This is a genomic window from Pseudomonas sp. A6, assembly GCF_052367875.1.
Classification (GTDB): domain Bacteria; phylum Pseudomonadota; class Gammaproteobacteria; order Pseudomonadales; family Pseudomonadaceae; genus Pseudomonas; species Pseudomonas citronellolis.
Window position 1 is genome coordinate 392,955 of the sequence record NZ_CP198970.1, and the last position, 54,663, is coordinate 447,617.

The following is a 54,663-nucleotide window of genomic DNA, read 5'->3' on the forward strand; positions in this document are numbered from 1 at the left end:
GCCGTAGCGCGGGCCAAGGTGCTGACCACCGAGATCGCCATCGAGGCGAGCAACAAGCTGTTCGAACTCGGCGGCACCCGCTCCACCCTGCGCAAGCACAACCTCGACCGCCACTGGCGCAACGCCCGCGTGCACACCCTGCACGACCCGGTGCGATGGAAGTACCACCTGGTCGGCAACTGGCGGCTCAACGGCAAGCGCCCGCCGCGCCACGACTGGAACTGAGGGGGCGCCATGAGCAAGCAGATACGCCTCAACGCCTTCGCCATGAACACCGTCGGCCACCTCTCGCCCGGCCTCTGGTGCCACCCGCGCGACCAGGCGCGGCGCTATACCGACATCCACTACTGGGTCGAGCTGGCCAAGACCCTGGAACGCGGCAAGCTCGACGGCCTGTTCATCGCCGACGTGCTGGGCGTCTACGACGTCTACGGCGGCAATGCCGACGCCGCGCTGCGCACTGGCGCGCAGGTGCCGGTGAACGACCCGCTGCAGTTGGTCCCGGCGATGGCCGCGGCCACCCGCCACCTGGGCTTCGGCGTGACCGCCTCGGTGTCCTTCGAGCACCCGTTCCCCTTCGCCCGGCGCATGTCCACCCTCGACCACCTGACCGGCGGCCGCGCCGGCTGGAACATCGTCACCTCGTACCTGGCCAGCGGCGCGCGCAACCTCGGCCAGCAGCGCCAGCTGTCCCACGACCAGCGCTACGCCCTGGCCGACGAGTACCTGCAGGTCTGCTACAAGCTGTGGGAAACCAGCTGGGAAGACGACGCCGTGGTCGCCGACCGCGACAGCGGCGTCTATGCCGAGCCGTCCAAGGTCCACGGCATCCGCCACCAGGGCGAATACTTCCAGGTGCCCGGCTTCCACCTCTGCGAACCCTCGCCGCAGCGCACCCCGGTGCTCTACCAGGCCGGCGCCTCCAGCCGTGGCCGGGCCTTCGCCGCGGCCAACGCCGAGTGCGTGTTCGTCGCCGCGCCGAGCAAGGCGGTGCTGAAGAAGCAGGTGGCCGACCTGCGCGAAGCGGTGCGCGCCGCCGGGCGCGAGCCGGGCGACGTGCTGGTGCTGGAGCAGCTCACGGTGATAGTCGCGCCGACCGACGCCGAGGCCCTGGCGCGCCTGGCCGAGTACCGCGAGTACGCCAGCGCCAGCGGCGCCCTGACGCTGATGTCCGGCTGGACCGGCATCGACTTCGCCGAATACGCCCCCGGCCAGGTGCTGCGCGAGGTGCCCAGCGATGCCATCCAGTCGGCGGTGGAAGCCTTCACCCGCGCCGACCCGACGCGCACCTGGACCACCGCCGAGATCGCCGACTACTGCGCCATCGGCGGCGACGGCCCGGTGCTGGTGGGCTCGCCGCAGACCGTGGCCGACCAGCTGCAGGAATGGGTGGCGGAAACCGACGTCGACGGCTTCAACCTGGCCGGCGTGGTCATGCCGGAAACCTTCGAAGCGGTGGTCGACCTGCTGGTGCCGGAGCTGCAGGCCCGCGGCCTGTTCAAGCGCGACTATGCCGAGGGCACCCTGCGCCACAAGCTGTTCGGCGCCGGCGACCGCCTGGCCGCGCCGCACCCGGTCGCCAACCTGCGCGAGGAGGCCCGGCGATGAACGAGTGGCTGGCCAACGTCGACTGGAGCGAGATCGCCCAGGCCTGCCTGGACACCCTGAGCATGCTCGGCGCGGCCCTGGGCTGCACCGTGCTGCTGGGGCTGCCGCTGGGCGTGCTGCTGTACCTCACCGGCCAGCGCCAGCTGCTCGACTCGCCGCGCCTGTACCGGGTGCTCTCGGTGCTGGCCAACGTGCTGCGCTCGATGCCCTTCATCATCCTGCTGATCGTGCTGATCCCCGCCACCGAGCTGCTCACCGGCACCTCGCTGGGCGTGCGCGGCGCCATTCCGCCGCTGGTGGTGGGCTGCACGCCGTTCTTCGCGCGGCTGGTGGAAAGCTCGCTGCGCGAGGTCGACCGCGGCCTGGTGGAAGCGGTGCAGGCGATGGGCGCGAGCACCCGGCAGATCGTCTTCCACACCCTGCTGCCGGAAGCGCGCACCGGGCTGATCGCGGCCATCACCGTGACCGCCATCGTGCTGGTCGACTACACGGCCATGGCCGGGGTGGTCGGCGGCGGCGGCCTGGGCGACCTGGCCATCCGCTTCGGCTACCAGCGGTTCCAGACCGACGTCATGGTGGTCACCGTGCTGCTGCTGATCCTGCTGGTGCAGGCCCTGCAGATGAGCGGCGACCGCCTGGTGCGCCACTACACCCGGCGCTGAATCCAACACCCGCTCGCGGCGGCCGGGAAAACGCCGCCGCTGGCCCCACGTCCAACCCACGACGGCCATTCCAAGAAACCACTGATCGGAGCAAACAGCATGAAGAAAGTCCTGGCCGCCCTGGCTGCCGTAATAGCCATCAACGCCCACGCCAACGAGCACCTGGTGGTCGGCGCCACCCCGGTGCCCCACGCGGAAATCCTCGAATTCGTCAAACCGGCCCTGGCCAAGGAGGGCGTGGACCTGGAAGTGAAGGTCTTCAACGACTTCATCCAGCCCAACCTGCAGCTGGCGAAGAAGAACCTCGACGCCAACTACTACCAGTACCGCCCGTTCCTCGACGACTTCAACAAGACCCGCCACACCAACCTGGTGCCGGTGGTGGGCGTGCACATCGAGCCCTTCGGCGCCTACTCGGCCAAGTACAAGAGCCTGGCCGAGCTGCCCGATGGCGCCAGCGTGGCCATCCCCAACGACCCGGTGAACACCGGCCGCGCCCTGGTGCTGCTGGCCGAGGCCGGGCTGATCAAGCTCAAGGACCCGAGCAATCCGCAGTCCACCGAGCGCGATATCACCGACAACCCCAAGCACTTGAAGATCCGCGAACTGGAAGGCGCCATGCTGGCGCGTTCGGTGAAGCAGGTCGACCTGGCCTTCGTCTTCGCCAACTACGCGCTGGAAGCCGGCATCGACATCAAGAGCGCGCTGATCGTCGAGAAGGGCAAGGACCTCTACGTCGAGTTCCTGGTGGCGCGTCCGGACAACATCCAGGACCCGGGCATCCAGAAGCTGGCCAAGGCGCTCAACTCGCCGGAAGTGCGCAACTTCATCCTGACCCGCTACAAGGGCGAGATCGCCCCCGGCTTCTGATGTGACCCGGCGCGGCGCCCAGGACGGGCGCCGCGCCCGGCAGGAACGCACCCATGGTCAGCTTCAACCATTCGCAGCCCCTGGCGGCTGCCACCCACATCCGCCTGCGCGGCCTGGCCAAGCACTACCTGGCCGGCGGCCGGGAGGTGCAGGCGCTGCACGGCATCGACCTGGAGATCCGCCGCGGCGAGGTGTTCGGCATCATCGGCCGCAGCGGCGCCGGCAAGTCCTCGCTGCTGCGCTCGCTCAACCGCCTGGAGCGGCCCAGCGCCGGCCAGGTGCTGGTCGACGGCGAGGACATCGGCGCCTTCGACGACGCGCGCCTGGCGCAGCTGCGCCGGCGCACCGGGATGATCTTCCAGCACTTCAACCTGATGGCCTCGCGCAGCGTCGGCGACAACGTCGCGCTGCCCCTGGTGCTGGCCGGCGTGCCGCGCGTCGAGCGCGAGCGGCGGGTGGCCGAGCTGCTGCAGCTGGTGGGCCTGGCGGACAAGCGCGAGGCCTACCCGGCGCAGCTCTCCGGCGGGCAGAAGCAGCGCGTCGGTATCGCCCGCGCACTGGTGCTGCAACCGGACCTGCTGCTGTGCGACGAGGCCACCTCGGCGCTGGACCCGGAAAGCACCCAGTCGATCCTCGCGCTGCTGCGCGACATCAACCACCGATTGGGCCTGACCATCGTCCTCATCACCCACGAGATGGAAGTCATCCGCGACCTCTGCGACCGCGTGGTGGTGCTGGAGCGCGGCCGGGTGGTGGAGCAGGGCGAGGTCTGGGAAGTGTTCGGCGACCCGCGCCACGAAGTGACGCGCAGCCTGCTCGGCACGCTGCACCATGACGCCGACGGGGATGCGGCGGGCGAGGGTCTGCTGCTGGACCTGCACTACAGCGGCGCCAGCGCCCGCGAACCGGAGCCGGCCGCCATCGGCCGCGAACTGGGCTACGAGGTGCGCCTGGTGCAGGCCAGCCTGGAGCGCATCCAGGGCCGCTCCCTGGGCAGCCTGCGGCTGCGCGTGGCGGCGCCGGCGGCGGAGCGCGAGGCGGTAGTGGCGCGCGCGCAGGCGCTGGCCGATCGGGTCAGCCTGGTGGGCAGTGCCTGACGGGGCTCAGATGGACAGCCGCACCACGCGGTTGTCCAGCGCCTGCTCCGGGCCGCGGCGCTTGTTCACCACCAACTCGCCGATGGCGATCAGCCGCGTGCGCGTGACGTTGCGCGACAGGCCCAGCAGGTTGGCGGTGTGCACCTGGTTGTGGTGGCAGAAGCGGTAGGCGGCGCGCAGCAGGCTTTCCTCGACGCGTTCGTAGAGCGCCCCGGCGGATTCCTCGAACAGCCGGCGGAAGGCGCGTTGCAGCAGTTCCTCGGCGGACTCGCCGCCACTGGCCGCGGGGCTGCCGGCATGGCCGGCGGGGGCTTCCTCCTGGCGTTCCAGGCGCAGGTTGGACAGGCGCAGGTCGTCCTCGCGCACCAGGCCGTCGCGGCAGGTCAGCAGGCTGTGGTGGATGACGTTCTCCAGCTCGCGGATGTTGCCCGGCCAGCCGTAGCCCACCAGCTTGCGCTCGGCCTCGGCGCTGAGCTGCACCTGGCCGTAGCCCAGGCGCTCGCTGTAGCTGCGGATGAAGTGGCGGGTCAGCGGCAGGATGTCGCCGGGGCGTTCGCGCAGCGGGTGCAGCTGCAGGGTGACGACGTTGAGGCGGTAGTACAGGTCCTCGCGGAAGTGCCCGGCGTTGATCGCCCGCTCCAGCTGCACGTTGGTGGCCGCCAGCACCCGCACGTTGATCGGGATGCTCTTGCGCGAGCCCAGGCGCACCACCTCGCGCTCCTGCAGCACGCGCAGCAGCTTGACCTGGATGGGCATCGGCAGGTCGCCGATCTCGTCGAGGAACAGGGTGCCGCCGTCGGCCTCTTCGAACCAGCCGGCCTTGGCGCTGAGGGCGCCGGTGAAGGCGCCCTTCTCGTGGCCGAACAGCTCGGCCTCCACCAGGGATTCGGAGAATGCCCCGCAGTTCACCGCGACGAAGGGCCCGTTGCGCCGCCCGCTGAGGTTGTGGATGTGCCGCGCCACCAGCTCCTTGCCCGTGCCGGTTTCGCCGATGATCAGGACGCTGGCCTCGCTGGGGGCGACCTGTTGCAGATGGGCGAGCAGCGCCTGCGATTTCGGGTCTTCGAAGACCTGTGCGGTCGCCCGGATCGAGGTGGCCAGTGCGGGGGAGGGGGGTAGCGTCAGCAGTTGCATGTCTCTGCCTCAGGAATAGAAGGTGGGTGTCGGCCGCGTACCGTTGAGCGCCCAGTCCCCCAGCTCGTGGAGCTTGTAGTCCAGCGGGTCGTGCAGGGATTGGGTGCGCAGGTTGCGCCAGAAGCGGTCCAGGCGCAGCGAGGCGTGGGTGGCGCGGGCGCCGGTGACCTCGAACAGGCGGTTGCAGATGTCCAGGCCGGCGCGGCTGGCGGCGACCTTGGCGGTGGCGATGGCCACCGCCAGCTGCGCGCGCTCCTCGGCGCCCAGGGCGTGTTCCTTGCGCCAGGCCTCGTCGAGCAGCGCGGCGGCGCGCTGCACTAGCAGGCGCACGCTCTCCAGGCCGACCCAGAACTCGCCGTAGTGGCGCAGCACGTACGGGTCCTCGCCGACGCTGCGGGCGCTGGAGCGGAACCACGGGCGGCTTTCCTTGAGGCTGTACTGCCGCGCCTCCTCGAAGGCGCCCTCGGCCACGCCGAGGAACAGGTTGGCGAACAGCAGCTGGGCGATCAGCGGGCGCAGGCAGGCGAAGGGCGTGCTCAGCGGGCCCGGGTCGAGCAGCAGCTCGGATTCCTCCACGCGCACCCGTTCGAAGGTGGCGCTGCCGCTGTCGGTCTGCCGCTGGCCCATGTTGTCCCAGTCGCCGTGCAGGGTGATGCCGGTGCGGCCGCTGGGGATGGCGGCGATCAGCAGCTTGCCGCCGGCGCTTTCGTCCACCGCCGAGGCGATGAGCATTTCCGAGTCGCTGGCGCCGGAGCAGAAGCTCTTCTTGCCGGAGAACTCGCGCCAGCCGTCGAACTTCTTCACCACGGTGCGGGTGTCCAGCGGGTTCAGGGCGTTGCCCCAGAACCAGTGCTTGCGCGCGGTCTGCTCGAACCACGGCTGCCACTGCTCGGGGCGGGCGAACAGGCGCACGGTGGCCAGCATCAGGTGCTGGAAGCCGAACACGTGGGCGATGGAACTGTCGACGCGGGCGAACTCGCGGGTCACTTCCAGGGCCTCGCTCCAGCTGGCGCCCAGGCCGCCGTACTGTTTGGGGATGACCAGGCCGAGCAGGCCGCTGCGGCGCAGGGCGTCGCGCTCGGCCTTCGGCGTGCCGCCGAGCCGGTCGCGCTCGACGGCGCTTTCGGCGAATTCCGCCGCCAGCTGGCGGGCCAGTTGCAGCGGGCTGAGGATGGAGGCTTGTGCCGGCGAATTCATCGGGCGGCTCCTCAGGCGATGCGGCGCAGCGCGCGGTGGTCGCCGAACAGCGGCAGGGCGCGCTCCACGGCCAGGCGGATGCGCGCCTGGAGCAGTTCGCAGCTGATGCGGTAGTCCTTGAAGTCGGCCTCGCTGGCGTACACGCCCAGGGGCAGGGTCAGGGACTGGAAGAAGCTGAACAGCGGGCGCAGCTGGTGGTCGATGACCAGCGCGTGGCGCTGGCTGCCACCGGTGGCGGCGAGCAGCACCGGAGTGCCGATCAGGGCGTCCTGGCCGATCAGGTCGAACAGGTGCTTGAGCTGCCCGGGGTAGGAACCGCGGTACACCGGCGAGGCCACCAGCAGCAGGTCGGCGCCCTCGATGGCGCGTAGCTGCGCCTCCACTGCCTCCGGCAGCTCGGCGCGGCTCAGGGCGCCGCCCACCGGGCGGGCGATGTCGGCCAACTCGATGAGCTGGACCTCGGCGTCCAGGTGGCGGCCGATCTCGGCGAGGATGGCCTCGGTCAGGACCAGGGTGCGCGAGGGGCGATAGGCGCCGCCGGATACGGCGACCACTTTCAAGGGGGCAGTCATGTTCGGTTTCCTGTGCTGTTGCCCTGCCGGCAGGGCGGGTTCAGGTCGGGTTTCGCAAGACCTGTGCCAGGACTCAAGCCATTGATTGGTATGGGTATTCATCAAGTGTTGCTGGGCGAACTGTTGGCTGGCGGCTAGTTGCTGCTGGGCAACTGTTGGCAACGCAACAGTGGAGCGGCCGTCGATTCCTGCGCAGTTATAGAGGAATCGAGGTTGAGGTAAAAAAGAATAAATTCAGATTTTATTATTCTTTAATTGAATATACGGGCCGCAAGCCGCGTCAGGCGGCGCCCTGGCCGCGGAACTCGCTAGGCGACAACTGCGTGTGCTTGCGGAAGAAGCGGCTGAAGTAGCCGACGTCGGAGAAGCCCTGGTCGTGGGCGATGGCCTTGATGCTCTGGCGCGAGTGGGCCAGCTCGCGCTTGGCCTCCAGCACCAGGCGCGCGTTGATCACCGCCATGGGGCGGCGCTGGCCGCCCTGGCGGTGTGCGCCCAGGGCCGCCGCGCGGAGCGGGCGAAGGTGGCGGGCGCCGGTTCCTGGTGAACCGGGCTTGAATGCGCAACGCCGGTCAGTTTCCTGACCGGCGTTGTCGTTGCGAAGCCTGGGCGGGCACTCAGCGGAACGCCGGCACCACGTGCTTGATGAACAGTTCCAGGGACTTCTTCTTCTGCTCGTAGGGCAGGCTGTTGTCGGCCCAGAAGCTGAACTCGTCGACGCCCAGCTCCTGGTAGTGGCGGATGCGCGCGATGATTTCCTCGGGGGTGCCGATCATGGTGTTCTTGCGGATGTTCTCCAGCTCGAACTCCGGGCGCTCCTTGAACTTCTCCTCGGGGCTGGGCGGCAGCAGGCCGTTGACCGGGGTCTGCTTGTTGCCGAACCAGGCGTCGAAGGTGCGGTAGAAGCGCGAGATGGCCTCGGCGCCGACCTTCCAGCCTTCCGGGTCGTCGGCGCTGTGCACGTGGGTGTGGCGCAGCACCATCAGTTGTGGGCGCGGCACGCCGGGGTTGTTGGCCAGGGCCGCCTCGAACTTGTTCTTCAGGTCGACCACTTCCTCGTCGCCCTTCATCAGCGGGGTGACCATCACGTTGCAGCCGTTGGCCACGGCGAAGTTGTGCGAGTCCGGGTCGCGCGCGGCGATCCACATCGGCGGGGTGGGCTTCTGGATCGGCCGCGGCGAGGAGGTGGCGGTGGGGAACTTCCAGATCTCGCCGTCGTGGGCGACGTCGCCCTGCCACAGCGCGCGCACCACCGGGACCATCTCGCGCAGGTACTTGCCGCCCTCGGTGGCCGGCATGCCGTTGGCCATGCGGTCGAATTCGTATTGGTAGGCGCCGCGGGCCAGGCCCACTTCCATGCGGCCGTTGCTGATCACGTCGAGCAGGGCGCATTCGCCGGCCACGCGGATGGGGTGCCAGAAGGGCGCGATGATGGTGCCGGCGCCCAGGCGGATGGTTTCGGTGCGGGCGGCCAGGTAGGCCAGCAGTGGCATGGGGCTGGGCGAGATGGTGTATTCCATGGCGTGGTGCTCGCCGATCCACACGGTGCTGAAGCCGCCTGCCTCGGCCATCAGCGTCAGTTCGGTGAGTTCCTCGAACAGCTGGCGGTGGCTGGTTTGCTCGTCGTAGCGCTCCATGTGCACGAACAGGGAAAATTTCATATCGCTTACCTCGAACCTTTTTTGTATCCGGCGCTGGGCGGGCCGGCGGATGGGATGCGCCTGCGCGCACCGCTGCTTCGGGGAATGGGCGCGATCATGGCGATTGGCCACAAACGTGCTGGGTGTCCGTGGTTTATTGGTATACCATAATACGGAATATCTGCAAGGCGTTTCTGCCCGGCGCCACCCCAAGGAGTTAAGGATGAACCTCAAACAGAAACTGATCCTGGCCTTCGCCGCCATCGCCAGCCTGCCGGTGCTGCTGGTCGCCGTGCTGGTGATCTTCAACCTGCGCGGCGAAGCGCGGGAAGGCTTCATCGACAGCAGCAGCCGGGAGATCCGCCAGGTGGAGAACGCCATGCAGTTGTTCTTCGACGGCATCGCCCAGAACGTCGAGTACCTGGCCGCGCACCCGCAGCTGCAGGCCATCGACGGCAGCCTCAAGCAGTACATCGGCGCCGACGCCGCGCAGCACCCGGCCGGTGAGCTGGACCGCCAGGTGTTCGACCTGTTCGCCGGCCTGGCCCACAGCCACCCGGACTATGCGTACGTGTCCCTGGGCACCCGCGACGGCGGCTACGCCTTCTGGCCGGGCGACGACAAGCTGGCCAGCTACGACCCGCGCAGCCGCCCCTGGTACCAGTCGGCCATGGCCCAGCCGGGCCGCACCCTGCGCACCCACGCCTACTACTGGGCGGCGGACAAGGTGGTGCTGGTCAGCAGCGTGCGCACCTTCGCCAACCGCCTCGGTGAGCAGGGCGGGGTGGTCAACATCGACGTTTCGCTCAAGCGCCTGACCGACATCGTCAAGGGCATCCGCCTGGGCGACAGCGGCTACCTGATGCTGATGGAAGGCGACGGCACCGTGCTGGTCGACCCGCACCAGCCGGAGCACAACTTCAAGAAGCTCGGCGAGCTGGGCGCCGGCTATGCCAGCCTGGCCAGCGCCGACAAGGGCCTGGTGGAGGTGGAGATCGACGGCGAGCGCTACCTGGCCAACGTCTGGCCGTCGGAGGGCCTGGGCTGGCGCTTCGTCGGCCTGATCAAGGAAAGCGAGGTGATGGCCGGGGCGACGCGCCTGACCTGGCTGGTCGGCCTGATTGCCGCGGTGATAGCGCTGGGCTTCGCCGGCGTGGGCGCCGTATTCGCCGGCCTGGTGGTGCGCCCGGTGCGCGCGGTGGCCGATGGCCTGGAAGGCATCGCCCAGGGCGACGGCGACCTGACCGGGCGCCTGGCGGTGCGCGGCCGCGACGAGACGGCGCAGCTGGCCGGCTGGTTCAACCAGTTCCTCGAGGCCATCCGCCGCCTGGTGCAGCACATCGGCCAGGCCGCCTCCGGCATCCACCAGAGCGCCGGCAGCGCCAGCGGCACCTCCCAGGCCCTGGCCGAGGCCGCGGCGCGCCAGCGCGAGGCGGTGGACATGGTGTCCACGGCGTTCAACGAGATGGTCATGACCGCCAACGAGGTGGCGCGCTCCTGCAGCCAGGCGGCGACTTCCGCCGACAGCGGCCAGCGCCAGGCCCACGACGGCCAGCAGCAGATCGACGAAGCGGTGGACAGCGTCGGCCGCCTGAGCGAGGAAATCGCCGGTTCGGCCGGCGCCATGCGCCAGCTGGAGCAGGACAGCAACGACATCCAGTCGATCCTCGGCACCATCCGCTCCATCGCCGAGCAGACCAACCTGCTGGCGCTCAACGCGGCCATCGAGGCGGCCCGTGCCGGCGACCAGGGCCGCGGCTTCGCCGTGGTGGCCGACGAAGTCCGCGCACTGGCGCGGCGCACCGCCGAATCCACCGGTGAGATCGACGCGCTGCTGGGCAACCTGGCCCGCCGCACCCACGACACCGGCCGGCAGATGCAATCCAGCCTGGAGGCCTCGCAGCGCACCGTCGGCTCCATCCGCGAGGCCCGCGCCTGCTTCGGCGCCATCCGCGAATCGGTGGACGTGATCCGCGACATGAACGCGCAGATCGCCACGGCGGCGGAGGAACAGCACCAGGTGGCGGAGGAGATCAACCGGCACATCGCCCAGATCCACCGCGACGCCCAGGAAGTGGCTGGGCTGGCGGAGGCCACGCGGGGGGATGCGCAGACGTTGAATGGGCTGTCGGAGGAGTTGAATCGGTTGGTGTCGCGGTTCAGGACCTGATCGAGGTGGTGGGGCTGTTCGTGCCACCGGGGTGTCCGGTGTGGCCGGTGAGTCCAATCGCGGACAAAGTCCGCTCCTACGCCCGAGCTCCCCTGTAACCGTAGGAGCGGACTCTGTCCGCGATTTGGATTTCCAGAGAAATAGCCGAGCGCACCGGAACGCCCCTTCAGAAGGCCGAGCGAAACCGGCGCTCAGGAGGTCATGCGGCATGGATGCCGCGAGAGCCCCGATAGGCTGCAGGAACGTAGGCGAGGGAGTTGTTTGACAAAAGGGGGCTCGCCCGAGGGGGCGAAACAAGAAACATCAATAAACTCGGTGCGGCGCGCTACGCCAAGCCCCCAAGCCCCTGGGTTTCCGCGTTCGCGGGAATGACGAATTGGAAGGATGGCGCCTGACCGACACGCTGCTCAGGACAGCCCCCTCTCCCGCTTGCGGGAGAGGGTTGGGGAGAGGGCGCTCTTGAACCCAGCACCTACGCCCCGGGAAACACCGTTCGCGAGCAAGCTCGCTGGCAATCGGCGTCACGCCAAAGCCGGCAACGCCCCCATCTTCCCGCGGCAATAAACCATCGGCTGCACCCGCTGCTCCGGCACCACCAGGTTCTTCACCGCGCCGACCATGATCGCGTGATCCCCACCCTCATACTCACGCCACAGCTCGCACTCGATCACCGCAGTCGCGCCCTCCAACAGCGGATTGCCCAGCTCGCTCAGCTGCCAGTCGATGCCCTGGGCCTTGTCCTTGCCCTTCTTGGCGAAGCTGTAGGCCTCGCGCTGCTGCTCGGCGGAGAGCAGGTGGATGGCGAACTGCTTGCGGCGGATCAGCACCGGGTAGGAGTCGGAGGTGTAGTTGGGGCAGAACAGCACCAGCGCCGGGTCCATCGACAGCGAGCTGAAGGCGCTGGCGGTCAGGCCCACCAGCTGGCCGTCCTCGTCCAGGGTGGTGATCACGGTCACGCCGGAGGGGAAGGAGCCCATGACTTGCTTGTAGAGGTTGGCGTCGATCATTGCGGTTACCTGCTGCCACGGGGGCGGGCGGTGGAGGAATTATTTTCGTCTGATGGTATACCGTATTATTGAAAGTTCAAGCCCCTGGATGACCGCCAGTCGGTTGCCGACGAACGTCGCGCTCGCGGCTGGAATCCGCATGTGGACTGGGCTCGAAGGCTTCGGCGGGATGCCGGGAGGGACGCCTGGATAGACCATGGTCGGAGCCGTTGGCGGGGAAGGGGCTTGTCGGAATTTTGGAATACCATAATATGGTGTTCGCCTGGGCATGCCTGCCAGCCCTTTCCGGGGCTTGCTGCCGAAGGCAAATTTCATACGTGGCTTTCGTACAAAGAAGACAAGAAGATGCTGTCCATGATGTTCCCCCGCCGCGCCCCCGACCGGGCCTGGCTCGATGATTCCCCGAGGTTGCACCCGTCCCTGGACCGCCGGTCCTGCGCCAGGCCGTCCGCGGCCTGATTCCTGCAACCCCGATTCCCGACTGTCCGCGCCCGCAGTGGATCGACGTCGGCCGCCCGGCCGGCCGATCCGCGCTCGCGCCCGGCCATCCGCAGCGAGCCAGAAGATGTCCCATACCGAGTCCACCCCGCTCATCGAGAACCACACCGTCGACTACGTGCCCCCGGCCGAGCGCCATGGCCGTGCGCGCGACCTGTTCACCCTGTGGTTCAGCACCAATATCGCGCCGCTGCCGGTGGTGACCGGCGCCATGGTGGTCCAGGTCTACCACCTGGACCTGCTCTGGGGGCTGGTGGCGATCTTCCTCGGGCACATGCTCGGCGGCGTCGGCATCGCCCTGGCCTCGGCCCAGGGGCCGCAGCTGGGCATTCCGCAGATGGTGCAGAGCCGCGGCCAGTTCGGCCGCTACGGCGCGCTGCTGATCGTATTCTTCACCGCGCTGATCTACCTGGGCTTCTTCATCTCCAACATCGTCCTGGCCGGCGAATCCATCCACAGCATCGCCCCGGCCGTGCCGCTGCCGGCGGGCATCCTGCTCGGCGCCCTGGGCGCCACCGCCATCGGCGTGATCGGCTACCGCTTCATCCACACCCTCAACCGCATCGGCACCTGGGTGATGGGCGGCGCGCTGCTGGTGGGCTTCGTGTGGATCTTCTGCCAGCAGCTGCCGGCGGACTTCTTCAGCCGTGGCGGCTTCAACCTCTCCGGCTTCGTCGCCACCCTGTGCCTGGGCATCATCTGGCAGGTCAGCTTCTCGCCCTACACCTCGGACTACTCGCGCTACCTGCCGGCCAGCGTCGGCATCGCCAGGCCGTTCTTCGCCACCTTCTTCGGCGCGGTGCTGGGTACCAGCCTGTCGTTCAGCTTCGGCGCAGTGGCGGTGCTGGCCACGCCCGAAGGCACCGAGGCCATGGCCGCGGTGAAGCAGGCCACCGGCGTGTTCGGCCCGGCGCTGATGGTGCTGTTCCTGCTCAACATCATCAGCCACAACGCGCTGAACCTGTACGGCGCGGTGCTTTCCATCGTCACCTCGATCCAGACCTTCGCCGCCGCCTGGACACCCAGCGTGCGCCTGCGCGTGGCGCTGTCCTCGGTGGTGCTGGCCGGTAGCTGCCTGGTGGCGCTGAGCGCTTCGGCGAACTTCATCTCGCAGTTCATCGGGCTGATCCTCACCCTGCTGCTGGTCCTGGTGCCCTGGGCCTGCATCAACCTGATCGACTTCTACCTGGTCAAGCGCGGGCGCTACGACATCGCCTCGATCTTCTGCGCCGATGGCGGCATCTACGGGCGCTTCAATCCGCACGCGATCATCGCCTACGCCATCGGCATCCTGGTGCAGCTGCCGTTCGCCAACACCGCGCTCTACGTCGGGCCCTACGCCAATTACCTGGAAGGCGCCGACCTGTCCTGGCTGGCCGGCCTGCTGGTGACCTGCCCGCTGTACTACTGCCTGGCCACCCGCGGCCAGGCTCGCGAAAGCCTGCAGCAGGGTCGTCTGGGCCTGGCCGACTGATTCCTCGTTCCACTCTCCGCCCCGCCCCGAGAGCAGCTCTGGCGGGGCTTTTTTTTGCCTGTGGGAAAGGGCGTGGGATTGGCGGGCAGGCATGGACGGGAGACTTGGCGTCAACCTGTAACTGCGCCGAGGTGCCCTTCGTAGGAGCGAGCTTGCTCGCGAACAAACGCCGTGCCATGCGGTTCGCCTGTAGGAGCGGGCCCTGCCCGCGATTCGCGCGCAGGGCGCGCTCCTACATGGGAATGGCGGGGGTGGGGCAGCGTAGGAGCGGATCTTATCCGCGAAACGCGCCAGTGGTTCCGGCTATCGCGGACAAGGTCCGCTCCTACGGGGGAGGAATACCGTGCCTCCCGGCAATCTGTAGGAGCGGGCCCTGCCCGCGATTTTGCGCGTAGGGAATGGTGTGGGTGGGGGGCGTAGGAGCAGATCTTATCCGCGAAGCGCGCCGGAGGTTCCGGCTATCGCGGACGGAGTCCGCTCCTACGGGGAAATGTGGCGCGGGTGGGGGGCGCAGGCAAAAAAAAGCCCCCGGCCGCCACAACGGCCGGGGGCGCAAGGGACTTCAAAGGGTCAGTGCGCGCCCTTCACCAGGTCGCTTTCGTTCCACTGGCTGTAGACGCAGGCGTCGGCCGCGGCCCAGCGCACGCGCACCGGGCTGCCCGGGTGCAGCGGCTGGCCGCCGGAGAGGGCCTTGAGGGTCAGCTGGGTGCCGCCCACGGTGGTCACGCTGCAGGTCTGGCTCTCGCCGAGGAACACCACTTCCTGCACGGTCGCGCCCACTTCGTTCCAGCCGGCCTGCAGGGGCTGCGCGGCGGCCTGTTCGGCGCTCAGGGCCAGGGCCTTTTCCGGGCGGACCATCAGCACCAGGTCCTGGCCTTCGCGCAGGCCGCCGGTGGGGCGGATGGCCAGGCTGGCGCTCTCGAAGCGCGCCGCGGCATTGCCCTGGGCCTGCACGCGGAGGAAGTTGGAGTTGCCGAGGAAGGAGGCGACGAAGGTGTTCGGCGGGTTCTGGTAGAGGTCGTAGCCGCTGCCCAGGCCGACGATCTTGCCGTGGCTGAAGATGGCGATGCGCTGGGACAGGCGCATCGCCTCTTCCTGGTCGTGGGTGACGTAGACGATGGTGATGCCCAGCCGGCGGTGCAGGTGGCGCAGTTCGTCCTGCAGGTCTTCGCGCAGCTTCTTGTCCAGCGCGCCCAGGGGTTCGTCCATCAGCAGGATGCGCGGCTCGTAGACCAGCGCGCGGGCGATGGCCACGCGCTGCTGCTGGCCGCCGGAAAGCTGCGCCGGGCGGCGCTGGGCGAATTTCTCCAGCTGCACCAGCTTGAGCATGGCGTCGACGCGGCGCTCGCGGGCGTCGCCCTTCTGCTTGCGGATGTCCAGCGGGAAGCCGATGTTGTCGCGCACCGACAGGTGCGGGAACAGGGAGTAGCGCTGGAACACCATGCCGATGTCGCGCTTGTGCGGCGGCACGTTCACCAGCGACTTGCCTTCCACCAGGATTTCGCCGCTGCTGGGCGTCTCGAAGCCGGCCAGCATCGACAGCGTGGTGCTCTTGCCCGAGCCGCTGGAGCCGAGGAAGGTGAGGAATTCCCCGTCGCGGATGTCGAGGTTGATGTTGTCCACGGCGGTGAAGTCGCCGTAGTGCTTGTTCAGGTTGCGCAGGCTGACCAGGGTCCCGCCCTGCGCGGTTTCTTGAATGACGGCACTCATTGTCTGACTCCTCGCGCTCAGGCGCTGACTTCATTGCGCCGGCGCAGCAGCGCGGCGGCGAGCATCACCAGGACCGACAGGCCGATCAGCAGCGTCGAGGCGACGGCGATCACCGGGGTCAGGTCCTGGCGCAGGGTGGTCCACATCTTCACCGGCAGGGTCTGCAGGGTCGGGCTGGCCATCATCACGCTGAGCACCACCTCGTCCCAGGACACCAGGAAGGCGAACAGGCCGCCGGCGACCATGCCCGGGCGGATGGCCGGGAAGGTCACCTTGAACACCGCCTGCAGGCGCGAGGCGCCGCAGATCACCGCGGCGTCCTCGGTGGACTGGTCGAACAGCTTCAGCGAGTTGATGATCGAGATGATGGTGAAGGGCAGGGCGACTATCACGTGGCTGACCACGAAGGCGAACAGCGTGCCGGTGTAGCCCAGCTTGAGGAACAGCGCGTACACCGCCACGGCGATGATCACCAGCGGCACGATCATCGGCAGGGTGAACAGCCCGTAGAGCAGCTCGCGGCCGGGGAACCTGCCGCGCACCAGGGCGAAGGCGGTGGGCAGGCCCAGGGCCACCGCGCAGATGGTGGTCAGCACCGCGACCTTGAGGCTGGCCAGGGCCGCGTCCATCCACTCGGGGTTGGCGAAGAACTGGACGTACCACTTCAGCGTCCAGCCCGGCGGCGGGAACACCAGCCACTGCGAGGAGCCGAACGACAGCAGCACGATGAACACGATCGGCAGCAGCAGGAAGGCGGCGATCAGGCCGGTGGTGAGGTACAGCCCGCCGCGCAGGCGCGGGCCCATGGCATTGGGGGAGAGCAGCATGGCGGCTTACCTCGCGTTACTGGCGCCGACCGGGGATTCCGGCTGCACTTTCAGGTAGACGTAGAACAGCACCAGGGTGATCAGGATCAGCAACGCCGCGGCGGCGCTGGCCAGGCCCCAGTTGAGGAAGGACTGCACCTGCTGGACGATGAATTCCGGCAGCATCATGTTCTGCGCGCCGCCCAGCAGCGCCGGGGTGACGTAGTAGCCCAGGGACATGACGAACACCATCAGCCCGCCGGAGAACAGCCCCGGCCGGCACAGCGGCAGGAACACCTTGAAGAAGTTGCTCCAGGGGCTGGCGCCGCAGATCGAGCCGGCCTGCAGCACCATGGGGTCGATGGCCGCCATGGTCGCCTGCAGCGGCAGGACGATGAACGGGATCATGATGTAGCTCATGCCGATCACCACGCCGGTGAGGTTGTGCACCAGCTCCAGCGGCTGGTCGATGATGCCCAGGGCCATCAGCACCTTGTTGATCACCCCCGAGGCCTGCAGCAGCACCAGCCAGGAGTAGGTGCGGGCGAGCAGGCTGGTCCACATCGACAGCAGCACGATGTTCAGCAGCCAGCGGCCCCAGCCGCGCGGCACCAGGGTGATCGCCCAGGCCAGGGGGAAGCCCAGCAGCAGGCTGATCAGGGTGACCAGCGCGCCGACCGCGAAGGTGTTGAACAGCACCCGGGTGTAGGCCGAGTTGGCGAACAGCTGGGCGTAGTTGTCCAGGCCCGGGGTGGGTTCGAGCACGCCGCGCAGCAGCAGCCCCACCAGCGGGGCGAGGAAAAACAGGCCGAGGAACAGCAGGGCCGGCAGCAGCTTGGCCGAACCGCGCCAGGGCGACACGCCTTGCGGCTTCATCGGCGACCTCGTTTGCACCGCGTCGGCGGCGCGCGCGGCGCCGTCGACGGGAGTGGAGCGGCCGTGGGGAACGGCCGTCATTTTCACTTGACCAGCCATTCGTTCCACCGTGCCGCGATGGCCGGGCCGTTCTTGGCCCAGTACGCGTAGTCGAGGGTGATCTGATCCTTAGCGTAGGCGGTCGGCAGGTTGGGGGCGAGGTCGCCCTTGAGCTGGCCGACGCTGTCGAGGTTCACCGGGGCGTAGGCGGTGAGGTTGGCGAAGTCGGCCTGGCCCTTGGCGCTGGAGGCCTCGGCGAGGAACTTCATGGCCGCGTCCTTGTTCTTCGAGCCCTTGGGCACGACGAGGAAGTCGGCCATGACCAGGTTCTGCTTCCAGCTCACGCCCACCGGCGCGCCGTCCTGTTGCAGGGCGTAGATGCGGCCGTTCCAGAACTGCCCCATGGTCGCCTCGCCGGAGGCCAGCAGTTGCTGGGACTGGGCGCCGCCGCCCCACCAGACGATGTCCTTCTTGATGCTGTCGAGCTTCTTGAAGGCGCGGTCCAGGTCCAGCGGGTAGAGCTTGTCGGCGGGCACGCCGTCGGCCAGCAGGGCCAGTTCCAGCACGCCGGGGCTCGGCCATTTGTACAGGGCGCGCTTGCCCGGGTAGGTCTTGGTGTCGAACAGCGCGCTCCAGTCCTGCGGGGCGTTGCCGCCGACCTTGCCCTGGTTGTAGCCGAGCACGAAGGAGAAGTAGAAGGAGCCGACGCCGTGGTCGGAGACGAAGCGCGGGTCGATGCGGTCGCGCTTGACCACGTTGAAGTCCAGCGGCTCCAGCAGGCCTTCGGCGGCGGCGCGCAGGGCGAAGTCCGCCTCCACGTCCACCACGTCCCACTGCACGTTGCCGCTTTCGACCATGGCCTTGAGCTTGCCGTAGTCGGTGGGGCCGTCCTGCACCACGCGGACGCCGCTGGCCTGGCTGAAGGGCTCGGCCCAGGCCTGCTTCTGGGCGTCCTGGGTGGTGCCGCCCCAGCTGACGAAGCTGATCGCGTCGGCGGCGCTGGCGGCGGTGCCGGCCAGGCCCAGGATGGCGGCGAGAGTCGCCGCGACTGCACGTTTCTTGAACACCATGTACATGCCCTCGTTGTTGTGTTTGTGCGCGGGCAGGCGGTCTGTGCCTGCCCATCAGGAGCAGTGGCCATCTGGGCCTGTCAGGGTCGGCCTTGTCCGGAGCGTTGTTCAGGCTGTCCCGTGTTCGGGGGCGCCGAGACAATCGTCGGCCTACGGAATGTCATATTATGGTATTCCAAACTTTCTGCAAGTCTCCTCCCCGTTCCGGGCCCCGTGGATTGCCGCTTGGCGCCGTCCCTGGCGGCTTTTCGGCTGCCGCCCGGTGGCGGCAATCGACTGATTTTTCTAGCCTTTATCCACATGTCCGGGCGCCGGCAAGCTGGCCGGCGGCCAGCATCGGCCGACCGGTGGTCAGGCCTCGGTTGCCGGCTTCCAGTCGTCGAAGGGCAGGCTTTCCACCACTTCCAGGCCATAGCCGGTGAGGCCGGCGTATTTCAGCGGCGGGCCGAGGTGGCGCAGCTTGCCCACGCCCAGGTCCTGGAGGATCTGCGCGCCGGTGCCGATCTCCGAATAGATGCGCGACTGCGAGCGGGTGAACGGCCGGCTCGGTTGGGTGAGTTGCGGCACGCGCTCCAGCAGCGCCTGGGACGACTCGTGGTTGGCCAGCACCACCACCACGCCGCGGCCTTCCTCGGCTACCCGTTGCAGCGCCGCCCAGAGCGTCCAGTTGGGCGGCCCGGCGTATTCGGCGCCGACCAGGTCGCGCAGCGGGTCGATCACGTGCACGCGCACCAGGGTCGGCTCGGCGGGGTCGACCTCGCCCATCACCATGGCCATGTGCACGCCGCCCTCGATGCGGTCCTCGAAGGTCACCAGGCGGAAGCTGCCGTGCACCGTGGGCAGCTCGCGCTCGCCGATGCGCCGCACGGTGTGCTCGGTGCTCAGGCGGTAGTGGATGAGGTCGGCGATGGTGCCGATCTTGATCCCGTGCTGCGCGGCGAAGGCTTCCAGCTCGGGGCGGCGGGCCATGCTGCCGTCGTCGTTCATCACTTCGACGATCACCGCCGCCGGCGTCAGCCCGGCCAGGCGTGCCAGGTCGCAACCGGCCTCGGTGTGCCCGGCGCGGGTGAGCACGCCGCCCTCGCGGGCGCGCAGCGGGAAGATGTGCCCGGGCTGGACGATATCCTCGGCGCTGGCGCCCGGCGCCACGGCGGCCTGCACGGTGCGCGCGCGGTCGGCGGCGGAGATGCCGGTGGTCACCCCGGTGGCCGCCTCGATGGAGACGGTGAAGGCGGTGGAGTAGGGGCTGCCGTTGTTCGGCACCATCTGCTCCAGCCCCAGGCGCTGGCAGTGTTCCTCGGTGAGGGTCAGGCAGATCAGCCCGCGCGCCTCGCGGGCCATGAAGTTGATGGCGTCGGGCGTGCAGAACTCGGCGGCCAGCAGCAGGTCGCCCTCGTTCTCGCGGTCCTCGTCGTCCACCAGCAGCACCATGCGGCCCTGGCGGAAGTCCTCGATGATTTCTTCGGTGGTATTGAACGGCATGACCGGCTCCGGGGTGTGGCAGTCAGAAAATTCTGGTATACCATCATACACAAAATATCCATCGCCAAGAGGTTGCCATGAAGGCCTACTGGATCGCCCACGTGGACGTCACAGACCCCGAGCAGTACAGCCAATACACCCGTCGCGCGCCAGCGGCCTTCGCCCTGTATGGCGGCCGCATCCTCGCCCGCGGCGGCCGCTCCGAAGCCCTGGAAGGCCGCCCGACGCCGCAGCGCAGCGTGGTGATCGAGTTCGATTCCTATGAGCAGGCCGTGGCGTGCTATCGGTCGAAGGAGTACCAGGAGGCGTGGGCGCAGCGGCAGGGGGCGGCGAGGGCGGAGGTGATCATTGTCGAGGGCGTCGAGCCCTGAGGGAGGGGTTTTCGTAGGAGCGAGCTTGCTCGCGAACGGAGTTTCCCGGCAGCACTGGTGTTTGAGGTGAACCTCGTCCCCTCTCCCCAACCCTCTCCCTGAAGGGAGAGGGGGCTTGTCCGTGCCTGCTTCGGGTCCTGTGCTGGCCAGCAACTTCGCATGTGCCGGCGAGCGCCAAGGTTACGCTTGAAGCCGAACGGTCCCCTCTCCCTTCAGGGAGAGGGTTAGGGAGAGGGCGCTCTCAATCCCAGCGCCCAAATCCCCGGCAAGCACCGTTCGCGAGCAAGCTCGCTCCTACAAAAGAGGACGCGACGCAGGAAGCTCAGCGAATGAAATGAATCTTCCCGCTATCGTCATTCCCCATGTAGATCCCATACACCCCCGCCTGCCGCTCCTCGATATAGCGCTCGAGAATCTGCCGGATCGCCGGGTAGTAGATCTGCTCCCAGGGAATGTCCTCGGGCGCGAAGAAGCGCCGGTCCAATGTCTCCGGCCCGTAGGCGTCGGCGATCTCCAGGGCCTGGGCGCGGAAGATGATGTAGACCTCGCTGATCTTCGGCACGCTGAAGATGGAGTAGGGCGAGAGGATTTCGGCGCGCACGCCGCTCTCTTCCCAGACCTCGCGCAGGGCCGCCTGCTCGGTGGTCTCGCCGCTTTCCATGAAGCCGGCCGGCAGCGTCCAGGTGCCGGGGCGCGGCGGGATGGCGCGCTGGCACAGCAGGTAGCAGCCGTCGCGCTCGATGATGCAGCCGGCGATGACCTTGGGGTTCTCGTAGTGGATGTAGCCGCAGGCGCCGCACAGCAGCCGCTCGTGGGTGTCCCCCGGCGGCTGGCGGCGCTCCATCCGGTCGCCGCCGCACTGCGGGCAGAAGCGCGGGGCGGGCATGGCGTCAGCGGCCTATGCGCGGTTCTTTGAGGACGATGGGAGTGGCGATCTCGCGGACCTTGCCACCCTCTTCCTGCTTGGACTTCAGGTAGTCCAGCGCCACCTTGGCCGCCGCGCGCACGTGGTCCACCGAGGCCTGGTGCGCGGCCGCCGGGTCGCCGCTCTTGATCGCCGCGACCATCTTCTCCATCTCCTGGTTGCTCGCCCCGCGGCGGTTGGCCTGGGACACCGAGGTGGCGCGCAGGTAGCTGATGCGCGCCTGCAACTGGCGCAGCTGGGTGGCGGCGATGCGGTTGCCCGAGCCTTCCAGCAGCACGTCGTAGAAGCCCTGCACCGAATCCAGCACCTGCTGCAGGTCGCCTTCCTCCAGGGCCTTGCGGTTCTCCTCGAGGGCGCGTTCCAGGGCGCGGATGTCCTTGGCCTTGGCGTTGAGGGTGAACAGCTGGACGATCATCCCTTCGAGCACGCAGCGCAGCTCGTAGATGTCGCAGGCGTCTTCCAGGGTGATGATGGCCACCCGCGGGCCCTTGGCGTCGGCGAACTCCACCAGCCCCTCGGACTCCAGGTGGCGCAGGGCCTCGCGCACCGAGGTGCGGCTGACGCCCAGGCGGTCGCAGAGGTCGCGCTCGACCAGGCGGTCGCCGGGCAGCAGCTGGAAGTTGAGGATGGCGCCGCGCAGCTTGTCCAGCACAATCTCGCGCAGGGTCACGGGGTTGCGGTTGACCTTGAAGCTATCGTCGAGGGGCAAGCGTTTCATGTGGTCCGCTCTGGTAATGGCTGTCCGTAGGGTGAAGCGGCCTAGCCCTGGGTCTCGGCATCGGCCTCGGCGAAGGCCTCGCGGGCCAGGCGGAAGCTGTCGACCGCCGCCGGGATGCCGCAATAGATGCCGACCTGGAGCAGGATTTCGCGGATCTGCTCGCGGCTGAGCCCGTTGCGCAGGGCGCCGCGGATGTGCAGCTTCAGTTCGTGCGGCCGGTTGAGGGCCGAAATCATCGCCAAGTTTATCATGCTGCGTTCTTTCAGCGACAAACCCTCGCGGCCCCAGACGTGGCCCCAGCAGTACTCGGTGACCAGCTCTTGCAGCGGCTTGCCGAAGTCGTCGGCCGCGGCCAGCGACTTGTTCACGTAGGCCTCGCCCAGCACCTGGGTGCGGATCGCCAGGCCCTTGTCGTACTTCTCGTTGCTCATCGCATGCTCCTTCTTTCATATAGGAGCAACTGTCTGCCGGCTGCTCCGAGATGCTTCTCGTAGGATGGGTCGGGCTTGCGAAACCCATGCGGCCGTGGTGATGGGTATCGCTTCGCTCAACGCCATCCTACGTCAGTGTTTCTCCTGTACCTGTAGGAGCGAGCTTGCTCGCTCCCACGAGGACGGGACGATCAGGCCAGCTGCGGCAGGGCGCCGAGCTTGCCGCGGTGGTAGACCATGGGCGTCACCGCCTGCTCGGGCAGGATCAGGTTCTTCACCGCGCCGACGATGATCGCGTGGTCGCCGCCGTCGTACTCGCGCCACAGCTCGCACTCGATGATCGCCGTGGCCTTGGCCAGCAGCGGGTTGCCCAGCTCGCTCAGGTGCCAGTCGATGCCCTTGGCCTTGTCCTTGCCTTTACCGGCGAAGGCGTAGGCCTCGGCCTGCTGGTCGGCGCACAGCAGGTGGATGGCGAACTGCTTGCTGTCGCGCAGGATCGGGTAGGTGTCCGAGGCGTAGTTGGGGCAGAACAGCACCAGCGCCGGCTCGATGGACAGCGCGCTGAAGGCGCTGGCGGTGATGCCGACGATGCCGCCCTCGGCGTCCAGGGTGGTGACCACGGTCACCCCCGAGGGGAAGGAGCCCATGACTTCCTTGTAGATTCCGGGTTCGATCATGGTCTGTTCCTCAACGCATCACGAAGGGGTCGGGCATGGGCGCCTGCGAGAGGTTGATCCACACCGTCTTCAGTTCGGTGTAGGCCAGCACCGAGTCGATGCCGCTCTCGCGGCCGTAGCCGCTCTGGTGGAAGCCGCCGATCGGCGCCATGGCCGAGACCGCGCGGTAGGTGTTGACCCAGATGATCCCCGAGCGCACGTCGCGCGCCAGGCGGTGGGCGCGGCCCAGGTCGCGGGTCCAGATGCCGGCGGCCAGACCGTACTGCGAGTCGTTGGCCAGGGCCAGCGCCTCGGCTTCGTCGTCGAAGGGGATGACCGAGGCCACCGGGCCGAACACTTCCTCCTGCATGATGCGCATGGAGTGGCTGTCGCAGGCGAACAGCGTCGGTTCGTAGTACCAGCCTTCGCCCTGGCCCTCGGGGCGCTTGCCGCCCATCAGCAGGCGCGCGCCCTCGGCCTGGGCCGCGGCCACCAGGCCTTCGACCACCGCCAGTTGCTGCGCGGTGGCCATGGGGCCCATCTCGCTGGCGTCTTCCTGCGGGTTGCCGATGCGGATGCGCTGGGCGCGTGCGATCAGGCGGGCGACGAATTCGTCGTAGATCTCACGCTGCACCAGCAGGCGCGAGCCGGCCACGCAGCTCTGCCCGGTGGCGGCGTAGATGCCGGCCACTACGCCGTTGATGGCGCTGTCCAGGTCGGCATCGGCGAAGATGATGTTCGGCGACTTGCCGCCCAGTTCCAGGGACAGCTTGGCGAAGTTCTCCGCGCTGCTGCGCACCACGTGGCGGGCGGTGGCGGCGCCGCCGGTGAAGGCGATCTTGCGCACCAGCGGGTGACGCGTCAGGGCTGCGCCGGTGCTCGGGCCGAAGCCGGTGACCACGTTCACCACGCCGGCCGGGAAGCCGGCTTCCAGGGCCAGGCGGGCCAGTTCGAGGATGGTCGCCGAGGCGTGTTCCGAGGGCTTGAGCACGATGGTGTTGCCGGCGGCCAGGGCCGGGGCCAGCTTGATCGCGGTGAGGTACAGCGGGCTGTTCCAGGGGATGATCCCGGCCACCACGCCCAGCGGTTCGTGCACGGTGTAGGCGAACATGTCCGGCTTGTCGATCGGCAGGGTGCCGCCTTCGAGCTTGTCGGCCAGGCCCGCGGTGTAGTGGAAGAACTCCGGCAGGTAGCCGACCTGGCCGCGGGTCTCGCGGATCAGCTTGCCGTTGTCGCGGCTTTCCAGCTGGGCCAGGTGCTCCTTGTTCTCGGCGATCAGGTCGCCCAGGCGGCGCAGCAGCTTGCCGCGGGCGGTGGCGCTGAGCTTGCGCCAGGCCGGATTGTCGAAGGCCTTCTGCGCGGCCTGCACGGCGCGCTCGACGTCTTCCTCGGCGGCGTCGGGCAGCAGCGCCCAGGGCTGCGCGCTGGACGGGTCGAGGCTTTCGAAGGTCTTGCCGGAAAGCGCATCGAGCCATTGGCCGTCGATGCACATCTGGAAGCGGGCGAGTGTCATGCGACTATCCCCTTGGTCTGGTTCGGCAGGCTCAGGGCCTGGTGCAGGAAGTCCAGCAGCACCTGGTTGACCAGGCGCGGCGACTCCACCGGCATCATGTGGCGCTGTTCATCGAGTATGGCCACCTGCGCGCCGGGAATGCGCGCGGCCAGCTGCCGGGCCATCTCCGGGGTCGAGCCGGGGTCCAGCTCGCCGGTGGCGACCAGGGTCGGCGCCTGGATGCTGCCCAGGTCGTCGGCGCGGTACATGTCCTGGGTGGCGAACAATTCGTAGGTGGTCAGGTAGCCCTGCGGGTCGTTGCTCGCCAGGGTCTGGCGGATGGCCGCGATCTGCGCCGGGTTGGCGGCCTGGTACTCGCGGCTGAACCAGCGCGACAGGGCCGCCTCGGCGTTGGCGTCGGGACCGTGTTCGGCGGCCTGGCGGGTGCGCTCGATGACGCCGGCGCGCTGTTCGGCGCTGCGGTTGAACACACTGTTGAGGATCACCAGCCCCTGCAGCCGCTGCGGATGGTGCAGGGCGAAGGCGCGCGCCACCAGGCCACCCATGGAGAAGCCGATGACCGTGGCCTGCGGGATCTGCAGGTGGTCGAGCAACTCGCGCAGCTGCGCGGCGTAGCCGACCAGCCCGGTGCCCGCTTCGGGGCGCGGGCTGGCGCCGTGGCCGAGCATGTCGTAGGCGATGACCCGGTAGTGCGGGGCCAGGCCGACGATCTGCCCGCCCCACATTTCCTTGTTCAGGCCCACGCCGTGGATCAGTACCACGGGCTGGCCCTGGCCGGTCGCCAGGTAACTGGTGCCGGCCGGTGTGTGTTCAGCGGTGAGCCGAATCATGGAACGCTCCTGCACTGGCCGCGGGATCACTGGGCCTGCTCGGCGGCCAGCTCTTCCAGGTCGATGTAGCGGTTGCCGATGCGCGGGTGCAGGCGGCCACCGTCGGCGGCGCCCAGGACCACGATGATCTCGTCGGCGCGCGGCGCGTCCTCGATCTGCATCTCCAGGGTGATGTAGTGCGAACGCAGGCCCTCGTCGTCCTTGTGCATCATCGGGACCTGGATCGAGGTGCCCGGGCCGCCGCGCTTGTTGGTGAAGCTCAGGTAGCTCTTGGCGTCCACCGCCTTGCGGTAGTGGTTGCCGAAGCGCAGGGTGTGGATCACCGCCGAGGCATGCTCGATCTCGCCATCGGCGCCGACCACGGCGGCCTTGCCATAGGCCTCGATCTTGTCGGCGCCACCGATCAGCGCGGTCAGGCGCTCGACCATCAGCGCGCCCAGCTCGGAGCAGTTGGCCTTGATCTCCGGCTTGAGATCCTCGACGAAGCCGCGGCCCGCCCAGGGGTTCTTGATCACCACGGCCAGCCCGGCCATGGACACCGGTTTCTCGGCAGCCTTGCCGCCCTCGATGAAGGTTTCCTCGACGTAGCTGACGATCTTGCGGATTTCGAAGCTCATGGGCACTCCTTGGGTGTCTCTGTGCGATTTGGTCTGATGGTATACCATAATATTGGAAGTGCAAGAGGCAGGGTGGCAAAGGCGGTGGGGTCTGGCGACGGATGGTTGAGGAGGGGCTTGTCGGAAGGCTCGGGGACTCAGCGGGAATGGGCTTTGGTTGCTTGGTGAGGAAGGGGTTGGTGTAGCCGGTTCAGGTCACGGTTGACCTGCCTCTGTCTTCCGTCATGGGCGGTCGGGAAAGTAGCATTACGCTATCAGGCACAAGGACCAAGGGAATGGCGAAGTCGACTTTTGCACGGGAACTGGAACGAGCACTCATCAAGGCGGTCATCGGCCTCGGGGCGGGCCTGCTGATCTGGTTCGTGGGGATGCAGGTGATCACCCACACCTTCTCCAACATGCAGGAGGAAATGCTGGTCAACACCCACGCAGCCCAGGAGCGAGCCAATGCGAAGCTTCGGGAGCTACAGGCTAGGCAAGAGGCCGAGCGTCAGCAACGGCAGGTCCGCCAGACGATGTCCGAAGAAGAAGCTCGCCGGCAGTCTGCGGTGGAGCAGCAGCGAGCGAACGAGGCATGGGCAGCCCAGATCGAACGGCAACGGGAGAAAGATGCTGCGTGGCAGGACTTCTACAAGGAGCCGCGGGGTTGCAGCAACTGGCAGACAGACCAACAGATGGTGGAATGCCAGAACCAGAAGCTTCGTGCCAAGCGCGAGTTCGAGCGTAAGTGGAAGGCTGGGGAGATTGCTGGCAAGGGCTAGGGGCCGGTGGCTCCGAGAGCCAAATGGGTGGTGGGCGCCCTGGTTGACAGCTGGGCGCTGCAGAAAGATGACGTGGAAGTTTTGGTGATGGCAAAATGCAGCCATCCATGACAAGGAGGTCGCATGCGCGCCATCGCTTTCACTGCACTCGCATTTCTCACTGCCACTGCCATCAGCGGATGTTCGACGCGGGTCGCCGACCTGACGGTAGCCAGTACCAAGAATTTCAACCTGCACTCATCCGCCATTTCCACCGGCAAGCGCGTCGAAGGTAGCGACAGTGTAGCTATCGTGCTTTTCCCGCTGGGCAATCCGAACCTGAAGACCGCTATTGACCGGGCAGTGGAGAAGGATCGTTGTGCCGTCGGCCTGTCCGACGTGGTGATCAATCAGGAGTTCTTCGCGTTCATCTTCGGGTATGCCGAGGTCAACGTGAAAGGCAACCTGATCATCGACAACGAACAGCCGGGATGCGGCGGCTACGCACAGGATTACCGCCAACAACCGCCCCAGAACTGGCAGGCTCCCGCCACCTCATACAGCAGCAGGGACCAGCAACTCCAGCAACTGCAGCAGCAACAGGGCAACCTGAGCTACGAGGAATACCAGCGTCGCTATCGGCAGATCATGGGGCAGTGAGCCCGGCCGCGAGCGCGAAAACGAAAAAGGCCCAGGTTTTCACCTGAGCCTTTTATGTAGATGGCGCATCCGGCGGGATTCGAACCCACGACCCCTGCCTTCGGAGGGCATTTTTAGTACTAGAGTGTACTGCATATTTCCTTGTATATCAGCATCTTGCTGTATGGTTGTGTCCGCTAAATCGGTCTAGTATGGTTATTCTTGCTGTCACCATGCTGTCACAAGCGATGCTGCCATGAAAACTAAGGTCACATTGAAGCTCATAAGGGGATTAGAACCAGGAACCAAAGCCTACCGGGTGCATGACACCCAGCAGCCTGGGCTTTTCATCCGGGTGCTTCCGTCTGGCCACATGTCCTACATGGTTACATGGGCTCGAAATAAAAATGTGACGTTGGGGCGTGTGGGCAAAATGACATTGGATCAGGCGCGTAAAGAGGCGGCGCGCTATCTTGCCGAGGCTCACGAGCACGGTGAGCCGTTGGTCGTTACCTCTGGAAGAAGAGACGCCACGATCCCCACATTGGAGGCCTTCCTAGATGACCAATATGAGCCCTGGGCATTAGAGCACCACAAGGACGGTGAGAACGGGCTTAGAGCTATTCGCCACAGCTTTGCCGAGTTGATGCCGTTGCGCCTCGATGAAATCGATGCCAGGCGTATCGAGAAGCTGCGCTCCTGCTGGCTTGAGTCGGGGCTGGTGCCAGCTACTGCCAACCGCAATCTTGTGCGCTTAAAGGGCGCTCTGTCGCGTGCCGTTGACTGGGGGGTGCTTGAGGTTCACCCGCTTGTGAAAGTCCGTCGCCTAAAGGTCGATCAGCGCGGCCGGGTTCGCTACCTGACGGAGGAGGAGGAGGGACGCTTACGCAAAGCTCTGGATGAACGCCAGGACGCTATGCGCAGTGAGCGACAAAGCGCCAACGAGTGGCGCGCTCAGCGTAAGCACGAGTTACTGCCAGACTTATATGCTTTGAAGTTTACTGATCATTTAAAACCATTGGTGTTGCTGGCTATTAATACTGGGATGCGTCGTGGTGAGACGTTTAACCTTAAGTGGGGTGATGTTGATCTGAAAAATAAAATGGTGACAGTAGAGGGCGGTGGAGCTAAATCTGGCCAAACTCGACATATTCCATTGAATCTAGAAGCGCGCGAGGTCTTAAGAGAGTGGGAGGCACAACAAGAGGGAGTGGGAGGGTATGTCTTTCCAGGGAAAGGTGGGAAACGCCTCAATAACGTCAAAAAATCTTGGATGGCGTTGCTTATCTCCGCAAAAGTCGATGGTTTCCGTTGGCACGATCTTCGCCATACCTTTGCGTCAAAACTTGTTATGGCAGGTGTTCCTCTTAATACTGTGCGAGAGTTGCTGGGGCACTCAGATATCAGCATGACTTTACGTTATGCTCATTTGGCCCCAGAGAGTAAGGCGGCTGCGGTGGAGTTAATAAGCTTCGGTGGCTAGTCCAGCTCTGCCATTTTGAGAAACTCACTGTATTTTGTTTTTAGCTTTGGGTTCTTCTCTTTGAAAGCCGCAAAGCTTTCAAGAGAGCTCATGCTTTCTGCGATTCTCTCCAGATTAATTCTGGGTATTTCATGAAGGCATTCTTCTTTTATTATCTTTTCTTTTGCAGAAAAAATCTCTTGGTCACCCGAGAAAAATTCTGGGTGGTACAGGATTGTTCTTGCAATAACATTCTCTCTATAGCTTAGTGCATCGCCAGCAAGATAGTAAGTTCTTAGCTTGGTCAGAATAGGTTCTTCCGAATGATAGGCTGCTGTGAGCGCATCAATCAGGCTGAGTTTTCCATTCTTCAGGAACCGGTCATCGATTATCTCGTCAATGTCGACGACCTCGTCTTCTTTGGCGGCCTCTAGAATCAAATCCTCGATGATGCGTGTGGATGTGGTGTTCGCAGCGTTGGCTAGGCCTTCCAAAAGGAGCTTTGATAAGGGTTGCACGCGAAGATGAATGGTCTCCGATTTCTTCCTAACCGCCATTTTTCGTAGGCTCCACGACAGGTGATGGGGCTTAGCTTGCCATCGTTTCTTTGGCAACACAAGAAAATGTGTTGCCACATCTGTGGTGGCACTGTAATGTGGTTACACGTGCCGCGCTCTGGGGTACGAGCTGAGTCTAGGAGAGCACCAATGAGTCATCAGCAAGCGATAGGCCCACTGTCTGTTGGGGTTGAGGAGGGCGCCCGATTGATCGGTGTTGCTCGGTCAATGTTCTACGAGATTCTTGCTCGTGGTGAGGTTGAGAGTTTCAAGCTTGGTCGGCGCCGATTGGTGTTGGTCCGGGACTTGGAGGCATTCATCACTCGCCAGGCTAGGGAGAACTCTAGGTGATGAAGGAGGAGCGTACGGGACATGCTCCCAGTACGCTCTGAGCCCTATAAGCCGAGCTCTTTCTTGACTCTATAGACGGTAGCCTCTCCAACGTCGGCTGCCCGTGCTATTTCTTTCATCGTCATGCCACTAGCTTCACGCCCCTTTAGAAGCTTCTCGGCGGTAGCCCACTTCTCTGTGTTTTTGCTCTTCCCTGTAGCCTTCCATGACGGATCGGCGAGCTTCTTGTTTGCAAGTCCCTGCTTAATACGCTCAACTCTCTTCTCTTGATCTATCCGAGCCATTGTGGCCATGAGGTCAATGAGCATGTTGTTTATTACATAAAGAACTGAAGCCACAATATCCGTTGAGCTTTGATTTGCGCTGGCGGGTGGTGCCCAACTCGTCGGTAGATCCGCCACAACCAAACGCAGGCCTTTGGAGTTGATTGTGGATTTGAGGTGACTCCAATCCTCCTGAGTCAGCCTTGATAGGCGGTCAACCGACTCCACGCAAAGAATCTGGCCAGGAGTTGCGCTGCTTAGAAGCTTATGTAGCTCTGGCCGCTGAAGCTTGGTGCCGCTGAAGTTTTCCGCATAGATATTGACCACTGTGTACCCGCGTTCCTTTGCAAAGGAAAGGAGTGCTTCGCGCGCGCGGTTCGCGTCTTGATCCTTGGTGGATGCCCTCAAGTACAGGTGTGCTTCGACCATTCTGGCTGCTCTATCGTTTAGACATTCTATTCGTGAGGCAAATGATAATCTATCATTTGTCTTGTGAAAAGTGACTAATGATAGTCCGTGGGCCGGGTGTGCGTTCCTATCGGAAGAGTAGTGAGCAATGTGAGGTTCCGAGCGTCGTACGCTGTCGTTGGCCGGGCTGTACTGGTGGGCTGCTGACCCCTTGTCATTCGTTGAAAGCGTATTGTGGCTTGACAACGCTTGAGCTCGGCATTAGTCATGCAGATCAGGCACAATATGTTCACTGCCGAACCACATTCGGTCGGCTTCAGCAGATGGCCAGGGAAGCTCACCACGATCAACTAGATCTACTGGCGAGGCTAGCGATGGATACTTTGCAGCATGTGTAATAGCTTAAAAGCTCTCGATTCAACCCAGCAGTCCGCCATTACGCGACTATTTTCTGCTGCTGTCGTTCGAGAGTTAGCCTCTAAGGGAAAATCTCCCCTTTTTTCCCGGTTGCTTATTGAGAGCAGGCTGGTTGATAGCTTGCATTCATCTGACTCGGTCAGCTCCGTATTTGATACTGCGTTCTCTTTTATTAAAAAGAAAATATATAGGACGGAGTATACTTACAAAGCTGCGATAACGAGCAAGCTAATGCTCGGCCGTCACTCGTTGAATACAGCTGCAATGCTTACTGAGTTTCGTGTAGAAACTTGCAAGGTCGATATTGCTATATTTAATGGTACATCAACCGCTTACGAGATAAAGTCCGAGAGAGATCGACTGGATCGTCTTGAGAATCAGCTTGAATCATATAGAAAGCTGTTTGCAAAGGTCTATGTTGTGACCGGAGAAAATCATGCGGAAGAGGTTCTAAAAAGTACCAGCGATGAAACAGGTGTATTGCTGTTGAGCGATAGATTCTCTATCTCAACAATTAGAGAGGCCATTGAGCGTCCAGATAGAGTTTCGCCTGAAACAATATGTAATTCTCTACAGGCTAGAGAGTGTATACAGGTGCTTGCAGAGTTCGGAATTTCTGCGCCAAATGTGCCGAATACGGAGGTACGCAGGGCATTGCTCGATATTTTTAGAGAGCTTGACCCAGCAAGCGTGCACCAAAGTATGGTTAAGGTGGTGCGTCAGTCAAGAAGTTCTAGTTCTCTCTCCAGTTTCATCGCAGCCATGCCGAGTTCACTTGCGGCAGCCGTATTTTCAGTGCCAATTAAAGAAAGGGATCACCCCAAGCTCATAGGGGCAATAAATACACCAATCAGGGAGGCCCTTGCCTGGGCATAATGGAATGTATTATCCATATTTTAGGGGTAAGCAGTTTGACTTATTAGCTGTTCGCGAGTGTGCGAAGCTCTTCGCGGCTAGTGGATTTGTACCGATTATCGAGCCTGTACGAGAGTCTCTCAATGGGCTGAAACGAGTTATTGACGACCTTAAGGAAAATAAGGCGTCAGCAGTTCTGGTTGTTAATCCATATTATGGGGATCATACAGAGAAGGCCGATTCGCTTCATGCTCTTATAGATTCAGAGCTCAATGACTATGAAAATATCTCGGTTGGGATATTATTGAGCTCAAACATGAATACATGGAAGGCGATTGAGCTCAGCGAGAAATATAAGAATAAGCCACTGACGTTCATTCATGCTGACTTCCCTGAACCGAAGGATCTGTCAATTGCAATCACTAATGAGGGTATAAAGGCGGATCACGTTTTCTTTGAGGCGCATTGTGGGAAGCTATATCGGCGTCATTTCGATTCCCCGCAGAGGATTTTGCTTAGGGACGGATTCAAACGTCAGCCAAATAGCAAGTACCCAGATGTTGAACCATTCTCTGACTTGCATGTGACATATTCGGAAGAAGGGATGACCGGTTTTGGAGACTTCCTAATAGTCGGTGATGAGTACTCTGAGACCGGTGGTCCTGCCTATGCCGTTGCTATTCATCTTACGTTCATAGATAAAGAGATGGATGATGCAATGTTTGTCCATCACTTCAAATCCGATAGACAGGATACTCCAACAGACCCGGCTGGGAAATTTTACGAAGCGCTAACAAAGCTCGTAAAAGAAGTGAATTCGGAAGACTCTAAAGTATACAAAAGTTCGGCGGTAAAAGAGTTTATCCGCTTACATGAGTCTGGTCATTTTCCTGGCTTAGGATACATTAAAAAGTTGTCAATGAAGCATCATGTAGAGACTTTGGCTAAATATTTAAGTGAAGGTTGAATTTCATGCCAAAGCACTGCTGTAGTAACTGTTTTCAAGATAAACAAATCAGTCGTGAAATCCAAGATAAGCACACTGGTTTCGGTATCTGCTCCTTTTGTCAGGCTCAAGGGGTTGTTCTCATAGAGCCGTTGAAATTAAGAGAGCTGTTTGAGTTGTTGCAGGGGCTATATACTGAGTCCGCAAATGATGGGAGAAACTTGGCTGAATGGTTTAAAAGCGACTGGAGACTGTTCGATAGTCTATCAATGCTTCAGGCAAAAGATTTACTAGGAGAGATATATGATGATGCCAACTTGTTGCGTAAGAATTTCGTCCCGCATTCGCAGTCATCATCACAAAGCTTAGCTACTTGGACTCGGCTTAGGACTGAGTTGATGGAGGAGAATAGATTCTTCCCCCAAGACACTATTAGCCGTGAGCGAATGGATTTTCTTACCTCGCAGTTGATTCTAGAAAATCAGCAAATACCGCAGACTTGGTTTCGAGCAAGAATTCAGGAGTCTGAAGAACCATATCCACTGGAAAAAATGGGGGCGCCCCCTAAGGACAAGGCTACGCACGGGAGGGCTAATCCCGTAGGTATATCATACTTGTATATGGCATCTGATTTGACTACAGCTATCTCAGAGATTAGGCCGCATACTGGTGAGCGAGTGACAGTAGCCGAATTTTTTATAGTCGACGAAGTGAAACTTGCTGATCTTAGAGAGCCCCGAAAACTGGTAACCCCATTTATTTGTGAGAGTGAGTCTGATCTCTCGCAACTTAGGGCTGATATAGAGTTTCTTGAAAGGCTGGGTGATGAGTTGACTCGCCCGGTGCTTCCTCGGTCAGCTGCAATTGATTATATTCCAAGTCAGTATTTGTGTGAGCTAATAAAAAATATTGGCTTTGACGGAGTTGTATATAAAAGCTCCGTTGGGAATGAAATGAATATGGCCCTTTTTTACCCGCAGAAGGCTCAGCCTAAGAGTGCGGCGACGCACTACGTCTCGAGAGTTTCGGTTGAGTCTGACCCGCTTTAGAGCAGATTTATAGCTCTTGTATTTGGAGGCGTGGTGGTGACGCTGCTGTTAATTACTTCATGCATGGGGATGCTCAGACTTGAAGAACCAGTACCCCATAGGGTGAATATAGTAAGCTTCGATACTTAAGGGGAAAGGTTGGGTTTGATCTGATTTTTCTCTTGTGTGAAGATTCTTTCTGCACTAGCGACTATCTCGGATGGAGAGCATCTTAGAGGTATTGCCAGCTTGAATATCACTGTTATGGTCGGTTGGTTGATGCCGCGCTCAATCAAGCTGACATAGTTCCTCTGAACATCTGCTTGAAGCGCTAATTCCTCCTGCGTAAGCCCTGCCTCTTTCCGCTTCTGTCGAAGCGCCTTTCCGAATGCTGCCGCGACGTCGTCCAAGCCCAGGCCCTCTGCTGTGTGGAGAGGGCACTGTCAGCTCAGACTGCGGCTGCGTCTTCACAGTATATTGTGAATTTCAGGGTGGTTATGGCATGATGCTGGCCAGTGACTGATGGTGGTCTCTTGGAAATGTCGCCGGGGATGTGGACTTGCTAGATCAGTGTCAGCAGCCTTTCTAAAGGTTATAGGAAATGTGTCGATATAGCTTTTTGCCATTACATCAAGAGGGAGTTGTAACCGTGGCTACCGCGAAAGAAAGGCAGCAACAGAGCAGAATTATAGGTTTGCTGGTTGGGTTTGTGGCATTGATACCTCTGCTGATGGTCTCATTCTGGAGGTATTCAAGTCTGAAAAGTCAGTATCCGGAAGATGAATATACTCAAAGAGTATTTGATACGGGGAATCTAGTTCAACCGTTCGCAACTTCAGGCGCTGTGGTGTTGATGTCTTGGGTTTTCGTAGCCTGGTCAAGCCAGACTCGGATTGCGATTGTCCTTGTTCCTGTCTTGCTTTTCTGCGCTCTTTTTGTACTTTTCAAAATGGCTCAGTCAATAAGTAGCACCTATTTTGGGGTGTTGGTAGATCCTGCTAATGATAGAGTTCTGCTTCCTAAAGATATGGCCAACTACTCCATCTCGGATTATTTGAACTTTAAGTTTGTTACGGATCTTGGGAGTATGGAGGAGGTTCCTCTAAGTCAGATTAAGCGGATTACCCGGCAGGGCGGTAAGCAGCTCTTCATTCATGGTAAGTTCGGCTCGCGCGGCATGAAATTTTCGAACAAGCAAAAGCGTGATGAATGCCTTTCGGCTATTGAAGAGGGAAGCTCTGCTGCTGTGTCCCTGGAGTTTGAAAGGGCGTAGTTGATTTTATTTAATGATCCGGCGGGCCCTTGCTCCTTGGGGCTCGTTGGTCCCTTCTAAATCAGATGAAGGGGTTGCTCTTAGTGAAGGTTATATATTCTTTTATTTTCTTGTATATTTTCTTGATGTTAAGGCGCTTTCCTTGCAGCGTCCGGAAGGAGGTGTCGTAGATGAGATCCTTGAACTTTGACCAGTCTTCGTCATTTCGAAGTTTAGCGTGTTTGAATTTTTCGGCGAGCTTTCCGTATCTTGATTTGAAATCTTTGTTGTATGTTTTGCTGTGCCCTATTTTTTCAAGGGCTATATAGCCGAAGATTAACGCTTTCCGAAGTCTTCGAAGGTCGGCGCCGTTTGTCATGTTGTAGGAGATGAATCTCGTTATCTCGTCTATATAGTATATGTACTTGGATTCGTTCTGGGGTGCGGAGTGTCTGGCTAGCTTCGTGCTGCTAAGTGCCTCCCATTCCTCAAGCAGCTTTGTATAGCTGAGCTTAATCAGGTCCTCAAGGTTTTTCTCCGGTTTGAGTTGTATTATTTTCTGGGCGATTTGTGCCTTCTTTGATTTTCTTATCGGGGACTCCTTGATGTAGTCTTTAACTATCCCGTCGAGATATTCCTCTATCTTGATGAGTATTTCATTTGTAGGGAGTGTTTTTGAGACTCTCCAGCGCTCCAGGAGGTCGCTTTTGCTTATTGATAATCCTTTGCCGAGATGTTTGTTTCCAAGTTTCTGGTTCTGGTAGGCTCCTCCCCAGAATAAATTTTTGGCGTGAAGTAGTCCCACGGAGTTCTGCCCACTGACAGGTGCTATGTGGCAGAGGTGCATGTTGGCTTTTGGTTTGTTTCTAATTAGTGCCATAGTCTCAATAAAGGATTTTGAGTCATGCCCTGAAAGTATTTGAATGGTGCCGGCTCTCCTGCACTGGCGAACTAGGTACAGAACTTCGTCATTCTGAAGCATGTTGGCTTTCTTTTGTTCTTCTCTAGATCTTCTAGAGAGTTTCTTTCTATGTGCTACTTTTCTGCACTTAGTTGAGCAGTAGATTTGTTTCTTCCACTGTTTGGATTTCTGTTGTATTGCTGCTTCGCAAGTTGGACAGTACTTTTCCATATTTATCAGCACTTATTTTGATGTTAGTGTCTGATATTTACAGTTTAAGTCGTCCCCATATCCTGACTAGCGGTCTCCTTGCCTAAGGTTGGCTTGCTAGTTATGATGGCAAAGAGCCTTCATCTGAAGGCTAGGATCTGTAACTAGTAAATGGAGTTGTATATGCGTCGGTCTCTTGTTGTAACTTCGATTTTTATGGCGATTTCAAGCGCAAGTGCCTTTGCTGATGACGGATATTCTGCCGCATACGATTCTTGTGTCAGTAAGGCTGAGGGTGAGACATCTGCTCTTGTGGATTGCTCCAATGAGGAGTTAGCGAAGCAAGATGCTCGTCTTAATAAGGCCTATAAAACTGCCATGGGGGTGCTGTCTGCGGAGAATAAGCAAAAGCTTCTCGATGCCCAGCGTCTATGGGTAAAGTTCCGAGATGCCGACTGTGGAGTCTATTATTCGCTGTCTGGTGGGACGATGGATATGCTGAACGGCTCTGGGTGTGAATTGACGATGACCAAGGAGCGAGCTGACTCACTGGTATGGATTGCTCAGAACGGGGCTGAATAAGCCTGCTTGGCTGTACTATTCCGCTTGACCCGTGAGTAGCGCCAGCGCTCTTCGTCCGCTTGTGAGCCGTCTGTGGCTTGCTGGAAGGCGAGGGCTTCTCACAAGCAGGCACAAAAAACCCCCTTTGGTGCACAACACCAGAGGGGGTTTCCATGCACTTTCTGTCACCCTGCTGTCACGACGCTTTTGATCGTCGAGTCATTTATGGCTAAGTGCTTGATTTATATGGCGCATCCGGCGGGATTCGAACCCACGACCCCTGCCTTCGGAGGGCAGTACTCTATCCAGCTGAGCTACGGATGCGCATGGCCGCGGCTGGCGCGGCAGGCGGCAATCATACGCATCTGATCGGCTTGCGTCCATCGTTCGGGCGTGGCTCCGGTTAATTCGAAATCGGTCTGCCACCCGTCGGCCATGGCTGGCCTGGAGGCGCCGGGTGGCATGTACTTTCGTTGGTTTTTTCGAACGACCCCTTGCCCTTTGGGGGATGGGGCCCTAGGATGCGTTTGACATTTCAAACGCCCACCACAACAACAGGAGACAGGGGAATTGGCGTCACAGTACCCGGCCTCGTGCCAGTGGGATGACCGACTTCCGTACTGCCTGGCGAATGCGCGCGATGCCGTGCAGCAGCCGATTCCTGCAGTGGTGGCGTTTCCGCAGCGTATCCCGTCCATGGACCTCCCGGTTGATCCGACCGGCTACGGCTACCGCCGTGGTCCGTTTTCGCGCGCCCGTGCGCGACGATCGGTGACCCTGCGCTAGCGCCGGTGCCGTCCCCTGGCGGGCGGCGCGGCGGGACGATGGAACGGGTGGGGCGGGTGCCCCTCCAATGCTTCCCGGACAACAAGAGCAGGCGGGGTAGTCGAGGTAGACCCGCTGCTTATGGCTTTCCTCGAAGGAGACTGGTCATGCAACTCAATGATGCCAAGCTGTTCCGCCAACAGGCCTACATCGACGGTTCCTGGGTGGACGCCGACAGCGGTCAGACCATCAAGGTCAACAACCCGGCCACCAACGAGATCATCGGCAGCGTGCCGAAGATGGGCGCCGCCGAAACCCGCCGCGCCATCGAGGCCGCCGACAAGGCCCTGCCGGCCTGGCGCGCGCTGACCGCCAAGGAGCGCGCCAACAAGCTGCGCCGCTGGTTCGAGCTGATGATCGAGAACCAGGACGACCTGGCCCGCCTGATGACCATCGAGCAGGGCAAGCCGCTGGCCGAAGCCAAGGGCGAGATCGCCTATGCCGCCTCCTTCCTCGAGTGGTTCGGCGAAGAAGCCAAGCGCATCTATGGCGACACCATCCCCGGCCACCAGCCGGACAAGCGCATCATCGTCATCAAGCAGCCGATCGGCGTCACCGCGGCCATCACCCCGTGGAACTTCCCCTCGGCGATGATCACCCGTAAAGCCGGCCCGGCCCTGGCCGCCGGCTGCACCATGGTGCTCAAGCCCGCTTCGCAGACGCCGTATTCCGCCCTGGCCCTGGCCGAACTGGCCGAGCGCGCCGGCATTCCGAAAGGCGTGTTCAGCGTGGTTACCGGCAGCGCCGGCGAAGTCGGCGGCGAGCTGACCAGCAACCCGATCGTGCGCAAGCTGACCTTCACCGGCTCTACCGAAATCGGTCGCCAGCTGATGGCCGAATGCGCCAAGGACATCAAGAAGGTGTCCCTGGAACTGGGCGGCAACGCGCCCTTCATCGTCTTCGATGACGCCGACCTGGATGCCGCCGTCGAAGGCGCGCTGATCTCCAAGTACCGCAACAACGGCCAGACCTGCGTCTGCGCCAACCGCCTGTACGTGCAGGACGGCGTGTACGACGCCTTCGTCGAGAAGCTGAAGGCCGCTGTGGCCAAGCTGAACATCGGCAACGGCCTGGAGAGCGGCGTGACCACCGGCCCGCTGATCGATTCCAAGGCCGTGGCCAAGGTCGAAGAACACATCGCCGACGCCGTGGGCAAGGGCGCCAAGGTCGTCGCCGGCGGCAAGCCGCACGCCCTGGGCGGCACCTTCTTCGAGCCGACCATCCTGGTCGACGTGCCGAAGAACGCGCTCGTTTCCAAGGACGAGACCTTCGGCCCGCTGGCCCCGGTGTTCCGCTTCAAGGACGAGGCTGACGTCATCGCCATGTCCAACGACACCGAGTTCGGCCTGGCCTCCTACTTCTACGCCCGCGACCTGGGCCGCGTATTCCGCGTGGCCGAGGCCCTGGAGTACGGTATGGTGGGCATCAACACCGGCCTGATCTCCAACGAGGTCGCGCCGTTCGGCGGCATCAAGGCCTCGGGCCTGGGCCGCGAAGGTTCGAAGTACGGCATCGAGGATTACCTCGAGGTCAAGTACCTCTGCCTGGGCGGCATCTGATTTCCCGTGGGCGCGGGGGTGGCAGGCAAGAGCCGGCAGCCACCCCCGCGCCGGCGTTTTCCGGTGGTGGCACCGGACAACCCACCCGGCGGGCCGCAAGTGCCGCGACAGTCGATCATCGTATGCTGTCGCGAGTGGCTTCTCCCCGTCTTCATCCTTTGACCCGGCCGACCGATGAGCGGCCACTGAGGAAGCTATGAGCAAAACCAACGAATCCCTGCTGCAACGCCGTCAGGCCGCCGTTCCGCGCGGCGTGGGCCAGATCCACCCGGTCGTCGCCGAGCGCGCCGAGAACGCCACCGTGTGGGACGTCGAGGGCCGCGAGTACATCGACTTCGCCGGCGGCATTGCCGTTCTGAACACCGGCCACCTGCACCCGAAAGTGGTCGCCGCCGTTCAGGAGCAACTGACCAAGCTGTCCCACACCTGCTTCCAGGTGCTGGCCTACGAGCCCTACATCGAGCTGGCCGAAGAGATCGCCAAGCGCGTGCCGGGCAACTTCCCGAAGAAGACCCTGCTGGTCACCTCCGGTTCCGAAGCGGTCGAGAACGCCGTGAAGATCGCCCGTGCCGCCACCGGCCGCGCCGGCGTGATCGCCTTCACCGGCGCCTACCACGGCCGCACCATGATGACCCTGGGTCTGACCGGCAAGGTGGTTCCGTACTCCGCCGGCATGGGCCTGATGCCGGGCGGCATCTTCCGCGCCCTGGCTCCGTGCGAACTGCACGGCATCAGCGAAGACGAGTCGATCGCCAGCATCGAGCGCATCTTCAAGAACGACGCCCAGCCGCGTGACATCGCCGCCATCATCATCGAGCCGGTACAGGGCGAGGGTGGCTTCTACGTCAACTCCAAGCCGTTCATGCAGCGCCTGCGCGCCCTGTGCGACGAGCACGGCATCCTGCTGATCGCCGACGAAGTGCAGACCGGCGCTGGCCGTACCGGCACCTTCTTCGCCACCGAGCAGCTGGGCATCGTCCCGGACCTGACCACCTTCGCCAAGTCCGTCGGCGGCGGCTTCCCGATCTCCGGCGTCGTCGGCAAGGCCGAGATCATGGACGCCATCGCTCCCGGTGGCCTGGGCGGCACCTACGCCGGCAGCCCGATCGCCTGCGCCGCGGCCCTGGCCGTGCTGAAGGTGTTCGACGAAGAGAAACTGCTGGAGCGTTCGCAAGCCGTTGGCGAAACCCTGAAGGCCGGCCTGCGCGAGATCCAGGCCAAGCACAAGGTGATCGGCGACGTCCGTGGCCTGGGTTCGATGGTCGCCATCGAGCTGTTCGAAGGCGGCGACGTGAACAAGCCGGCGGCCGAGCTGGTCAGCAAGATCGTCGTGCGTGCTCGCGAGAAGGGCCTGATCCTGCTCTCCTGCGGCACCTACTACAACGTGATCCGCTTCCTGATGCCGGTAACCATCCCGGATGCCCAGCTGAAGCAAGGCCTGGCCATCCTGGCCGAGTGCTTCGACGAACTGGCCTGATCGGCTCGTTCGGCAGTACCGGAAGAGGCCCGCGCAAGCGGGCCTTTTCTTTTTCCGGGGTTCCGCTCCGGCTGCGGCGCCGTGACGCATCTACCCCCTTGGTCGTATCGGAGAGCGGCGCCGCATCAGCTATCCTGTCCTGCGCGCGATGTCGTCCGGGCCGCCCTCTGGCAGGCGCCTTGCGACTCGGTTAAGGTGCGCGCGCATCTGCGAGAGGATCTCCATGACAGCACTCAGCGCCGCGCCGACCGTTCTGGTCGCCGCCGCCGACCCCTGGAACCGCGAACTGCTTGGCCAACTGGTGCTGAGCGTGCGTTGCGACGCGGCCATCGAATACTGCGAGGACGGTGACCAGGCCATCGATGCCTGCCGCTTGCGCGCCTTCGCCCTGGTGCTGGCCGAGCAGGAACTGGCCGGCACCGACGGCATCGACCTGCTCCGCCACCTGCGCCGCAGCCGCCGCGGGGCAAGCGCGCCGGACTTCATCCTGATCAGCGCCAAGGCCGATGGAGCCAGCGTGCGCGCGGTGCTGCCGCTGGCGCCCAGCGCCTACCTGGTCAAGCCGTTCAATGCCGAGGACCTGCGCCAGCGCCTGCGCAGCCTGCTGCTGGAGCCGGGGCAGGAAGTCAGTTGCGCCGTGCCCCGGGAGCCCACCGGCAGCCTGGCCGAGTTCCTCGCCGAGGCTCGTGATGCCGCCGAGGGCGCGCCCCTGCTGGCGGAGGTCGGCGAATCGGCGAGCCGCTGCCTGAACTGCGAAGGGGTCAGCCTGGAGCAGATGGAAGAAGAGTTCGGCCGCGACCCGCAGATCACCGCCTGCCTGATCGCCGCGGCCAACAGCGCCGCGCGACACGTCGGCATGCCCTGCCTGACGCTCGCCCAGGCGCTGGCCCGCCTTGGCCTGGCCCAGGCCTGCAACCTGGTGCTGGGGCTCAGCCTGGAGCATGCCGCGCAGCTTGCGGAGCCACGCTTGAAGGAGCGCGCCGCGGCCTTCTGGGCGCTTTCCCAGCGCACCGCGGATGCCGCCCAGGCCCTGGCCGAGAGCCTCGACGTCGACGCGCTACGCTGCTACACCGCGGGCCTGCTGCATTGCCTGGGCGACCTCGCGGTGCTGCGCACCCTGGAGGAGTGGTGCCGGCGCGGCGGAGCGCTGGATGACCAGGAGATCGACGACAGCCTCAAGACCTTCGGCGCCAGTTTCGGCTCCACGCTGCGCGCGCGCTGGCGCCTGCCGCTGGAGCTGCGCGGGCTGGTCGCCGCGTGCTACGGCATGGGCAGCGGGGTGTTCTCGCGCAAGGCGCTGGTGCTCAACCTGGCGGCCAGGGCGGCACGTTTGCCGGCTTCCCAGGCCGGGCAGTTGAAGGAAGAGAAGGCGCTGCGGATGCTTGGGCTGGGGCCGGTGGAATTGCAGTTGCTGCAGAAGTTCTGTGGCGCCGAGGAGCCAAGCGCTTCGTAGGATCAAGCGTTTTGTGCTCTTCGTAGGAGCGAGCTTGCTCGCGAATGAACCTCTGCAGCGGAGCCTGTTCGCGAGCAAGCTCGCTCCTACGAGAAGCCTTGCCCGCCGGTTGTGGTGGGAGCGGCTGTGCCGAGGCGACCTTCGTAGATACCGTGTCACCTAGCCTCGAGCAAGGGCCAGTTCCACATTGTATGGCTGGCCCGACTTGAGGACGCCATAGGCGATCTGCAGCAGCTTGCGCATGGCAGCACAGATGATCTGTTTACCCGCTTTGCCTTTCTCCTCGAGCCGTAAACGCAGTGCCCGTATCGCCTGGTTATGGCTCATGGCACAGATGGCTGGCATGAACAGGCCTGCCCGCAAGAGGCGTGAGCCGATCTTTGAGATCCTCACCTGGCCCTTGTGTTGGCCGGATTCCCTGAGCCTCGGATTGAGTCCTGCAAAAGCCACGACCGCCCGGGCACTCTCGAAGCGGCTGATTGATCCAAGTTCGGCCAGCAACAGGGCTGCAGTTTTGTCGCTGATACCCTCGATACTCGTCAGCAGATCGCGCTTGCCCCGCAAGTCAGGATCGTTGTCGATATGTTGGCGAATCGCTTCCAGCGTCTGTTCAATCTGCTGTTCCAGATGGGCCGAGACCGACAGGATCGACTCTTTCACCACGTCGCTCTTGGCGGTTTCCAGGCGGTTGATTTCCATCTGGAACAGCTCCTTGAGCTCTTCGTAGCGCCGTACCAGCGCACGGAGTTGCCGCACGCTCACCGGGTCCGGCTGCCAGAGCTGGAGATCCTCGGCATGCCGAGCGCCGTAGAGGGCGATCAACTTGGCGTCGACCTTGTCGGTCTTGACCCGTTGCAACTGGCTTTGCGCATAGCTGGCGATACGTGCCGGATTCATCACGCAGACACGATATCCCCGGGCCAACAGATAATCGCCCAGAGCTTCGTGATAGATGTTGGTGGCTTCCATCACCACCCACGCCCCTGGCTCGGCATGTTTTTGCAGCCACTGGTCAAAGACGCTGAAGCCCGACTGATCGTTGCTCAGATTGCCTTTGGTGCGGTATTTGCCATTGCTCTGCAGAACCGCAATGTCGAAAGTTTTCTTGGCGATATCCACGCCAACTACGATGGCCATAACTCCTGCTACCTCTTACAGCTTTACATCATCAGCACTCCACTCCATCCAACCTTGCCTATACGAGCTACCACCGGGGTGGGGCTCCAGATACCGTTCGGACTCACGAGTGGATTGGGAAGGCAGGAGACTATCTACAGTGCAGGCTCGTAGCCTAGGAGCGGACACGTCTTCCTGGTCTTCCTTCCGGTGATCAGCCGGAGACTACCCGCCGTTATGGCGGGTCGTCGACATACAAGGAGCGGAACTTTTCCGCGATAGCCGGACGTTCCGGCGCGATTCGCGGATGAGATCCGCTCCTACGCTGCCCCACCTGCGCCATTCCCCTGTAGGAGCGCGCCCTGCGCGCGATTCGCGGGCAGGGCCCGCTCCTACCGTTCACAGCCAGGCATGGACCGCACGCGGACAATAAAAAACGCCGCTTCCCGTGAGGGGAAGCGGCGTTCCTTTGTGGCTGACGCGCTAACCCCTCAACGCTTGGCCAGCAGTTCCCGGCCGCGCGCCACGGCGGCGCGGACCTGGGCGGGGGCGGTGCCGCCGATGTGGTCGCGGGCGTTCACCGAGCCTTCCAGTGTCAGCACGGCGAAAACGTCGTCGTCGATCTGGTCGCTGAACTTGCGCAGTTCTTCCAGGCTCATCTCGGCCAGGTCCTTGCCGCTGTCCACGCCGTATTTCACTGCGTGGCCGACGATCTCGTGGCAGTCGCGGAAGGGCAGGCCCTTGCGCACCAGGTAGTCGGCCAGGTCGGTGGCGGTGGAGAAGCCGCGGCGGGCTGCCTCGCGCATGATTTCGCGCTTGGGCTTGATCGCCGGGACCATGTCGGCGAAGGCGCGCAGGCTGTCGCGCAGGGTGTCGGCGGCGTCGAACAGCGGTTCCTTGTCTTCCTGGTTGTCCTTGTTGTACGCCAGCGGCTGGCCCTTCATCAGCGTCAGCAGGCCGGTGAGGTGGCCGAACACGCGGCCGGACTTGCCGCGCACCAGTTCCGGCACGTCGGGGTTCTTCTTCTGCGGCATGATCGAGGAGCCGGTGCAGAAGCGGTCGGGCAGGTCGATGAACTGGAACTGCGCGCTGGTCCACAGCACCAGCTCCTCGGAGAAGCGCGACAGGTGCATCATCGCCAGGGAGGCGGCGGCGCAGAATTCGATGGCGAAGTCACGGTCGGACACGCCGTCCAGCGAGTTGCCGGAGATCGCTTCGAATCCCAGCAGTTCGCAGGTGATTTCCCGCTGGATCGGATAGGTGGTGCCGGCCAGCGCGGCGCTGCCCAGGGGCATGCGGTTGACGCGCTTGCGGCAGTCCACCAGGCGCTCGTAGTCGCGGCTGAGCATCTCGAACCAGGCCAGCAGGTGGTGGCCGAAGGTCACCGGCTGGGCGGTCTGCAGGTGGGTGAAGCCGGGCATGATGGTGTCGGCTTCCGCCTCGGCCAGGCCCAGCAGGCCCTGCTGCAGGCGGGTGATCTCTTTGATGATGATGTCGATCTCGTCGCGCAGCCACAGGCGGATGTCGGTGGCCACCTGGTCGTTGCGCGAACGGCCGGTGTGCAGCTTCTTGCCGGTGATGCCGATGCGGTCGGTCAGGCGCGCCTCGATGTTCATGTGCACGTCTTCCAGGTCGACGCGCCAGTCGAAGCTGCCGGCCTCGATCTCGGCCTGGATCTGCTTCAGGCCGTCGATGATGGCGTCGCGCTCGGCGTCGGTCAGCACGCCGGCCTTGGCCAGCATGGTCGCGTGGGCGATGGAACCCATGATGTCGTGGCGGTAGAGGCGCTTGTCGAAGTCGACGGAGGCGGTGAAGCGGGCGACGAAGGCGTCGACGGGCTCGCTGAAGCGGCCGCCCCAGGACTGGTTGGTCTTCTCTACGCTCATGGATCTCTCTCGCGGAAACGGGCAGGCGCGTTCGCTGCCTGCAGGAAGGGCAAAGTCCGACGATAATAGCAGGCTGAAGGTCAAAAACGGCGTGTGCTGCGACGGGTGTGGCGGGGGAAGGATCAGGGGCGCCCCGCCCGGGCGCGGCGCAGTCGACATTTCGGTGCTCGAATTCGCCCGGCAGGCTACGAGCCGCTTGCCGAGGCGTGGAGGCTTGCGGAAACTTCGTCGATGCCAAACCAAGCCAAGACCGGCGACCAGCCGGCAACCCAAGACGATTTCTTCATTCCCGAACTGTGCCAGAGCGAAGCGCTGTTTAGCCTGGTCCTGCTGGCCGAGCTGCTGGTGCTGGTACTGGTGCTGGCCGAGCCGATGACGCCCAGTTTCAACTGGGTGCGCCTGGCCCTGGCCTCGCTGTTCGTGCAGTGGATAGTGCTGCTCTCGGCCGGCCTGCTGTGCCGCCTGCGGCCGTTGCTGGCGCGCTGGCCGGCGTGGGGCGCGGGGCTGGCCAGCTGCCTGCTGGTGGTGCTGCTGACCCTCGGCTGCACCGCGGTGGCCGACTACTACGCCCTGGGCGGGCCGCTGTCGATCAAGGGCGAGGTCAACCTGTACCTGCGCCATGCCTTGATCGCCCTCATCATGTCGGCCTTGTTGCTACGCTACTTTTATCTGCAGAGCCAATGGCGCAGGCAGGAACAGGCCGAGTTGCGCGCGCGCATCGAATCGTTGCAGGCGCGCATCCGTCCGCACTTCCTGTTCAACAGCCTGAACAGCATCGCCAGCCTGATCGAGCTGGACCCGGGCAAGGCCGAGCAGGCGGTGCTGAACCTGTCGGACCTGTTCCGCGCCAGCCTGGCCAAGCCGGGGACTTTAATTTCCTGGGGGGAGGAACTGGAGTTGGCCAGGCGCTATCTTTCCATAGAGCAGTATCGCCTGGGCGACCGGCTGCAACTGGATTGGCAGGTGAGCGGCGTGCCCGATGGCGTGCCCATCCCGCAGCTGACCCTGCAGCCACTGCTGGAGAATTCATTGATCTACGGTATCCAGCCGCGCATCGAAGGCGGCCTGGTGAAGGTTGAGGCGGACTATCGTGACGGTGTGTTCCAGCTGTGTGTGAGCAACCCGTACGACGAGTCGACGCAGACGCTGCCCACGAAGGGGACCAAGCAGGCGCTGCAGAATATCGCAGCGCGAATTGCGGCACTTTTCGGGCCAAAAGCGAGTCTCAGCGTCGAACGCCGTGACGGACGGCACTACACCTGTCTACGCTATCCATGTGCGCGTCTCATGCAGGAAGCCTGAGCTTATGAATGTCCTGATCGTCGATGACGAACCCCTGGCGCGTGAGCGCCTGGCCCGACTGGTGGGGCAACTGGACGGCTACCGCGTCCTCGAACCCTCCGCCAGCAACGGCGAAGAAGCGCTGGCGCTGATCGACAGCCTGAAGCCGGATATCGTCCTGCTGGATATCCGCATGCCCGGCCTGGACGGGCTCCAGGTCGCCGCCAAGCTGTGCGAGCGCGAAGCCCCCCCGGCGGTGATCTTCTGCACCGCCCACGATGAATTCGCCCTGGAGGCCTTCCAGGTCAGCGCGGTCGGCTATCTGGTCAAGCCGGTGCGCGCCGAGGACCTGGCCGAGGCCCTGAAGAAGGCTTCCAGGCCCAACCGCATCCAGCTGGCGGCGCTGACCAAGCCGCCGGCCGCCGGCGGCCCCGGCCCGCGCAGCCACATCAGCGCGCGGACGCGCAAGGGCATCGAGCTGATCCCCCTGGAGGATGTGATCTTCTTCATCGCCGACCACAAGTACGTGACCCTGCGCCATGCCGGCGGCGAAGTGCTGCTGGACGAGCCGCTGAAGGCCCTGGAGGACGAGTTCGGCGAGCGCTTCGTGCGCATCCACCGCAACGCCCTGGTCTCGCGCGAGCGCATCGAGCGCCTGCAGCGCACCCCGCTGGGGCATTTTCAGCTTTACCTCAAGGGCCTGGACGGCGACGCCCTGACCGTGAGCCGGCGCCACGTCGCCGGCGTGCGCCGGTTGATGCATAACCTTTGAGGGCGGCAGGCTGCAGGCTATAGGCGGCAGGCTAAGAGCATGCGGCGTAGGCGGCGGCTCTGTGGGCTTTTCGTAGGAGCGAGCTTGCTCGCGAACCGCATGGCACCGCGTTTGTTCGCGAGCAAGCTCGCTCCTACGAGAGGCCGGGCCTTGCCCTTGCGGTAGGCTCACCCGCCCAGGGCGGGGCCGAAAGCCTGCTTTGGCGTCGCAGGGGGGAAAGCCTGGGCGCCGAAGCCTGTTATCATCCCCGGCAGTCCTTTGTCCGGAATTGCCCATGTCGTCCCGCGAAATCCGAATCGCCACCCGTCAGAGCGCTTTGGCCCTGTGGCAGGCCGAGTACGTCAAGACCCGCCTGGAGCAGGCCCATCCCGGCCTGCGCGTGAGCCTGCTGCCGATGACCAGCCGCGGCGACAAGCTGCTCGATGCGCCGCTGGCGAAGATCGGCGGCAAGGGCCTGTTCGTCAAGGAACTGGAGACCGCCCTGCTGGAAGGCGCGGCCGACATCGCCGTGCACTCCATGAAGGACGTGCCCATGGACTTCCCCGAAGGCCTGGGCCTGTACTGCATCTGCGAGCGCGAAGACCCGCGCGACGCCTTCGTCTCCAACACCTACGCCAGCCTCGCCGAGCTGCCCGCCGGCAGCGTGGTCGGCACCTCCAGCCTGCGCCGCCAGGCACAGCTGCTGGCCAGCCGCCCGGACCTGCAGATCCGCTTCCTGCGCGGGAACGTCAACACCCGACTGGCCAAGCTCGATGCCGGCGAATACGACGCCATCATCCTCGCCGCCGCCGGCCTGATCCGCCTCGGTTTCGAGGCGCGCATCCGCTCCAGCATCGGCGTCGAGGACAGCCTGCCAGCCGGCGGCCAGGGCGCCGTGGGCATCGAATGCCGCAGCGCCGATAGCGAGATCCACGCGCTGCTGGCGCCGCTGCACCACGCCGACACCGCGCTGCGGGTGACCGCCGAGCGCGCGCTGAACAAGCGCCTCAACGGCGGCTGCCAGGTGCCCATCGCCTGCTACGCCGTGCGCGAGGGCGAGCAGCTGTGGCTGCGCGGCCTGGTCGGCCAGCCCGACGGCTCGCAGCTGCTGCGCGCCGAAGCCCGCGCGCCCCTGGCCGAGGCCGAGGCGCTGGGTGTGAAGGTCGCCGAAGACCTGCTGGAACAGGGCGCGGCCGACATCCTCGCCGCCGTCTATGGCGAGGCCGGCCCGCAGTGAGCCACTGGCGCCTGCTGCTGACGCGGCCGCAGGACGAGTGCGCGGCCCTGGCCGCCAGCCTCGCCGAGCATGGCGTGGCCAGCGCCAGCCTGCCGTTGCTGGCTATCGAGCCGCTGGAAGAAACCCCCGAGCAGCGCAGCCTGCTGCTCGACCTGGACCGCTACTGCGCCGTGGTGGTGGTCAGCAAGCCTGCCGCGCGCCTGGGCGTGGAGCGCATCGACCGCTACTGGCCGCAACCGCCGGCGCGCCAGGACTGGTTCGCGGTCGGCGCGGCCACTGCGGCTATCCTCGATGACTACGGCTTGTGCGTGCACCATCCGGAGAACGGCGACGACAGCGAAGCACTGCTGGCGCTGCCGGCCTTGGTGCAGGCCCTGCAGGTACCCGGGCCGCGAGTGCTGATCCTGCGTGGCGAAGGTGGCCGAGAATTCCTCGCCGAGCGCCTGCGCGGCCAAGGTGTGGTGGTGGATTATCTGGAACTCTACCGTCGCGTCCTGCCGGCCTACCCGGCGGGCGAACTGGCGCGGCGGGTGCGCGACGAAGCACTGAACGGCCTGGTGGTGAGCAGCGGCCAGGGCCTGGAACACCTGCTGTGCGTGGCCGGGGAGGACTGGCCGCAACTGGCCGGGCTACCCTTGTTCGTGCCCAGCCCGCGGGTCGCCGAACTGGCCCGGGACGCCGGTGCGCGACGCGTGATCGATTGCCGCGGGGCGAATGCCGCGGCCTTGCTGGAGGCGCTCAGGGGCGCCGACGAAGAATAATTTCCGAGCGAAGGATGGACCTGTGAGCGAAGCCGTCACTCCCCAAGACACCCCGCAAGATACCCCCGTCGAGCCAACCCCGCCCGCTCCGGCCCGGTCCGGCAACGGCCTGGCCCTGCTCGCCCTGCTGGTCGGCGTCGCCGGCCTCGGCGTCGGTGGCTGGGGACTGTGGCAGACGCAGCAGTTGCAGGCTCGCGACCAGGCCCGCGCGCAACAGCTGGAAGAAACCCGCGGCGAGGCGCAGAGCCTGCTCAACCACAACAGCGCGCTGGACAAGCGCCTGGACGCGCTGCCCAGCGCCGACGAGCTGGAAGCCCGCCGGCGCCTGGTGGTCGAACTGCAGGGCGACCAGCAGCAGTTGGCCCAGCAGTTCAAGCAGGTTCTTGGGCAGAGCCGCCAGCAATGGCGCCTGGCCGAGGCCGAGCACCTGATGCGCCTCGCCTCGCTGCGCCTCTCCGCGCTGCAGGACATCGACAGCGCCACCCAACTGGTGCAGGGCGCCGACGACATCCTCCGCGCGCAGAACGACCCGGGCGCCTTCGCCGCCCGCGCACAACTGGCCAAGAGCCTCGAAACCCTGCGCAGCCTGCCGCAGCCGGACCGCACCGGGCTGTTCCTGCAGCTCGGCGCGCTGCGCGAGCAGGCCGCCCAGCTGCAACCGCTGGAGCCCAGCTTCAAGGAAGGCCCGGGCAAGGCCTCGGCCACCGCCTGGGGTGACGGCAGCAGCACCCTGGACCAGTGGTGGGAACGCATCTCGCGCTACGTGCGCATCGACTTCAACGCCGGCCAGGACGTGCGCCCGCTGCTCTCCGGGCAACAGCTGACGCGAGTGCGCCTGGCCCTGAGCCTGGCCCTGGAGCAGGCGCAGTGGGCCGCGCTCAACGGGCGCCAGGAAGTCTACGAACAGGCCCTGAAGCAGGCCCGGCAGATCCTTGGCGACTTCTTCAACGCCGACCTCGCCGACAGCCGCGCCCTGGGCCTGCGCATCGACGAACTGGCACAGCAGCCGGTGGCCGTGCAGGCGCCCGACCTGACCCCGGCGCTGGGTGCCCTGCAGGCCTACGTGGTGCGCCGCGACCAGGCCGCCCTCGACCAGCAGCAGGCGCCCGCCGCGCCCCAGGCGGAGGGTAGCCAATGAGCCGCGTCTACCTGCTGGTCCTGGCCCTGGTGGTGGCCGCCACCCTGGTCGGCCTGGCCATCGCCGAGCAGTCGGGCTACGTGCTGATCGCCTACAAGAGCTTCCGCTACGAATCCAGCCTGTGGACCTTCCTCGCCCTGCTGGCGCTGGTCTGGCTGCTGTACCTGGCCATCCGCCTGGCGCTGCGCCTGCTCGGCGTGTCCGGGCGGGTGGTCAACCCCTGGTCGCGCTTCAACCGCCGCCGCCGCGCCGAAATGGCCGAGGAACACGGCCAGCGCGACCTCGCCGAAGGCCACTGGGCCCCGGCCCTGCGCCACCTGCGGCGCGCCGCCGAACTGAACGAGCACAGCCTGCCCAGCTACCTGGGCGCGGCCCGCGCGGCCAGCGAACTGGGGCGCTTCGAGGAATGCGACCAGATACTCGACCGCGCCCTCGAACGCCAGCCCGGCACGGCCCTGGCCGTGGGCCTGACGCGCGCGCAGCTGCTGATCAACCGCGGCGCCTTCGAGCCGGCCCGCGCGGTGCTGGTGAAGCTGCACGAGGAGCACCCGCGCCACCCCACGGTGCTGCGCCTGCTCCAGCAGCTCTACGTCAGCCTGCAGGACTGGCGCCCGCTGCTGGCCCTGCTGCCGGAACTGCGCAAGGAACGCGTGCTGGAGAACGCCCAGCTCAGCGACCTGGAACGCCGCGCCTGGATCGCCGCCCTGGAAGCCGCCGGCGAGCAGGGCGTGGGGCAGGGCGAGACGGCTCTGCAGCCGCTCACCCAGACCTGGCAGAACCTGCCCGCCAACCTGCGCGCCCAGCCGCTGCTGGTCGCCGCCTATGCCCAGCAACTGCTGCGCCTGGGCGCGCCCGAGGAGGCGGAGAAGGTCCTGCGCCAGGCCCTCAAGGAAGGCTACGACGAGCGCCTGATGCTGCTCTACGGCAAGGCCCGCGGCGGCGACCCGGCGCGCCAGCTGCAGAACGCCGAGGCCTGGCTGAAGAAGTGCCCCGACGACCCCGTGCTGCTCCTGTCCCTGGGCCGCCTGTGCCTGGCCGACAAGCTCTGGGGCAAGGCCCGCGACTACCTGGAGGCCAGCCTGGCCCGCCAGCACAGCGCCGAGACCTGTGCCGAGCTTGCGCGCCTGCTGGCGCACCTGGGGGAGACCGAGCGCAGCAACAGGCTGTTCCAGGAAGGCCTCGGCCTGTTCGGCGCGCCCGTAGGCACGCCTGCCCAGTTGCCGGCGAAAGCGTAAGAAGGTTCGGATGAAACGCGGCGCCCTCGGGCGCCGCTTTCGTTTTGGCTGACGGCTTTCGCCTACTTGCCGACGTAGCGGATGCGGTAGATCGCCCCGGCCATGTCGTCGCTCACCAGCAGCGAACCGTCCGCGGCCACCAGCACGTCGGCGGGGCGTCCCAGCACTTCCTCGCCGGGTTGCAGCCAGCCTTCGGCGAACAGGCTCTGGCGTTTCAGCGAACCGTCCGCGTTCAGCTCGACGCGCACCACCCGGTAGCCGACCTTGCGGCTGCGGTTCCACGAGCCATGCTCGGCGATGAAGACGTTGCCACGGTACTCGGCGGGGAACTGCTCGCCGCTGTAGAAACGCATGCCCAGCGCCGCCACGTGGGCGCCGAGGCCGGCCACCGGCGCCACGAAGGCCGAGCAGGGGCGCTGGGCGAACTCCGGGTCGGCGATGTTCCCGGCGTGGCAGTCCGGGTAGCCGAAGTCGTCGCCGGCCTTGTCCACGCGGTTCAGTTCGTCATCGGGCTGGTCGTCGCCGAGCAGGTCGCGGCCGTTGTCGGTGAACCACAGCCGGCCCCGGGCATCCCAGTCGAAGCCCACGGTGTTGCGCACGCCATAGGCCACCACCTCGCGCTGGCTGCCGTCCGGCTGCATGCGTTGCAGGTTGGCGTAGCGCTCGCGGTCCGGGCGGCAGATGTTGCAGGGCGCGCCCACCGGCACGTAGAGCTTGCCGTCGGGGCCGAAGGCGATGAACTTCCAGCCGTGGTGCGTCTTGCTGGGGAACTGCGGCGGCAGTTCCTCGGGTTGCGGCGGCGCGTCCAGGTGCGTCTCGATGTCGCGCAGCACGTAGAGGCGGCTGACAGCCGAGACGTACAGATCGCCCTGGTGGAAGGCCACGCCGCTGGGCATCTTCAGGCCGCTGGCGATCACCCGCGGGCGTTGTTCGCCGGGGCGCAGGGCATACACCTTGCCGGCCTCGCGGCTGCCGACGAAGAGCGTGCCCTTGCTGCCCAGGGCCATGGCGCGGGCGTTGGGTACCTGGTCGCTGAGCACTTCGATGCGGAACCCCTCGGGCACCTTGAGCCGCTCCACGACCGAGGCGGCGAATGCGCCGGGGAGGGGGACGAACAGCAGCGCGGCGAGTAGGATCAGCTGTCGACGCATGGTAGGAATTCCCTGATGGCTGTCCGGCCCAGTCTAGCCCGCCGCCTTGAAAGGCCCGCGGAATTTCCTCTACCGTAGCGGCCTTTCCGAAAATGCCGTGCCACTGGAGCCGCCATGAACCTGGCCAGCCCGCGTTCCCTGTTCTTCCTCGCCTTCCTCGCCTGTGCCGCCATGCTTGGCGCCGGTTTCTACCTGCAGTACGTCGTTGGCCTGGAACCCTGCCCGCTGTGCATCGTGCAGCGCATCTTCTTCGCCGGCGCCGGGCTGTTCTCGCTGATCGCCGCGCTGCATGGCCGCGGCCGGCGCATCTACTCGGTGCTGGTGCTGCTCTGCTCGCTGGGCGGCGCCGCTACCGCCGGCCGGCAGATCTGGCTGCAGACCCTGCCGCCGGACCAGTTGCCTTCCTGCCTGCCGCCGCTGGACTACATGATGCAGACCATGCCCTACGCGGACATCCTCTGGACCATGTTCCACGGCTCGGCCGACTGCGCCGAGGTGACCTGGACGCTGCTCAGCCTGAGCATCCCGGAGTGGAGCCTGCTGGCCTTCGTCGGCTTCGCCCTGTTCGCCGTCTTCCAGTTTCTGCGCCGCGGCTGATCGCCGCGCGGCGGCAGAACTGTCCTACGGCGCGAAGCCAGCGCCGCCGCGGGCTGCCGATTAAACGCTCGTATGAATTTTCCCGCGAAAGGTGTCTTGAAGCGGACATCCCGCGGGCATACTCTGGTCTTCCGCACCGCCGGGATTCCGCCATCAGAGCGGTAGAACGCCGGCGAGTGCCCGCATTCGACAGAGAATTGTCCCGCCGTGGAACCGCCGGGACAGGCCGAGGGAAGCGAGGACAAGATGCTCGAGAGCTGCCGCAATGCCCAGGAACGTTGGGGAGGCGTCCACCAGCTGATCGACCGCTGGTTGCGTGACCGCCAGGAACTCATCCAGGCCTTCGATTCGCTATCCGGGCCCCAGGCACCCGCCGTCAACGGCGAGGGGCTGGAGAACTTCTGCCAGCGACTGCTGGACTACGTCTCCGCTGGCCACTTCGAGGTCTACGAACAGCTGATGGACGAGGCCAAGGCCTTTGGCGATGCGCGTGGCCTGGAACTGGCCAAGCAGATCTACCCGCGCCTGGAAGCCATCACCGCGTCCGCGCTGAACTTCAACGATCGCTGCGACAATGGCGATTGCCGCGAAGGCACCTGCCTCACCAGCGAGTTGAAGCTGCTGTGCCAACAGCTTCACGAGCGTTTCGAGCTGGAAGATTGCCTGATCGAGGTGCTGCACAACGCCCACGAACAGCGCACGGTCACTGCCTGATTTTGGCGGGCGGGAAAAGGGGCGCTGTCCTTGCGGACGCGCCCTTTTTTCATGCCTGCGAAAACCTCGTTGAGATGGCTGTAAGCCACGTACCACGTGGCTTACAGCCTTTCGGTAAGTTCCGCCTGACGGCCTCGTGGCGGCAGTCTGTGGCGTCGTTGGCGAGGGGGGCGCTGGAGATAGCGTGTCCGCGGGCTGCTCTCCGGCCTGTGGAAAAACGGCTGCAGATTGTGCCTGGCGCGGGTTTCAGCTTTATGGGGGCGTTGGCGAGAGGGCCTGCGCGGGTCTAGTATGGGCGCAACCACGTACGCCAGGAGGCACGTCATGTCGGCCAACAAGAAACCTGTCACCACCCCTTTGCATCTGCTGCAGCAACTTTCCAACAGTCTGATCGAGCATCTGGAGACCGCCTGCAAGCAGGCCCTGGTGGACTCCGAGAAACTGCACGCCAAGCTGGAAAAGCAACGTGCCAAAGCGCAGGACAAACTGCACAAGGCACGCACCAAACTGCAGGAAGCAGGCAAGGCCGGGAAGGCCAAGGCACAAGCCAAGGCCAAGGCCGGCATCGCAGAGCTGGAAGAGGTGCTGGAAACTCTGAAGAGCCGCCAGGCGGAAACCCGCACCTACATCGCCAACCTCAAGCGTGACGTCCAGGAAAGCCTGAAGCTGGCCCAGGGCGTGAGCAAGGTGAAGGAAGCGGTCGGTAAGTCGCTGTCCAGCCGCAAGCCCGTTGCCGCCGCCAAGCCCGTTGCCGCCAAGCCGGTGGTCAAGGCTGCCGCTGCCAAGCCTGCCGCCAAACCGGCCGCCAAGGCCGTTGCCGCCAAGCCGGCTGCCAAGCCTGCTGCTGCGAAGCCTGCCGCCAAACCGGCTGCCAAGGCTGCTGCCGCGAAGCCCGCCGCCAAGCCGGCTGCTAAAACTGCTG

At 64.2% G+C, this 54,663-nt stretch carries 53 protein-coding genes, 2 tRNA genes and 2 pseudogenes (2 of these 57 running past the window's edge); 30 read left to right on the top strand and 27 right to left on the bottom strand.

Annotated features, from left to right (window positions below):
* From ACTWJ5_RS01695 to ACTWJ5_RS01715, 5 genes are all read left to right on the top strand, one after another.
* On the top strand, positions 1-225 hold the 3' end of the coding sequence (locus ACTWJ5_RS01695; RefSeq protein WP_444437347.1) for an SfnB family sulfur acquisition oxidoreductase. It extends 990 nt beyond the left edge of the window; the window shows 225 of its 1,215 coding nt (coding positions 991-1,215); the start codon falls outside the window, past its left edge; its stop codon occupies positions 223-225.
* A gap of 9 nt (positions 226-234) precedes the next feature.
* Entirely contained in the window at positions 235-1,608 is a 1,374-nt protein-coding gene (locus ACTWJ5_RS01700) for an LLM class flavin-dependent oxidoreductase (protein WP_444437348.1), read from the top strand.
* On the top strand, positions 1,605-2,270 hold the full coding sequence (locus ACTWJ5_RS01705; protein WP_009615009.1) for a methionine ABC transporter permease: 666 nt from the start codon (positions 1,605-1,607) through the stop codon (positions 2,268-2,270). The genes ACTWJ5_RS01700 and ACTWJ5_RS01705 overlap by 4 nt, the downstream gene beginning before the upstream one ends.
* Before the next feature lie 99 nt (positions 2,271-2,369).
* Positions 2,370-3,140, top strand: a complete 771-nt coding sequence (locus tag ACTWJ5_RS01710; protein WP_253407893.1) for a MetQ/NlpA family ABC transporter substrate-binding protein — start codon at positions 2,370-2,372, stop codon at positions 3,138-3,140.
* Between the two features lie 53 nt (positions 3,141-3,193).
* Positions 3,194-4,237 (top strand): methionine ABC transporter ATP-binding protein, encoded by a 1,044-nt coding sequence (locus ACTWJ5_RS01715; RefSeq protein WP_444437349.1) that lies wholly within the window; start codon positions 3,194-3,196, stop codon positions 4,235-4,237.
* A gap of 6 nt (positions 4,238-4,243) precedes the next feature.
* Here the strand turns inward: ACTWJ5_RS01715 and ACTWJ5_RS01720 are convergent, their stop codons facing one another.
* From ACTWJ5_RS01720 to ACTWJ5_RS01740, 5 genes and pseudogenes are all read right to left on the bottom strand, one after another.
* Positions 4,244-5,371, bottom strand: coding sequence for a sigma-54 interaction domain-containing protein (locus ACTWJ5_RS01720; RefSeq protein WP_009615012.1), 1,128 nt, complete (start codon positions 5,369-5,371; stop codon positions 4,244-4,246).
* Between the two features lie 9 nt (positions 5,372-5,380).
* Positions 5,381-6,568, bottom strand: coding sequence for an acyl-CoA dehydrogenase family protein (locus ACTWJ5_RS01725; RefSeq protein ID WP_074978086.1), 1,188 nt, complete (start codon positions 6,566-6,568; stop codon positions 5,381-5,383).
* Positions 6,569-6,579: 11 nt separating this feature from the next.
* The gene (msuE, locus tag ACTWJ5_RS01730) at positions 6,580-7,140 is read right to left on the bottom strand and encodes an FMN reductase (protein WP_069862595.1); all 561 of its coding nucleotides are present in this window, start codon (positions 7,138-7,140) and stop codon (positions 6,580-6,582) included.
* A 280-nt stretch (positions 7,141-7,420) separates the two neighbouring features.
* Positions 7,421-7,603: pseudogene (locus ACTWJ5_RS01735) on the bottom strand (helix-turn-helix domain-containing protein); the annotation flags it as partial.
* Between the two features lie 151 nt (positions 7,604-7,754).
* A complete protein-coding gene (locus tag ACTWJ5_RS01740) occupies positions 7,755-8,798 on the bottom strand; it encodes an LLM class flavin-dependent oxidoreductase (RefSeq protein ID WP_074978084.1) in 1,044 nt (347 codons plus the stop codon).
* Between the two features lie 358 nt (positions 8,799-9,156).
* On the opposite strand from ACTWJ5_RS01740, the pseudogene ACTWJ5_RS01745 reads away from it, so the two are divergent.
* A pseudogene (locus ACTWJ5_RS01745) lies at positions 9,157-10,041 on the top strand (cache domain-containing protein); the annotation flags it as partial.
* A gap of 207 nt (positions 10,042-10,248) precedes the next feature.
* Positions 10,249-10,947 carry a methyl-accepting chemotaxis protein gene (locus ACTWJ5_RS01750; RefSeq protein ID WP_444439713.1) on the top strand — a complete coding sequence of 233 codons (699 nt, stop codon included), beginning with the start codon at positions 10,249-10,251 and terminating at the stop codon, positions 10,945-10,947.
* A 521-nt stretch (positions 10,948-11,468) separates the two neighbouring features.
* On the opposite strand, the gene ACTWJ5_RS01755 is transcribed toward ACTWJ5_RS01750, so the two are convergent.
* Entirely contained in the window at positions 11,469-11,954 is a 486-nt protein-coding gene (locus ACTWJ5_RS01755) for a flavin reductase family protein (RefSeq protein WP_058072608.1), read from the bottom strand.
* A 565-nt stretch (positions 11,955-12,519) separates the two neighbouring features.
* Here ACTWJ5_RS01755 and ACTWJ5_RS01760 point away from each other — a divergent pair.
* The gene (locus ACTWJ5_RS01760) at positions 12,520-13,926 is read left to right on the top strand and encodes a purine-cytosine permease family protein (protein ID WP_444437350.1); all 1,407 of its coding nucleotides are present in this window, start codon (positions 12,520-12,522) and stop codon (positions 13,924-13,926) included.
* A gap of 570 nt (positions 13,927-14,496) precedes the next feature.
* Here the strand turns inward: ACTWJ5_RS01760 and ACTWJ5_RS01765 are convergent.
* The 5 genes from ACTWJ5_RS01765 to ribBA form a co-directional block, all read right to left on the bottom strand.
* Entirely contained in the window at positions 14,497-15,636 is a 1,140-nt protein-coding gene (locus ACTWJ5_RS01765) for an ABC transporter ATP-binding protein (protein ID WP_116424683.1), read from the bottom strand.
* Between the two features lie 17 nt (positions 15,637-15,653).
* Positions 15,654-16,463 carry an ABC transporter permease gene (locus tag ACTWJ5_RS01770; RefSeq protein WP_116424684.1) on the bottom strand — a complete coding sequence of 270 codons (810 nt, stop codon included), beginning with the start codon at positions 16,461-16,463 and terminating at the stop codon, positions 15,654-15,656.
* A 6-nt stretch (positions 16,464-16,469) separates the two neighbouring features.
* Complete coding sequence (locus tag ACTWJ5_RS01775) at positions 16,470-17,417, bottom strand: ABC transporter permease (RefSeq protein ID WP_116424685.1); 948 nt, start codon at positions 17,415-17,417, stop codon at positions 16,470-16,472.
* The gene (locus ACTWJ5_RS01780) at positions 17,402-18,427 is read right to left on the bottom strand and encodes an ABC transporter substrate-binding protein (protein ID WP_074978288.1); all 1,026 of its coding nucleotides are present in this window, start codon (positions 18,425-18,427) and stop codon (positions 17,402-17,404) included. The genes ACTWJ5_RS01775 and ACTWJ5_RS01780 overlap by 16 nt, the downstream gene beginning before the upstream one ends.
* A 351-nt stretch (positions 18,428-18,778) precedes the next feature.
* Positions 18,779-19,909 (bottom strand): bifunctional 3,4-dihydroxy-2-butanone-4-phosphate synthase/GTP cyclohydrolase II, encoded by a 1,131-nt coding sequence (ribBA, locus tag ACTWJ5_RS01785; RefSeq protein WP_444437351.1) that lies wholly within the window; start codon positions 19,907-19,909, stop codon positions 18,779-18,781.
* A 77-nt stretch (positions 19,910-19,986) separates the two neighbouring features.
* Here ribBA and ACTWJ5_RS01790 point away from each other — a divergent pair, with 77 nt between their 5' ends.
* Positions 19,987-20,280, top strand: a complete 294-nt coding sequence (locus tag ACTWJ5_RS01790; RefSeq protein ID WP_009615027.1) for a DUF1330 domain-containing protein — start codon at positions 19,987-19,989, stop codon at positions 20,278-20,280.
* Between the two features lie 322 nt (positions 20,281-20,602).
* On the opposite strand, the gene ACTWJ5_RS01795 is transcribed toward ACTWJ5_RS01790, so the two are convergent.
* The 7 genes from ACTWJ5_RS01795 to ACTWJ5_RS01825 form a co-directional block, all read right to left on the bottom strand.
* Entirely contained in the window at positions 20,603-21,166 is a 564-nt protein-coding gene (locus tag ACTWJ5_RS01795) for an NUDIX hydrolase (RefSeq protein WP_116424687.1), read from the bottom strand.
* A gap of 4 nt (positions 21,167-21,170) precedes the next feature.
* A complete protein-coding gene (locus tag ACTWJ5_RS01800) occupies positions 21,171-21,923 on the bottom strand; it encodes a GntR family transcriptional regulator (RefSeq protein ID WP_043269684.1) in 753 nt (250 codons plus the stop codon).
* A gap of 41 nt (positions 21,924-21,964) precedes the next feature.
* Entirely contained in the window at positions 21,965-22,354 is a 390-nt protein-coding gene (locus ACTWJ5_RS01805; RefSeq protein ID WP_009615030.1) for a carboxymuconolactone decarboxylase family protein, read from the bottom strand.
* 191 nt (positions 22,355-22,545) lie between these two features.
* Positions 22,546-23,031: a flavin reductase family protein gene (locus ACTWJ5_RS01810; RefSeq protein ID WP_009615031.1), complete on the bottom strand. Its 486-nt coding sequence runs from the start codon at positions 23,029-23,031 to the stop codon at positions 22,546-22,548.
* A 10-nt stretch (positions 23,032-23,041) separates the two neighbouring features.
* Positions 23,042-24,523, bottom strand: a complete 1,482-nt coding sequence (locus ACTWJ5_RS01815) for an aldehyde dehydrogenase (protein ID WP_444437352.1) — start codon at positions 24,521-24,523, stop codon at positions 23,042-23,044.
* Entirely contained in the window at positions 24,520-25,353 is an 834-nt protein-coding gene (locus ACTWJ5_RS01820; RefSeq protein ID WP_009615033.1) for an alpha/beta fold hydrolase, read from the bottom strand. Before ACTWJ5_RS01820 ends, ACTWJ5_RS01815 begins: the two co-directional genes overlap by 4 nt.
* Positions 25,354-25,379: 26 nt before the next feature.
* Positions 25,380-25,970 (bottom strand): amino acid synthesis family protein, encoded by a 591-nt coding sequence (locus tag ACTWJ5_RS01825; protein WP_043316353.1) that lies wholly within the window; start codon positions 25,968-25,970, stop codon positions 25,380-25,382.
* Positions 25,971-26,245: 275 nt separating this feature from the next.
* Between ACTWJ5_RS01825 and ACTWJ5_RS01830 the strand changes: the two genes are divergently transcribed.
* Positions 26,246-26,731 carry a hypothetical protein gene (locus tag ACTWJ5_RS01830; protein WP_009615035.1) on the top strand — a complete coding sequence of 162 codons (486 nt, stop codon included), beginning with the start codon at positions 26,246-26,248 and terminating at the stop codon, positions 26,729-26,731.
* Positions 26,732-26,854: 123 nt separating this feature from the next.
* A complete protein-coding gene (locus tag ACTWJ5_RS01835; protein WP_074978062.1) occupies positions 26,855-27,370 on the top strand; it encodes a hypothetical protein in 516 nt (171 codons plus the stop codon).
* Between the two features lie 61 nt (positions 27,371-27,431).
* Here the strand turns inward: ACTWJ5_RS01835 and ACTWJ5_RS01840 are convergent.
* Positions 27,432-27,503: transfer RNA gene (locus tag ACTWJ5_RS01840), tRNA-Arg, on the bottom strand.
* A gap of 102 nt (positions 27,504-27,605) precedes the next feature.
* Between ACTWJ5_RS01840 and ACTWJ5_RS01845 the strand changes: the two genes are divergently transcribed.
* Positions 27,606-28,832: a tyrosine-type recombinase/integrase gene (locus tag ACTWJ5_RS01845; RefSeq protein WP_444437353.1), complete on the top strand. Its 1,227-nt coding sequence runs from the start codon at positions 27,606-27,608 to the stop codon at positions 28,830-28,832.
* Here the strand turns inward: ACTWJ5_RS01845 and ACTWJ5_RS01850 are convergent.
* Entirely contained in the window at positions 28,829-29,368 is a 540-nt protein-coding gene (locus tag ACTWJ5_RS01850) for a hypothetical protein (RefSeq protein WP_109932100.1), read from the bottom strand. The genes ACTWJ5_RS01845 and ACTWJ5_RS01850 overlap by 4 nt on opposite strands.
* Positions 29,369-29,596: 228 nt before the next feature.
* Here ACTWJ5_RS01850 and ACTWJ5_RS01855 point away from each other — a divergent pair, with 228 nt between their 5' ends.
* Positions 29,597-29,719 (top strand): hypothetical protein, encoded by a 123-nt coding sequence (locus ACTWJ5_RS01855; protein WP_444439714.1) that lies wholly within the window; start codon positions 29,597-29,599, stop codon positions 29,717-29,719.
* A 44-nt stretch (positions 29,720-29,763) separates the two neighbouring features.
* On the opposite strand, the gene ACTWJ5_RS01860 is transcribed toward ACTWJ5_RS01855, so the two are convergent.
* Positions 29,764-30,411, bottom strand: coding sequence for a recombinase family protein (locus tag ACTWJ5_RS01860; RefSeq protein WP_105248147.1), 648 nt, complete (start codon positions 30,409-30,411; stop codon positions 29,764-29,766).
* A 369-nt stretch (positions 30,412-30,780) separates the two neighbouring features.
* Here ACTWJ5_RS01860 and ACTWJ5_RS01865 point away from each other — a divergent pair, with 369 nt between their 5' ends.
* Genes ACTWJ5_RS01865 through ACTWJ5_RS01875 form a run of 3 tightly spaced genes read left to right on the top strand, consistent with a single transcriptional unit; the run spans position 30,781 to position 33,657 of the window.
* Complete coding sequence (locus ACTWJ5_RS01865) at positions 30,781-31,683, top strand: sce7726 family protein (protein ID WP_105248146.1); 903 nt, start codon at positions 30,781-30,783, stop codon at positions 31,681-31,683.
* A gap of 4 nt (positions 31,684-31,687) precedes the next feature.
* A complete protein-coding gene (locus ACTWJ5_RS01870; protein WP_444437354.1) occupies positions 31,688-32,629 on the top strand; it encodes a sce7725 family protein in 942 nt (313 codons plus the stop codon).
* A 5-nt stretch (positions 32,630-32,634) separates the two neighbouring features.
* Positions 32,635-33,657 (top strand): RES family NAD+ phosphorylase, encoded by a 1,023-nt coding sequence (locus ACTWJ5_RS01875; RefSeq protein WP_444437355.1) that lies wholly within the window; start codon positions 32,635-32,637, stop codon positions 33,655-33,657.
* A gap of 125 nt (positions 33,658-33,782) precedes the next feature.
* Here ACTWJ5_RS01875 and ACTWJ5_RS01880 read toward each other — a convergent pair whose 3' ends face one another.
* On the bottom strand, positions 33,783-34,046 hold the full coding sequence (locus ACTWJ5_RS01880; RefSeq protein ID WP_444437356.1) for a helix-turn-helix domain-containing protein: 264 nt from the start codon (positions 34,044-34,046) through the stop codon (positions 33,783-33,785).
* Between the two features lie 239 nt (positions 34,047-34,285).
* Between ACTWJ5_RS01880 and ACTWJ5_RS01885 the strand changes: the two genes are divergently transcribed.
* Complete coding sequence (locus ACTWJ5_RS01885; protein WP_134303903.1) at positions 34,286-34,909, top strand: hypothetical protein; 624 nt, start codon at positions 34,286-34,288, stop codon at positions 34,907-34,909.
* A gap of 61 nt (positions 34,910-34,970) precedes the next feature.
* On the opposite strand, the gene ACTWJ5_RS01890 is transcribed toward ACTWJ5_RS01885, so the two are convergent.
* The gene (locus ACTWJ5_RS01890) at positions 34,971-35,870 is read right to left on the bottom strand and encodes a hypothetical protein (RefSeq protein ID WP_444437357.1); all 900 of its coding nucleotides are present in this window, start codon (positions 35,868-35,870) and stop codon (positions 34,971-34,973) included.
* A 312-nt stretch (positions 35,871-36,182) separates the two neighbouring features.
* Here ACTWJ5_RS01890 and ACTWJ5_RS01895 point away from each other — a divergent pair, with 312 nt between their 5' ends.
* A complete protein-coding gene (locus ACTWJ5_RS01895; RefSeq protein WP_444437358.1) occupies positions 36,183-36,581 on the top strand; it encodes a lysozyme inhibitor LprI family protein in 399 nt (132 codons plus the stop codon).
* Between the two features lie 226 nt (positions 36,582-36,807).
* Here the strand turns inward: ACTWJ5_RS01895 and ACTWJ5_RS01900 are convergent.
* Positions 36,808-36,884, bottom strand: a tRNA-Arg gene (locus tag ACTWJ5_RS01900).
* 608 nt (positions 36,885-37,492) lie between these two features.
* On the opposite strand from ACTWJ5_RS01900, the gene gabD reads away from it, so the two are divergent.
* From gabD to ACTWJ5_RS01915, 3 genes are all read left to right on the top strand, one after another.
* Positions 37,493-38,944, top strand: a complete 1,452-nt coding sequence (gene gabD / locus ACTWJ5_RS01905) for an NADP-dependent succinate-semialdehyde dehydrogenase (RefSeq protein WP_009615037.1) — start codon at positions 37,493-37,495, stop codon at positions 38,942-38,944.
* Between the two features lie 196 nt (positions 38,945-39,140).
* Positions 39,141-40,421 carry a 4-aminobutyrate--2-oxoglutarate transaminase gene (gene gabT, locus ACTWJ5_RS01910; RefSeq protein ID WP_009615038.1) on the top strand — a complete coding sequence of 427 codons (1,281 nt, stop codon included), beginning with the start codon at positions 39,141-39,143 and terminating at the stop codon, positions 40,419-40,421.
* A gap of 223 nt (positions 40,422-40,644) precedes the next feature.
* The gene (locus ACTWJ5_RS01915) at positions 40,645-41,874 is read left to right on the top strand and encodes an HDOD domain-containing protein (protein ID WP_444437359.1); all 1,230 of its coding nucleotides are present in this window, start codon (positions 40,645-40,647) and stop codon (positions 41,872-41,874) included.
* A 159-nt stretch (positions 41,875-42,033) separates the two neighbouring features.
* Here ACTWJ5_RS01915 and ACTWJ5_RS01920 read toward each other — a convergent pair whose 3' ends face one another.
* Positions 42,034-43,011 (bottom strand): IS110 family transposase, encoded by a 978-nt coding sequence (locus ACTWJ5_RS01920; RefSeq protein WP_444436200.1) that lies wholly within the window; start codon positions 43,009-43,011, stop codon positions 42,034-42,036.
* Between the two features lie 470 nt (positions 43,012-43,481).
* Entirely contained in the window at positions 43,482-44,876 is a 1,395-nt protein-coding gene (argH, locus tag ACTWJ5_RS01925; RefSeq protein ID WP_074978056.1) for an argininosuccinate lyase, read from the bottom strand.
* Positions 44,877-45,107: 231 nt separating this feature from the next.
* Here argH and ACTWJ5_RS01930 point away from each other — a divergent pair, with 231 nt between their 5' ends.
* The 6 genes from ACTWJ5_RS01930 (at position 45,108) to ACTWJ5_RS01955 (ending at position 51,279) form a co-directional block, all read left to right on the top strand.
* Complete coding sequence (locus ACTWJ5_RS01930) at positions 45,108-46,178, top strand: sensor histidine kinase (RefSeq protein ID WP_009615041.1); 1,071 nt, start codon at positions 45,108-45,110, stop codon at positions 46,176-46,178.
* Positions 46,179-46,182: 4 nt separating this feature from the next.
* Entirely contained in the window at positions 46,183-46,929 is a 747-nt protein-coding gene (algR, locus tag ACTWJ5_RS01935; RefSeq protein ID WP_074978054.1) for an alginate biosynthesis regulator AlgR, read from the top strand.
* A gap of 274 nt (positions 46,930-47,203) precedes the next feature.
* The gene (hemC, locus tag ACTWJ5_RS01940; RefSeq protein WP_074978052.1) at positions 47,204-48,145 is read left to right on the top strand and encodes a hydroxymethylbilane synthase; all 942 of its coding nucleotides are present in this window, start codon (positions 47,204-47,206) and stop codon (positions 48,143-48,145) included.
* Positions 48,142-48,906 carry a uroporphyrinogen-III synthase gene (locus tag ACTWJ5_RS01945; protein WP_444437360.1) on the top strand — a complete coding sequence of 255 codons (765 nt, stop codon included), beginning with the start codon at positions 48,142-48,144 and terminating at the stop codon, positions 48,904-48,906. The genes hemC and ACTWJ5_RS01945 overlap by 4 nt, the downstream gene beginning before the upstream one ends.
* A 22-nt stretch (positions 48,907-48,928) precedes the next feature.
* Positions 48,929-50,044 (top strand): uroporphyrinogen-III C-methyltransferase, encoded by a 1,116-nt coding sequence (locus tag ACTWJ5_RS01950; protein ID WP_444437361.1) that lies wholly within the window; start codon positions 48,929-48,931, stop codon positions 50,042-50,044.
* Positions 50,041-51,279, top strand: a complete 1,239-nt coding sequence (locus tag ACTWJ5_RS01955) for a heme biosynthesis HemY N-terminal domain-containing protein (RefSeq protein WP_444437362.1) — start codon at positions 50,041-50,043, stop codon at positions 51,277-51,279. Before ACTWJ5_RS01950 ends, ACTWJ5_RS01955 begins: the two co-directional genes overlap by 4 nt.
* A 62-nt stretch (positions 51,280-51,341) precedes the next feature.
* Here ACTWJ5_RS01955 and ACTWJ5_RS01960 read toward each other — a convergent pair whose 3' ends face one another.
* Positions 51,342-52,430, bottom strand: a complete 1,089-nt coding sequence (locus ACTWJ5_RS01960) for a PQQ-dependent sugar dehydrogenase (protein ID WP_444437363.1) — start codon at positions 52,428-52,430, stop codon at positions 51,342-51,344.
* 114 nt (positions 52,431-52,544) lie between these two features.
* On the opposite strand from ACTWJ5_RS01960, the gene ACTWJ5_RS01965 reads away from it, so the two are divergent.
* From ACTWJ5_RS01965 to ACTWJ5_RS01975, 3 genes are all read left to right on the top strand, one after another.
* Positions 52,545-53,027 carry a disulfide bond formation protein B gene (locus ACTWJ5_RS01965; RefSeq protein ID WP_074978039.1) on the top strand — a complete coding sequence of 161 codons (483 nt, stop codon included), beginning with the start codon at positions 52,545-52,547 and terminating at the stop codon, positions 53,025-53,027.
* A gap of 246 nt (positions 53,028-53,273) precedes the next feature.
* A complete protein-coding gene (locus ACTWJ5_RS01970; protein ID WP_074978036.1) occupies positions 53,274-53,741 on the top strand; it encodes an Rsd/AlgQ family anti-sigma factor in 468 nt (155 codons plus the stop codon).
* Between the two features lie 324 nt (positions 53,742-54,065).
* Positions 54,066-54,663: the start of an AlgP family protein gene (locus ACTWJ5_RS01975; RefSeq protein WP_444437364.1), read on the top strand. The gene runs 635 nt beyond the window's last position; only the first 598 of its 1,233 coding nucleotides appear in the window; it begins with the start codon at positions 54,066-54,068; its stop codon lies beyond the right edge, outside the window.

Bases quoted from the DNA above. Each gene is read 5' to 3' on its own strand.
- ACTWJ5_RS01700 (WP_444437348.1), top strand. From the start codon at position 235: ATGAGCAAGCAGATACGCCTCAACGCCTTCGCCATGAACACCGTCGGC.
- ACTWJ5_RS01705 (WP_009615009.1), top strand. From the start codon at position 1,605: ATGAACGAGTGGCTGGCCAACGTCGACTGGAGCGAGATCGCCCAGGCC.
- ACTWJ5_RS01710 (WP_253407893.1), top strand. From the start codon at position 2,370: ATGAAGAAAGTCCTGGCCGCCCTGGCTGCCGTAATAGCCATCAACGCC.
- ACTWJ5_RS01715 (WP_444437349.1), top strand. From the start codon at position 3,194: ATGGTCAGCTTCAACCATTCGCAGCCCCTGGCGGCTGCCACCCACATC.
- ACTWJ5_RS01720 (WP_009615012.1), bottom strand. From the start codon at position 5,371: ATGCAACTGCTGACGCTACCCCCCTCCCCCGCACTGGCCACCTCGATC.
- ACTWJ5_RS01725 (WP_074978086.1), bottom strand. From the start codon at position 6,568: ATGAATTCGCCGGCACAAGCCTCCATCCTCAGCCCGCTGCAACTGGCC.
- msuE (WP_069862595.1), bottom strand. From the start codon at position 7,140: ATGACTGCCCCCTTGAAAGTGGTCGCCGTATCCGGCGGCGCCTATCGC.
- ACTWJ5_RS01740 (WP_074978084.1), bottom strand. From the start codon at position 8,798: ATGAAATTTTCCCTGTTCGTGCACATGGAGCGCTACGACGAGCAAACC.
- ACTWJ5_RS01750 (WP_444439713.1), top strand. From the start codon at position 10,249: ATGACCGCCAACGAGGTGGCGCGCTCCTGCAGCCAGGCGGCGACTTCC.
- ACTWJ5_RS01755 (WP_058072608.1), bottom strand. From the start codon at position 11,954: ATGATCGACGCCAACCTCTACAAGCAAGTCATGGGCTCCTTCCCCTCC.
- ACTWJ5_RS01760 (WP_444437350.1), top strand. From the start codon at position 12,520: ATGTCCCATACCGAGTCCACCCCGCTCATCGAGAACCACACCGTCGAC.
- ACTWJ5_RS01765 (WP_116424683.1), bottom strand. From the start codon at position 15,636: ATGAGTGCCGTCATTCAAGAAACCGCGCAGGGCGGGACCCTGGTCAGC.
- ACTWJ5_RS01770 (WP_116424684.1), bottom strand. From the start codon at position 16,463: ATGCTGCTCTCCCCCAATGCCATGGGCCCGCGCCTGCGCGGCGGGCTG.
- ACTWJ5_RS01775 (WP_116424685.1), bottom strand. From the start codon at position 17,417: ATGGCTGGTCAAGTGAAAATGACGGCCGTTCCCCACGGCCGCTCCACT.
- ACTWJ5_RS01780 (WP_074978288.1), bottom strand. From the start codon at position 18,427: ATGGTGTTCAAGAAACGTGCAGTCGCGGCGACTCTCGCCGCCATCCTG.
- ribBA (WP_444437351.1), bottom strand. From the start codon at position 19,909: ATGCCGTTCAATACCACCGAAGAAATCATCGAGGACTTCCGCCAGGGC.
- ACTWJ5_RS01790 (WP_009615027.1), top strand. From the start codon at position 19,987: ATGAAGGCCTACTGGATCGCCCACGTGGACGTCACAGACCCCGAGCAG.
- ACTWJ5_RS01795 (WP_116424687.1), bottom strand. From the start codon at position 21,166: ATGCCCGCCCCGCGCTTCTGCCCGCAGTGCGGCGGCGACCGGATGGAG.
- ACTWJ5_RS01800 (WP_043269684.1), bottom strand. From the start codon at position 21,923: ATGAAACGCTTGCCCCTCGACGATAGCTTCAAGGTCAACCGCAACCCC.
- ACTWJ5_RS01805 (WP_009615030.1), bottom strand. From the start codon at position 22,354: ATGAGCAACGAGAAGTACGACAAGGGCCTGGCGATCCGCACCCAGGTG.
- ACTWJ5_RS01810 (WP_009615031.1), bottom strand. From the start codon at position 23,031: ATGATCGAACCCGGAATCTACAAGGAAGTCATGGGCTCCTTCCCCTCG.
- ACTWJ5_RS01815 (WP_444437352.1), bottom strand. From the start codon at position 24,523: ATGACACTCGCCCGCTTCCAGATGTGCATCGACGGCCAATGGCTCGAT.
- ACTWJ5_RS01820 (WP_009615033.1), bottom strand. From the start codon at position 25,353: ATGATTCGGCTCACCGCTGAACACACACCGGCCGGCACCAGTTACCTG.
- ACTWJ5_RS01825 (WP_043316353.1), bottom strand. From the start codon at position 25,970: ATGAGCTTCGAAATCCGCAAGATCGTCAGCTACGTCGAGGAAACCTTC.
- ACTWJ5_RS01830 (WP_009615035.1), top strand. From the start codon at position 26,246: ATGGCGAAGTCGACTTTTGCACGGGAACTGGAACGAGCACTCATCAAG.
- ACTWJ5_RS01835 (WP_074978062.1), top strand. From the start codon at position 26,855: ATGCGCGCCATCGCTTTCACTGCACTCGCATTTCTCACTGCCACTGCC.
- ACTWJ5_RS01845 (WP_444437353.1), top strand. From the start codon at position 27,606: ATGAAAACTAAGGTCACATTGAAGCTCATAAGGGGATTAGAACCAGGA.
- ACTWJ5_RS01850 (WP_109932100.1), bottom strand. From the start codon at position 29,368: ATGGCGGTTAGGAAGAAATCGGAGACCATTCATCTTCGCGTGCAACCC.
- ACTWJ5_RS01855 (WP_444439714.1), top strand. From the start codon at position 29,597: ATGTTCTACGAGATTCTTGCTCGTGGTGAGGTTGAGAGTTTCAAGCTT.
- ACTWJ5_RS01860 (WP_105248147.1), bottom strand. From the start codon at position 30,411: ATGGTCGAAGCACACCTGTACTTGAGGGCATCCACCAAGGATCAAGAC.
- ACTWJ5_RS01865 (WP_105248146.1), top strand. From the start codon at position 30,781: ATGTGTAATAGCTTAAAAGCTCTCGATTCAACCCAGCAGTCCGCCATT.
- ACTWJ5_RS01870 (WP_444437354.1), top strand. From the start codon at position 31,688: ATGTATTATCCATATTTTAGGGGTAAGCAGTTTGACTTATTAGCTGTT.
- ACTWJ5_RS01875 (WP_444437355.1), top strand. From the start codon at position 32,635: ATGCCAAAGCACTGCTGTAGTAACTGTTTTCAAGATAAACAAATCAGT.
- ACTWJ5_RS01890 (WP_444437357.1), bottom strand. From the start codon at position 35,870: ATGCTTCAGAATGACGAAGTTCTGTACCTAGTTCGCCAGTGCAGGAGA.
- ACTWJ5_RS01895 (WP_444437358.1), top strand. From the start codon at position 36,183: ATGCGTCGGTCTCTTGTTGTAACTTCGATTTTTATGGCGATTTCAAGC.
- gabD (WP_009615037.1), top strand. From the start codon at position 37,493: ATGCAACTCAATGATGCCAAGCTGTTCCGCCAACAGGCCTACATCGAC.
- gabT (WP_009615038.1), top strand. From the start codon at position 39,141: ATGAGCAAAACCAACGAATCCCTGCTGCAACGCCGTCAGGCCGCCGTT.
- ACTWJ5_RS01915 (WP_444437359.1), top strand. From the start codon at position 40,645: ATGACAGCACTCAGCGCCGCGCCGACCGTTCTGGTCGCCGCCGCCGAC.
- ACTWJ5_RS01920 (WP_444436200.1), bottom strand. From the start codon at position 43,011: ATGGCCATCGTAGTTGGCGTGGATATCGCCAAGAAAACTTTCGACATT.
- argH (WP_074978056.1), bottom strand. From the start codon at position 44,876: ATGAGCGTAGAGAAGACCAACCAGTCCTGGGGCGGCCGCTTCAGCGAG.
- ACTWJ5_RS01930 (WP_009615041.1), top strand. From the start codon at position 45,108: ATGCCAAACCAAGCCAAGACCGGCGACCAGCCGGCAACCCAAGACGAT.
- algR (WP_074978054.1), top strand. From the start codon at position 46,183: ATGAATGTCCTGATCGTCGATGACGAACCCCTGGCGCGTGAGCGCCTG.
- hemC (WP_074978052.1), top strand. From the start codon at position 47,204: ATGTCGTCCCGCGAAATCCGAATCGCCACCCGTCAGAGCGCTTTGGCC.
- ACTWJ5_RS01955 (WP_444437362.1), top strand. From the start codon at position 50,041: ATGAGCCGCGTCTACCTGCTGGTCCTGGCCCTGGTGGTGGCCGCCACC.
- ACTWJ5_RS01960 (WP_444437363.1), bottom strand. From the start codon at position 52,430: ATGCGTCGACAGCTGATCCTACTCGCCGCGCTGCTGTTCGTCCCCCTC.
- ACTWJ5_RS01965 (WP_074978039.1), top strand. From the start codon at position 52,545: ATGAACCTGGCCAGCCCGCGTTCCCTGTTCTTCCTCGCCTTCCTCGCC.
- ACTWJ5_RS01970 (WP_074978036.1), top strand. From the start codon at position 53,274: ATGCTCGAGAGCTGCCGCAATGCCCAGGAACGTTGGGGAGGCGTCCAC.